Source organism: Mesorhizobium sp. NFR06 (assembly GCF_900115245.1).
Taxonomy (GTDB): Bacteria; Pseudomonadota; Alphaproteobacteria; order Rhizobiales; family Rhizobiaceae; genus Mesorhizobium.
Genome location: NZ_FOVT01000017.1, coordinates 1 through 46,258, shown reverse-complemented (window position 1 = coordinate 46,258; position 46,258 = coordinate 1). Strand labels below are relative to the sequence as shown.

At 63.8% G+C, this 46,258-nt stretch carries 40 protein-coding genes; 16 read left to right on the top strand and 24 right to left on the bottom strand.

Translation table 11 applies throughout. From position 1 onward, the window contains the following. The 4 genes from F3H96_RS24695 to F3H96_RS24680 all read left to right on the top strand — a co-directional run. The coding region (locus F3H96_RS24695) for a hypothetical protein (RefSeq protein WP_210248170.1) at nt 1-1,164 on the top strand (1,164 nt) is incomplete at its 5' end. Nucleotides 1,165-1,228: 64 nt separating this feature from the next. Next, nucleotides 1,229-1,624, top strand: a complete 396-nt coding sequence (locus F3H96_RS24690) for a hypothetical protein (RefSeq protein ID WP_149804298.1) — start codon at nt 1,229-1,231, stop codon at nt 1,622-1,624. 370 nt (nt 1,625-1,994) lie between these two features. Beyond that, the gene (locus F3H96_RS24685) at nt 1,995-4,133 is read left to right on the top strand and encodes a peptidase domain-containing ABC transporter (protein ID WP_149804350.1); all 2,139 of its coding nucleotides are present in this window, start codon (nt 1,995-1,997) and stop codon (nt 4,131-4,133) included. After that, nucleotides 4,130-5,452: an HlyD family type I secretion periplasmic adaptor subunit gene (locus F3H96_RS24680; protein ID WP_188131518.1), complete on the top strand. Its 1,323-nt coding sequence runs from the start codon at nt 4,130-4,132 to the stop codon at nt 5,450-5,452. The genes F3H96_RS24685 and F3H96_RS24680 overlap by 4 nt, the downstream gene beginning before the upstream one ends. A 172-nt stretch (nt 5,453-5,624) precedes the next feature. Here the strand turns inward: F3H96_RS24680 and F3H96_RS24675 are convergent, their stop codons facing one another. Further along, a complete protein-coding gene (locus tag F3H96_RS24675; RefSeq protein WP_149804296.1) occupies nt 5,625-5,927 on the bottom strand; it encodes a DUF982 domain-containing protein in 303 nt (100 codons plus the stop codon). Nucleotides 5,928-6,234: 307 nt separating this feature from the next. Here F3H96_RS24675 and F3H96_RS24670 point away from each other — a divergent pair, with 307 nt between their 5' ends. Next, nucleotides 6,235-7,692, top strand: a complete 1,458-nt coding sequence (locus F3H96_RS24670) for an NCS1 family nucleobase:cation symporter-1 (RefSeq protein WP_149804295.1) — start codon at nt 6,235-6,237, stop codon at nt 7,690-7,692. 93 nt (nt 7,693-7,785) lie between these two features. Here the strand turns inward: F3H96_RS24670 and F3H96_RS24665 are convergent, their stop codons facing one another. The 5 genes from F3H96_RS24665 to tpiA all read right to left on the bottom strand — a co-directional run bounded on the left by F3H96_RS24665 (nt 7,786) and on the right by tpiA (nt 12,924). Further along, complete coding sequence (locus F3H96_RS24665) at nt 7,786-8,331, bottom strand: DUF1697 domain-containing protein (RefSeq protein WP_149804294.1); 546 nt, start codon at nt 8,329-8,331, stop codon at nt 7,786-7,788. Nucleotides 8,332-8,353: 22 nt separating this feature from the next. Further along, nucleotides 8,354-9,991, bottom strand: a complete 1,638-nt coding sequence (locus F3H96_RS24660) for a CTP synthase (protein WP_149804293.1) — start codon at nt 9,989-9,991, stop codon at nt 8,354-8,356. A gap of 192 nt (nt 9,992-10,183) precedes the next feature. Beyond that, the gene (locus F3H96_RS24655; protein ID WP_149804292.1) at nt 10,184-11,308 is read right to left on the bottom strand and encodes a L,D-transpeptidase; all 1,125 of its coding nucleotides are present in this window, start codon (nt 11,306-11,308) and stop codon (nt 10,184-10,186) included. A gap of 212 nt (nt 11,309-11,520) precedes the next feature. Then, a complete protein-coding gene (gene secG / locus F3H96_RS24650) occupies nt 11,521-12,009 on the bottom strand; it encodes a preprotein translocase subunit SecG (protein ID WP_149804291.1) in 489 nt (162 codons plus the stop codon). Nucleotides 12,010-12,156: 147 nt separating this feature from the next. After that, the gene (gene tpiA, locus F3H96_RS24645) at nt 12,157-12,924 is read right to left on the bottom strand and encodes a triose-phosphate isomerase (protein ID WP_149804290.1); all 768 of its coding nucleotides are present in this window, start codon (nt 12,922-12,924) and stop codon (nt 12,157-12,159) included. A gap of 143 nt (nt 12,925-13,067) precedes the next feature. Between tpiA and F3H96_RS24640 the strand changes: the two genes are divergently transcribed. Genes F3H96_RS24640 through glp form a run of 5 tightly spaced genes read left to right on the top strand, consistent with a single transcriptional unit; the run spans nt 13,068 to nt 18,477 of the window. Then, nucleotides 13,068-14,963 carry a peptidylprolyl isomerase gene (locus tag F3H96_RS24640; RefSeq protein ID WP_149804289.1) on the top strand — a complete coding sequence of 632 codons (1,896 nt, stop codon included), beginning with the start codon at nt 13,068-13,070 and terminating at the stop codon, nt 14,961-14,963. After that, nucleotides 14,960-15,970 carry an anthranilate phosphoribosyltransferase gene (gene trpD, locus F3H96_RS24635; RefSeq protein WP_149804288.1) on the top strand — a complete coding sequence of 337 codons (1,011 nt, stop codon included), beginning with the start codon at nt 14,960-14,962 and terminating at the stop codon, nt 15,968-15,970. Before F3H96_RS24640 ends, trpD begins: the two co-directional genes overlap by 4 nt. A 4-nt stretch (nt 15,971-15,974) precedes the next feature. After that, nucleotides 15,975-16,787: an indole-3-glycerol phosphate synthase TrpC gene (gene trpC / locus F3H96_RS24630; RefSeq protein ID WP_149804349.1), complete on the top strand. Its 813-nt coding sequence runs from the start codon at nt 15,975-15,977 to the stop codon at nt 16,785-16,787. A 2-nt stretch (nt 16,788-16,789) separates the two neighbouring features. Continuing rightward, on the top strand, nt 16,790-17,269 hold the full coding sequence (moaC, locus tag F3H96_RS24625; RefSeq protein WP_149804287.1) for a cyclic pyranopterin monophosphate synthase MoaC: 480 nt from the start codon (nt 16,790-16,792) through the stop codon (nt 17,267-17,269). A 2-nt stretch (nt 17,270-17,271) separates the two neighbouring features. Further along, complete coding sequence (glp, locus tag F3H96_RS24620; protein WP_149804286.1) at nt 17,272-18,477, top strand: gephyrin-like molybdotransferase Glp; 1,206 nt, start codon at nt 17,272-17,274, stop codon at nt 18,475-18,477. A gap of 53 nt (nt 18,478-18,530) precedes the next feature. Here glp and F3H96_RS24615 read toward each other — a convergent pair whose 3' ends face one another. Next, nucleotides 18,531-19,361: an alpha/beta hydrolase gene (locus F3H96_RS24615; protein WP_149804285.1), complete on the bottom strand. Its 831-nt coding sequence runs from the start codon at nt 19,359-19,361 to the stop codon at nt 18,531-18,533. A gap of 235 nt (nt 19,362-19,596) precedes the next feature. Here F3H96_RS24615 and F3H96_RS24610 point away from each other — a divergent pair, with 235 nt between their 5' ends. Then, entirely contained in the window at nt 19,597-21,222 is a 1,626-nt protein-coding gene (locus F3H96_RS24610; protein ID WP_149804284.1) for an AMP-binding protein, read from the top strand. 15 nt (nt 21,223-21,237) lie between these two features. Here F3H96_RS24610 and kynU read toward each other — a convergent pair whose 3' ends face one another. Further along, nucleotides 21,238-22,485, bottom strand: coding sequence for a kynureninase (gene kynU, locus F3H96_RS24605; protein ID WP_149804283.1), 1,248 nt, complete (start codon nt 22,483-22,485; stop codon nt 21,238-21,240). A gap of 463 nt (nt 22,486-22,948) precedes the next feature. Here kynU and lexA point away from each other — a divergent pair, with 463 nt between their 5' ends. Next, a complete protein-coding gene (gene lexA, locus F3H96_RS24600) occupies nt 22,949-23,680 on the top strand; it encodes a transcriptional repressor LexA (RefSeq protein WP_149804282.1) in 732 nt (243 codons plus the stop codon). Here the strand turns inward: lexA and F3H96_RS24595 are convergent. Further along, nucleotides 23,674-26,127 (bottom strand): ComEC/Rec2 family competence protein, encoded by a 2,454-nt coding sequence (locus F3H96_RS24595; protein WP_149804281.1) that lies wholly within the window; start codon nt 26,125-26,127, stop codon nt 23,674-23,676. The genes lexA and F3H96_RS24595 overlap by 7 nt on opposite strands. 103 nt (nt 26,128-26,230) lie before the next feature. On the opposite strand from F3H96_RS24595, the gene gltX reads away from it, so the two are divergent. Together gltX and gltA are read left to right on the top strand one after the other, a co-directional pair. Then, a complete protein-coding gene (gltX, locus tag F3H96_RS24590; protein ID WP_149804280.1) occupies nt 26,231-27,655 on the top strand; it encodes a glutamate--tRNA ligase in 1,425 nt (474 codons plus the stop codon). Between the two features lie 181 nt (nt 27,656-27,836). Continuing rightward, nucleotides 27,837-29,165, top strand: coding sequence for a citrate synthase (gltA, locus tag F3H96_RS24585; protein ID WP_149804279.1), 1,329 nt, complete (start codon nt 27,837-27,839; stop codon nt 29,163-29,165). A gap of 81 nt (nt 29,166-29,246) precedes the next feature. Here gltA and lpxB read toward each other — a convergent pair whose 3' ends face one another. From lpxB to F3H96_RS24520, 13 genes are all read right to left on the bottom strand, one after another. Beyond that, nucleotides 29,247-30,431 carry a lipid-A-disaccharide synthase gene (gene lpxB / locus F3H96_RS24580; protein WP_149804278.1) on the bottom strand — a complete coding sequence of 395 codons (1,185 nt, stop codon included), beginning with the start codon at nt 30,429-30,431 and terminating at the stop codon, nt 29,247-29,249. Next, complete coding sequence (gene lpxI, locus F3H96_RS24575; protein WP_244620137.1) at nt 30,431-31,351, bottom strand: UDP-2,3-diacylglucosamine diphosphatase LpxI; 921 nt, start codon at nt 31,349-31,351, stop codon at nt 30,431-30,433. The genes lpxB and lpxI overlap by 1 nt, the downstream gene beginning before the upstream one ends. Next, complete coding sequence (lpxA, locus tag F3H96_RS24570; RefSeq protein ID WP_149804277.1) at nt 31,326-32,162, bottom strand: acyl-ACP--UDP-N-acetylglucosamine O-acyltransferase; 837 nt, start codon at nt 32,160-32,162, stop codon at nt 31,326-31,328. The genes lpxI and lpxA overlap by 26 nt, the downstream gene beginning before the upstream one ends. A 15-nt stretch (nt 32,163-32,177) precedes the next feature. Then, a complete protein-coding gene (gene fabZ / locus F3H96_RS24565) occupies nt 32,178-32,639 on the bottom strand; it encodes a 3-hydroxyacyl-ACP dehydratase FabZ (protein WP_149804276.1) in 462 nt (153 codons plus the stop codon). After that, the gene (lpxD, locus tag F3H96_RS24560) at nt 32,632-33,687 is read right to left on the bottom strand and encodes a UDP-3-O-(3-hydroxymyristoyl)glucosamine N-acyltransferase (protein WP_149804275.1); all 1,056 of its coding nucleotides are present in this window, start codon (nt 33,685-33,687) and stop codon (nt 32,632-32,634) included. Before lpxD ends, fabZ begins: the two co-directional genes overlap by 8 nt. Nucleotides 33,688-33,764: 77 nt before the next feature. Beyond that, nucleotides 33,765-36,131: an outer membrane protein assembly factor BamA gene (bamA, locus tag F3H96_RS24555; protein ID WP_149804274.1), complete on the bottom strand. Its 2,367-nt coding sequence runs from the start codon at nt 36,129-36,131 to the stop codon at nt 33,765-33,767. Nucleotides 36,132-36,348: 217 nt separating this feature from the next. Beyond that, nucleotides 36,349-37,491 (bottom strand): RIP metalloprotease RseP, encoded by a 1,143-nt coding sequence (gene rseP, locus F3H96_RS24550; protein ID WP_149804273.1) that lies wholly within the window; start codon nt 37,489-37,491, stop codon nt 36,349-36,351. Nucleotides 37,492-37,597: 106 nt separating this feature from the next. Further along, nucleotides 37,598-38,413 (bottom strand): phosphatidate cytidylyltransferase, encoded by an 816-nt coding sequence (locus F3H96_RS24545; RefSeq protein WP_149804272.1) that lies wholly within the window; start codon nt 38,411-38,413, stop codon nt 37,598-37,600. Nucleotides 38,414-38,425: 12 nt separating this feature from the next. Then, nucleotides 38,426-39,145, bottom strand: a complete 720-nt coding sequence (locus F3H96_RS24540; protein WP_149804271.1) for an isoprenyl transferase — start codon at nt 39,143-39,145, stop codon at nt 38,426-38,428. A gap of 30 nt (nt 39,146-39,175) precedes the next feature. Continuing rightward, complete coding sequence (gene frr, locus F3H96_RS24535) at nt 39,176-39,730, bottom strand: ribosome recycling factor (protein WP_149804270.1); 555 nt, start codon at nt 39,728-39,730, stop codon at nt 39,176-39,178. Nucleotides 39,731-39,818: 88 nt separating this feature from the next. Next, nucleotides 39,819-40,541, bottom strand: coding sequence for a UMP kinase (gene pyrH / locus F3H96_RS24530; RefSeq protein WP_149804269.1), 723 nt, complete (start codon nt 40,539-40,541; stop codon nt 39,819-39,821). A 168-nt stretch (nt 40,542-40,709) separates the two neighbouring features. Beyond that, complete coding sequence (locus tag F3H96_RS24525; protein WP_149804268.1) at nt 40,710-41,819, bottom strand: aldo/keto reductase; 1,110 nt, start codon at nt 41,817-41,819, stop codon at nt 40,710-40,712. A 32-nt stretch (nt 41,820-41,851) separates the two neighbouring features. Next, on the bottom strand, nt 41,852-42,379 hold the full coding sequence (locus F3H96_RS24520; RefSeq protein WP_149804267.1) for a nuclear transport factor 2 family protein: 528 nt from the start codon (nt 42,377-42,379) through the stop codon (nt 41,852-41,854). Between the two features lie 115 nt (nt 42,380-42,494). Between F3H96_RS24520 and F3H96_RS24515 the strand changes: the two genes are divergently transcribed. After that, nucleotides 42,495-43,421: a LysR family transcriptional regulator gene (locus F3H96_RS24515; RefSeq protein ID WP_149804266.1), complete on the top strand. Its 927-nt coding sequence runs from the start codon at nt 42,495-42,497 to the stop codon at nt 43,419-43,421. Nucleotides 43,422-43,471: 50 nt separating this feature from the next. On the opposite strand, the gene tsf is transcribed toward F3H96_RS24515, so the two are convergent. Both tsf and rpsB read right to left on the bottom strand, forming a co-directional pair. Beyond that, nucleotides 43,472-44,392 carry a translation elongation factor Ts gene (tsf, locus tag F3H96_RS24510; protein WP_149804265.1) on the bottom strand — a complete coding sequence of 307 codons (921 nt, stop codon included), beginning with the start codon at nt 44,390-44,392 and terminating at the stop codon, nt 43,472-43,474. Nucleotides 44,393-44,511: 119 nt separating this feature from the next. Next, nucleotides 44,512-45,291, bottom strand: a complete 780-nt coding sequence (rpsB, locus tag F3H96_RS24505; RefSeq protein ID WP_149804264.1) for a 30S ribosomal protein S2 — start codon at nt 45,289-45,291, stop codon at nt 44,512-44,514. A gap of 284 nt (nt 45,292-45,575) precedes the next feature. Here rpsB and F3H96_RS24500 point away from each other — a divergent pair. Beyond that, nucleotides 45,576-46,258: helix-turn-helix domain-containing protein (locus F3H96_RS24500; protein WP_188131516.1), on the top strand; the 683-nt coding region annotated here is incomplete at its 3' end.

The following is a 46,258-nucleotide window of genomic DNA, read 5'->3' as shown; positions in this document are numbered from 1 at the left end:
GGAGACGGCGACCATGCCTCTGCGCCGCTCGACCTCACCCCGCTGCTCGCCTTCAAGGATGACGGCCCATCGATCACGGTCCATAACATCACCAACGGGACCTACGCAGCAGGCGGCGGCAGCACCTGGCCCGAAGGTCCTGGCGCCGACGGGTTCAAGTCACTGAACATAACCCTGAACAACTACACGATTGACGCCCATTCTACCGTGACCGTCAACACCTCGCTTGGGACCGCCACGACAACCGACGTAAACGGCAACTACGTCTTCAACGGGACGATCAATGCCGATTTCAATGGTGACGGCATCTCGGATTCAGTGGCGTTCACGCTGGCATTCAAGCCGGTGGCTGACACCTACACGATCTCCGTGACGACCCCGCCCCCGTCGATCGTCAACTTCGACACTTCGCAGGGTTCGCTGGCGCCTGGGGGCCCCGATCCAGTGCAGCAACTGAACTTCTCGAGCGGACCCGCGACCGGAGAGAGAGTAGTGTTCTTTGGCGCTGTGCCGACCGGGCCTGCGACCAACGGGAGTCAAAATGATGGCACCCACACTCCTCCACAAGACTTCCTGGACCTGGTGAAACTCGGGCAGCAGGACCTGACCAAGGCTCAGATCGATGCCTTGCTCGGGCCGCCCAATCAGATCCCGGCCGCCTTGATCAACAGCTCGACACAGATGAACGTGTCGACCTCGGGTATCGGGATCAACAACAACAACCTGGATGGGTCGGGGGCCAATATCCAATCCACCGACGAAAGCTTTGTCGTCAATCCCTCGCAGCTGGTGGACAAGGTTAAAGTGTTCATCGACAACTCGGTGGGTGGTTACAACCCGGGCACGGAGGACCTCGAATACCGCGTCTACTATAGCGACGGGACAGTCAGTGCGTATGCGAAAGTCAAGGACACCGATCTTACCCCTGTTACATCGGGAGTCGCCAACGGCGGCAAGTCGTTTGAGATCTCGGACGTCGCGGGCGGCCCTCAGATCGACGCTGTCCAGCTGACGATGGCGAATGGCACGATCAAGATCCCGGTGATCCAGTTCAGCATCCAGCAGTCGTTCTTGCCTGAACCACTCAACATGAACCTGACGGCGACTCTCACCGACGGGGATAACGACACCAAGCAGAGCCAGTTCTCAATCGCTCTCGCCTGACGGTGCACTCTTCGCGGCCGGGCACTCGCCCGGCCGCCCTTCTCGTAGAACTGGGGGTTGGGCAATGGACACGGTACCCGAAACCTTTGTCGACGCGTTTGGCGAGATCTCGCTCAAGCACGGCATGATCCGTATCGAGCTGGTCTCGCTGTCGGGCTCCGAGCCGCGCGTGACGCAGCGGCTGATCACCAGCCTGAAGGCCTTCTCTCAAATGCTGCAGACGCAGAACGGCATGCGCGAACAGCTCGAGAAGGCGGGCGTGATCCGGTCGCAGCAGCCGTCGCCGGGAGCCGAGCCGGGCTCCCAGCCCACGTCTCCCCCGCCGCTCGGAGAGGAAACGGGAGGAGCTGGAGCGACGGTGGTGCAGCTGATGCCGCAGCCGGCATGGCCTGCGGCGGCAACACCCGCGGCAACGGCGCTGCGGCTGCCGAAATCGCCGAATTTCAGCGACGAGCAATAACCGAAATGCGTCAGTGCCTCATGCCGAACAGAGCCCCTCGCCGCCCTTCATGGCGCAGCGGAAGCGGGAGCACGCCGAGGCCCGTTAGCGTCACGGCGCCCGTCCACGCGCCGACCAGCCAGCACGCCGCGGAGCCAGAGCCATGAACGATCTCTACGGCGAACTGAATCGCTGGTTGTCCGATGCGCTCGCCACACTCGTCGCCGCCGGGCACGGGCTGGTCGCCGAGTGGCCCCACAGGCCGAGCCCCCCGGTTCAGTTCCTGCTGTGTACGGTGTTCGTATGGCTCGTCCTGACCTGGATGGCCCGAACGCGCTCCTCCACCCTCCGCGCCGTCAAGGGTGACACTGCGAGCTATCTGCACGGCAACATGGAAGGATCTCCAGTCGAAACCGCACTGCAGTGCCTTGTCGCCATCGGGCGGCACTACGGCATCGATCTTTCCCCCGAGCGCATCAAGCACGACTTTGCGCTGCGGCCCGACGACGACATCACCCGGCTGCTTCCGAAGATCGCCCGCAGCAGCGGCATGCGCAGCCGCAAATTGAAGGCCGGGTGGAAGGACCTGCAACGCCTCGGCGACGCCTATCCGGTGATGGCCCGGCTGTCAAACGGCAACAGCGTCATCCTGCTCGGATTCAACGAGAACAAGGTCCGGGTCCTTGACCCCCTCGCCGACCGCCTCGCGGTATTGCCCCTCGACCAGACGACGTTCTGCAGGAAGTGGACCGGCGAGCTCCTGCTGCTGCGCCGCTCATTCGCGCTGACGGATGAAAGCCGGCCCTTCGGCTTTACCTGGTTCCTCCCGGAAGTCGTCCGCAACGGGGCGATGTTTCGCGACATCGCGGTGGCGGCGGTCGCGTTGCAGGTGCTGGCGCTTGCTCTGCCGATCTTCATCCAGATCACGGTCGACAAGGTGCTCGTGCACCAGGCCTATACGACGCTCGCTGTGCTCGCCATCGGGGTCAGCGCCGCGGTCATGTTCGAGGCAATTTTCAACTATCTGCGACGCATCTTGCTGGTCTACGCCTCGGCGCGAATCGATGTGCGCACCTCGATCCGCACCTTCGCGCGTCTGCTGTCGTTGCCGATCGATTTCTTCGAGCGCGCCTCGGCCGGTGTCATCACCAAGCACATGCAGCAGGTCGAGAAGATCCGGGAGTTTCTGACCGGCCGCCTCTTCCTGACGTTGCTCGACGCCACCTCGCTGCTGGTGATCGTGCCGCTGCTGTTCCTCTACAGCGGCCGCCTCGCCATAATGGTGCTCGGCTTTTCCGCCCTCACCGCTTGTGTGATCGGCGGGCTGATCCCGCTCTACCGCCGCAAGTTGCGCGTCCTTTACGAGGCCGAAGGGCAGCGTCAGGCCTATCTCGTCGAGACCATCCACGGCATGGAAACGGTCAAGGGGTTGGCGACCGAGCCCTTGCGCCAGCGCGACTGGGACGCGCTCTGCGCCCAGGCCGCCGAGTCGCGGTTCGACGTCGGGCGGATTTCGACCTCGGCGCAGGCGGTGATCGGGCTCCTCGAAAAGCTGCTGACGGTTGCGGTCGTCGGCGTTGGTGCCCTGCTGGTCTTCGACAACCAGATGACGGTGGGCGCGCTGATCGCGTTCAACATGCTGTCGGGCCGGGTCACCACGCCGCTCTCACAGATCGTCGGTCTGGTGCAAGGCTACCAGGAGGCCGGGCTCTCGGTGCGAATGCTCGGCAACATCATGAACCGCAGTCCGGAACGGCCACCGAATGTGCGCGGCCTGCGCCCGCCGATCGCGGGCACGGTCGAGTTCGAGCATGTGATCTTCCGCTACAGCGAAAGCGCTCCGCCGGCCCTGAACGACGTGTCGCTGACCATCCCGGTCGGTTCGGTTTTCGGCATCGTCGGCCGCAGCGGCTCGGGCAAGTCGACATTGACGCGGCTGATGCGCGGCACGTACCCGATCCAGCACGGCTCGGTGCGGATCGACGGTCATGAAATTCGCGAGCTCGACCTCCCGCATCTGCGCAGCAACGTCGGCGTCGTGATGCAGCAGTGCTTTCTGTTCCGCGGCACCGTGCGCGAGAACATCGGGGCGACCAGGCCAGATGCGACCCTGGAGGAGATCGTCCACGCCGCGACGATGGCGGGCGCCGACGAGTTCATCAAGCTTCTGCCGCAGGGCTACGACACCTTGCTCGAGGAGGGCGGCACCAACCTGTCGGGCGGCCAGCAGCAGCGCCTGTCGATCGCCCGTGCCTTGCTGCGCCAACCGCGCATCCTCATCCTGGACGAGGCGACCTCCGCGCTTGATCCCGAGAGCGAGGCGATCGTCCAGGCAAACCTTGCCCGCATTGCCGAGGGGCGAACCGTGGTCATGGTTTCGCACCGTCTGTCCTCGCTCGTCGCAGCGGACGCCATCGTCGTGCTCGATCGCGGCCGGATCGTCGATCACGGGAAACATGGCGAACTTCTGTCCCGCTGCATGACTTACCGACAGCTATGGAACCAGCAGAACAGGCATCTTGCCCGATGAGCACGCTCCTTCCAGCGGTGAGAGACTTTCAAAGCGATGCCCGCAAGATCGACGAGCGGCGTCCGCCCTGGGTCGTGGGGGCCACGCTGTACGTACTTGTCGCGGTCATCATGGTCGCAGGCGTTTGGGCGTCGGTGGCCAAGGTCGACCAGATCGTGGTCGCACCGGGCAAGCTGGTGACGACGGCCTCGATGATTGTGGTGCAGCCGCTTGAGATCTCGACCGTGCGCAGCATCGACGCCAAGGTGGGCGACATCGTGCGGAAAGGCGACGCATTGGCGACCCTCGACGCGACTTTCAGTGAAGCTGATGCCGACCAATTGCGGGGAAAGGTCGCGAGCCTCGCCGCGCAAATCGGGCGGCTCGAGTCCGAGCTCGACGACCGGCCGTACAAGCCCCAAAACCTGGATGACGAAACGCGCCTGCAGTCGACGATATGGATCCGGAGGATCGAGGAGAACAAGGCAAAGCTGGCTTCTTACGATCGGCAGATCCGTAATGTTCAAGCCCAGATGGCAACCAAGAGCGCCGATCGCGAGGCATTGGAGGTTCGCCTTGGCGTGGCAAAGGATCTCGAGACGATACGGGACGCTCTGGTGAAGAGGGAGGTCGGCTCGAAGATCGACTATCTCTCTGCCAAAGGTCAGCGGCTGCAGGTCGAGCAGGAAATGCTGCTTGCGGGCAATAACATGGCTGAGCTCGAGGAGAATGTGGAGCACTTGAAGGCCGAGGAAGCGGCTTACCTCGCAGAGTTCCGCCAGAAGACCGCTGAGGAGCTGGTCCAAGCGCGCCGCGAACACGATGCCGCGGCCAGAGAACTCGACAAGGCGGTGCGGCGGAAGGCTGTTACGGTGCTAACCGCACCCGCCGATGCGATCGTGCTCGAAGTGGCGCAGCGCACTGTTGGCTCGGTCTTGAAGGAAGCAGAGCCGCTCTACACCCTCGTTCCTCTGGGCTCTCCGTTGGAGGCAGAAGTCTCTGTCGGGGGGCTCGATGTCGGCCATGTCGAGCCCGGCAGTGAAGTTCGCCTGAAACTCGAGGCGTGGCCCTTCCAGAAGCACGGTACTCTGTCGGGTAAGGTTCGAACCGTCTCGGACGATACCTTCACGCCGGATCCGAAGAATGGTGGGCAGCAGCGTCCGTACTACAAGGCACGGGTGGAGTTGACCGCGACCGACCTGCGTGATGTGCCGAGCAGTTTTCGCTTGATCCCCGGCATGGCGGTATCCGCGGAGATCAAGGCGGGCAACCGCACGATCTTGTCATATTTCCTCTATCCGCTCCTGCGTGGTCTCGACGAAAGCATCCGCGAACCCTGAGTCACGAAGCTAATGCGAACCGGTCGAGGCTTCCCTCACGCGTACCTTCAGGGAAAATTAGAAACGCGGCAGCGCTCACGCGCACTGCCACCCGGCGTCGGCCGCTGGGGCCGGCGCTCCATCAACTCAAGGGTCCGGCCTCCGTCAGGAGCAGCCAGAGGATCCGAGCCAGCTAACGCCTCAAGTCGTAGACGTTGTCCATGGACGGGCCGCCCAAGGGCAGCGCCATGTCGTCGTCGAGCAGCCGGGTGATGCGGGCAAAGCCGACAAAGGCCTTTCTCGCTTCCTCGGCCGTCATCTTGCCCGACATTGCCGCCGCGCAGCAGTTCAGGGCGCATTGATAAACCGGGCCGCGCCTTCCCGTTGGCCACTTCCGCAGGAACACCATCGCCTCGGAGACGCTATCGACTTCCTCCACAGGGTGCCCCTGCCCACGCGCAATTCGCACTGGGGTAAAGAAATGCAAGCGATCCATCGTTATCCTCCCGGTTCGACCGCAGCGCAGTCGAACCTTATAGAACGCATGTCTCGCGGTTCGGTTCCAAACAAATTTGGTTGCCGCTGGAAAAACTTTGGAACCCGGCCGGTTGGCCACGATATGCACGAAAGGCGCGGCGACTCAATTCCGATCCAGGTTTGGCGCCTGCGATAATGGCGATTCTCATTGAATGTCTTTAAGGTGAAAGCCGGCAAATGGGTTGCTTGCCGGTTCCCCTGCGTCAGGCTTAACCTCTGCGGTCAACGCGTGAGGGCGCGTTTTGCAAAAGAGGGGAACACTTGCAATGACCATTCAAGGCGCATCGCCTGGCCTCTATAATGAGGACCTGGCTCCGGCAACGGTCAGGAACTGGGGGCCGTTTTCGATCTTCAACGTCTGGACCTCGGATGTCCACAGCCTCTGGGGCTACTATCTGGCGGCCAGCCTGTTTCTGTTCTGCGGCGGCTTCGTCAACTTCATCATCGCCATCGGCATCGGCTCGCTGATAATCTACGCGCTGATGAACTTGGTCGGCTATGCCGGTGTCAAAACCGGCGTGCCCTACCCCGTGCTTGCCCGCGCCTCCTTCGGCATCTGGGGTGCCAACGTCCCGGCGCTGGTGCGCGCCGTCGTCGCCTGCTTCTGGTACGGCGCGCAGACGGCCGCGGCTTCAGGCGCCATCGTTGCGCTGCTGACACGCCTGCAATGGTTCGATGAATTCAACAAGAGCTCGCATCTTCTGGGACATTCGACCCTGGAGGTGATCTGCTTCGTCATCATCTGGGCGCTGCAGTTGCTGATCATCCAGAAGGGCATGGAGACCGTGCGCCGTTTCCAGGACTGGGCCGGCCCGGCCGTGTGGGTGATGATGCTGATCCTGGCCATCTATCTTTGCGTGAAGTCGGGCACGTTCGCCTTTACCAGCGACATTCCGATGGATGTGCTGCTGGACAAGACCAAGGACGCCGGCGTTCCGGGCGAGCCCGGTTCCTGGACAGCGCTGTTTGCGGTGGCGGCGATCTGGGTGACCTATTTCTCCGCGCTCTACCTCAACTTCTGCGATTTCGCCCGCTACGCGCCGGACAACGCGGCGTTGCGCAAGGGCAACATCTGGGGCCTGCCGGTCAACCTCATCCTGTTCTCGCTTGTGGCCGGCGTCACCACGATTGCCGCGTACGACGTCTATCACGAAGTGCTGCTCCATCCCGACCAGATCTCGGCCAAGTTCGACAGCTGGTTCCTGGCCGCCCTCGCCGCATTGACCTTCGCGGTGGCGACGCTGGGCATCAATGTCGTGGCAAATTTCGTGTCGCCGGCGTTCGATTTCTCCAACGTCTTCCCGCGCCAGATCGACTTCAAGAAAGGCGGCTACATCGCGGCGCTGATTGCGCTGGTGCTCTATCCCTTCGCGCCGTGGGAAGGCAGTGCTGCTTCCTTCGTCAACGTCATCGGCGCGACGATGGGGCCGATCTTCGGCGTCATGATGGTGGACTATTATCTGATCCGCAAAAGCGAGGTCGATGTCGAGGCGCTCTACCGCGAGCACGGCGAATTCCGCTTCCAGAGCGGCTGGCACGTCAACGCCTTCATCGCCGCCGGCATCGGCGCGATCTTCTCCTCGATCCTGCCCAACTTCACCCACTGGCTGCCGTCCTGGTGGGGCGTCTATGGCTGGTTCTTCGGCGTGGCGATCGCCGGCGCCGTCTACTACGTGCTGCGCACCATGGCATTGGGCGCCGGAGCGAAGGTGGCGAAGGCTTGAAACGAGGCAGTAGGCAGTAGGGATCAGGCAATAGAGAATGCCACCTACTGCCTACTGCCTACTGCCTACTGCCTACTGCCTACTGCCTACTGCCTACTGCCTACTGCCCACCATCTCCGCCAAGCGGCGCACCGTGTTCCAGTTGCGCGACGTACCGACGCCCAGCCGCTTGTGATTGGCGGCGCCAAGCAGCCGCGAACTCGACCGCTTGCGCGAAAAGACGAGCCAGATGTCGCCGCCGACCAGAAGCACCCTCTCATCGTCGGCGGCACGGGCCTGAAGTCCCGACAGGGCTTCGTCGGCGACGGGTTGGCGCATCACCCGAACCGCGACCTGGTCGCCGGCCTCCGCCGATTCGGCAGGGAACGGATTGGACGCCGCAAGTTTCAACCAATCCTCGGCGCCGCGCACGATGATGTCGACATGGCGGCCGAAGCTCCTTTCGAACGCCCTCTCCAGCCGCTGTTCGAGAGCGGAAATTTTGGTTGTGCGCGCCTCGAAGACGAGGTTGCCGGTCGAAACCAGCGTGCGGACATTGCTGAAGCCGAGGCCTTCGGCCATCGCCTTGAAGTCCGACATGACGAGGCGTCGGCCTTCGCCGAGACCAATGCTGTAGAGCAATGCAACATAGGTCTGCATCGGCTGTCCGCCAGCCGATAGCTCAGACCAGCCGCGACTGGTCCACAGCCGCCGAGATGAAGCTCGCGAACAGCGGGTGCGGATCGAGCGGCCGGCTCTTCAGTTCCGGGTGGTACTGCACGCCGATGAACCAGGGATGATCGGGATATTCGACCGTCTCCGGCAGCACGCCGTCAGGCGACATGCCGGCAAAGACCAGGCCGCAATCCTCCAACCGCTCCTTGTAGTCGACATTGACCTCGTAGCGATGGCGATGACGTTCGGAAATCTGCGTGTCGCCGTAGATTTCGGCGATCTTCGAACCCTTGGCGAGCTCAGCCTGATAGGCGCCGAGCCGCATCGTGCCACCGAGATCGCCGGTGGCCCTGCGCTTTTCCAGCATGTTGCCCTTCAGCCACTCGGTCATCAGGCCGACGACCGGCTCATCGGTCGGACCGAACTCGGTCGACGACGCATGGTCGACGCCGGCCAGCGAACGGGCCGCCTCGATGCAGGCCATCTGCATGCCGAAGCAGATGCCGAAGTAAGGCACCTTGCGTTCGCGCGCGAACTTCGCCGCCAGGATCTTGCCCTCCGAGCCACGCTCGCCAAAGCCGCCGGGGACGAGGATGCCATGCACCTTCTCCAGCCACGGCGTCGGATCTTCCTTCTCGAAGATCTCGCTTTCGATCCAGTCGAGCTTGACCTTGACGCGGTTGGCGAGGCCGCCATGCGAGAGCGCCTCGATCAGCGATTTGTAAGCGTCCTTCAGGCCGGTATATTTGCCGACGACGGCGATCGTCACCTCGCCTTCCGGATTGTGGATGCGGTTGGACAATGCCTGCCAGGGCTCCATGCGCGGCTTCGGCGCCGGGTCGATGCCGAAGGCGGCAAGCACCTCCGAATCCAGCCCTTCCTGATGATAAGCCATCGGCACGTCGTAGATGTGCGGCACGTCGAGCGCCTGGATGACGGCGCTTTCGCGCACGTTGCAGAACAGCGACAGCTTCCGGCGCTCCTCCTTCGGGATCGGCCGGTCGGCGCGCACCAGCAGGATGTCGGGCGCGATGCCGATGCCGCGCAATTCCTTGACCGAATGTTGCGTCGGCTTGGTCTTCAGCTCGCCGGCCGTCGGGATATAGGGCATCAGCGTCAGATGCACATAGACCGCGTTGTTGCGCGGCAGGTCGTTGCCGAGCTGACGAATCGCCTCCAGGAACGGCATCGCCTCGATGTCGCCGACCGTGCCGCCGATTTCGCACAGCACGAAGTCGTAGTCGTCATTGCCGTCCAGCACGAAATGCTTGATCTCGTCGGTGACGTGCGGGATCACCTGCACGGTCGCGCCGAGATAGTCGCCGCGCCGTTCGCGCTCGATGATGTTCTTATAGATGCGGCCGGTGGTGATGTTGTCCTGCTGGTTGGCCGAGCGCCCCGTGAAGCGCTCGTAATGGCCGAGATCGAGGTCGGTCTCGGCGCCGTCATCGGTCACGAACACTTCGCCATGCTGGTATGGCGACATCGTTCCGGGGTCGACATTGAGATAGGGATCGAGCTTCTTGATCCGCGCGCGATAGCCTCGCGCCTGCAGAAGAGCCCCAAGAGCTGCTGCGGCGATGCCTTTTCCGAGTGAGGAAACCACGCCGCCTGTGATGAATACATATCGCGCCATGGGAGTCATCGCTTAACGCGGCCTGATTGATTCCGCCAGAGAAAAAACCGCCGCGAAGGCTTTTTCCCAAATGGCGCCGGTGCCCGTGGAGGGGCTTTGGTGCATTCAAAACGAAAGGGCCGGCGGTGCCGGCCCTTCGGCAGTTTGATGGCAAGCGTCAGATGCTGACGTTCTGGGTCGTTGGAGGTTACGACCCGGCCGCTAGATGATGACTACCTTGGTGCCGATCCTGACGCGGCTGTAGAGGTCCATGACGTGCTCGTTGATCATCCGGAAGCAGCCATTTGAAGCGCTGGTGCCGATCGACTGCGGCGCGATGGTGCCGTGGATGCGCAGATGCGTATCCTTCTTGCCGTCATAGAGGTAGATGGCGCGCGCGCCGAGCGGATTTTCGCCGCCGCCGGGCATGCCGTCCTTGTACTGGCCGTAGTGCTTGGGCTCGCGCTTTTGCATGTCCAGCGTCGGGATCCAGCGCGGCCATTCTTGCTTGTCGCCGACAGCCACCGTGCCCTTGAACTGCAGGCCTTCGCGGCCGACCGCGATGGCATAGCGGCGCGCCGTCGAATAGCTCTCGACGAGATAGAGGCGGCGCGCGCTGGTATCGATGACGATGGTGCCAGGCTCGTAGCCCGAGAAGGAAACGTCCTGCGGCACGAATTCCGGCTTCACCTTGAAGGGCCGCCTGGCGTCCTTCTTGGCGAGCGCCGAATCGAGCGCGCGGGTTTCCGGCAGGTAGTTGATCGAAGTCGCCGACTGAGCGCCGCCGAACAGGCCCGCAAACAGCCCGCCGGTGCTCGTCTGCTTTTGGCCGGGGTGTTCGCTGCGCAATTCGCCGTTATTGCCCGTTGCCGCTATGCTCATAACTTCGGCGGGGATCGGCTCCGCGGTCTCGATCGGAGCGATCGGTGTCAGCGGCTCGATCAGGTTGACCATCTTCTTGGCCGGCTTGTTGTCCGCGACTTCAGTCGAGCCGGCCGCCCCGCTGCTCTTTTTGGCGAGCCACTCCTGGCGCGAGGCATCCGCCTTGGCCTTGGCCGCCTCGCGCATCGCCACCTTGCGAGCCTCGAGCGCCTTTTCCTTGGCGGCTTCCTTGTCGGCCGCGATCTTGGCCTCGAGCTTGCTGATCTGCGCGAGATCGTCCGAGGTCGGGTTTTTCTTCTTCTTGAGAAGCTTCAGCTGCGATGCGTCGCTCTTGGCGGCGACGGGAATTGCGTTGGTCTTCTCGACCGACGGAGAAGAGACCATGTTTGCCGGTCCGGCAATGGCCGCGGAACCCATGCCGAGGACGGCACAGAATCCCAAGAGGATGAAGCTGCGAAGCTGCATGGCGAAGATCCGATTGTTCAAAGCAAGTTGCCCACGGCGTCGCCCGGCGCCCCCCAAGGACGCCGATAAGTGCCGCGCGCAATCTATAGTCGATTAGCCGTCATCGCCTCAAGCTGAGGCAGGCGCTACGCCCGGTTGAATCTTCGTGATCGGGCGCGCATTTGCCGCGACTGTGTTCAAAGAACAACAGATCACTGCCGGTGCTTGGCCAGCTACTGGTTCGGAACCTGCGGAGTGACCGGCAAGATGACGCCGTTGGCTGCCGGCGGCGTGGTCGGATTCGCCGGCGCCGGAGCTGCCGGGGCAGGCGCAGCCGGAGCGGCGGTGCCATTGGCAAGCGGCGTGGTGGTGGTGGTCGTGCCGCCGGCCGGAGCCGCGGGCTGCGAGCTGCCCACCGGACCATTGGAACCCGGCAGCTGGTTGAGCACGCCCTTGCCCGGGCTCGACGTGGCCGGCCGGTCGAGAATGTCGATCGGCTTCTCGCCGTAGCGGGCAATGATCGACAGCGCCAGCGAGGTCACGAAGAAGGCCGCCGCCAGGATTGCGGTGGCGCGGGTCAGCGCGTTGGCGGCACCCCGCGCCGTCATGAAGCCGGAACCGCCGCCGATGCCCAGGCCGCCGCCTTCGGAGCGCTGCAGCAGCACCACGCCGACAAGGGCGAGTACGACCATGAGGTGGATGACGATCAGTACGGTTTCCATAATTTATCCTGGCGAGGTCTTGCGCGACCGCGCATACGACCGGTGTTTTGGAGGCGGCTCCTTACAATGCTTTGGCGGCATTTCCAAGCCCGTGGCCGGGAATATGGGAAGCAATGCCGCCATTACAACGATTTATACCGCGCGAGCCTATGAGATGTTCATGTAGGCCTCGGCGATGGCCAGGAAGTCGGCCGCCTTCAGGCTGGCGCCGCCGACCAGCGCGCCGTCGACATTCTGGACGCCGAGCAGTTCCACCGCGTTGGAAGGCTTGACCGAGCCGCCATAAAGAATGCGCATCCTCGCCGCGGCATCGCCGAGCAGCGCGGTCAGTTTGCCACGGATATGCGCATGCGCGTCAGCGACGTCGGCTGCGGTCGGGGTCAGGCCGGTGCCGATGGCCCAGACCGGCTCGTAGGCGATTATGGTGTTGGCGGCGGTGGCGCTCGCCGGCACGGAACCGTCAAGCTGGCGCGACAGGACATCGAGCGTGGCGCCCGCCTCCCGCTCGGCGCGCGTCTCGCCGATGCAGATGATGGCCACCAGCCCTGCCCGCCAGGCGGCCGATGCCTTGGCGTGAACCATCGCGTCGTCGTCGCCAAACAGTTCGCGGCGCTCGGAATGGCCGACAATGACGTGGCTTGCACCGGCATCCTTCAGCATCTCGGCCGAAATCTCGCCCGTGAAGGCGCCGCTCTCCTTGGGATGGCAATCCTCGCCGCCTGCCTTCACCGGCGTCCGCGACAGGATCTCGGCGGCGCGCTGGAGCAAAGTCGCCGGCACGCACACCAACGCCTCGGTCTCCGCATCGAGCCCGCTCATGAACCCGTTGCCGATCGACCGCAGCTCATTGAGGGAGGCGCTGGTGCCGTTCATTTTCCAGTTGCCGGCAACAAGGGGGCGGATTCCAGGGGTCATGGGACGCATTCTCCGAGCGACATTAAGCAGCGCCCTCACTACCAAAATCAGGTCACAAAGCAATCGACAGTGGACCGGAAGGGCGCTATTGCGCTTGTTTCAGACTCGGCGCACGCGAAAATGCGCAAAAATCGGAAGTATGCATGCTTGGTATATTGAGAAGCGCGGCGGGTACCTGGGTCGCGAAGGCGTTGCTGTCCTTGCTGGTGGTGAGCTTCCTCGCCTGGGGTGCCACCACGCGCATGGTGGGCGGTGTTTTGGGTGGCCATCATCCGGTGATCACCGCCGGCGGCACGGAGGTCTCGATCAACGAGTACCGCCTCGCCTATGATCGCCAGCTCAGCCTTCTGTCGCAGCAATACGGCCAGCGCGTCACCCAGGAGCAGGCCAAGCTGCTCGGTGTCGACAACCAGGTGCTGTCGCAGCTCGTGTCGGGCGCCGTGCTCGACGAACAGGCGCGCAAGCTCGGGCTCGGCCTTTCCAAGGATCGCCTGGCCGAACTGACGCGCGAGGATCCGGCCTTCAAGGGCCCCGGCGGCCAGTTCGATCGCCGGACCTTCGAGTATCTCCTGCGCCAGCTCGGCATGCGGCCCGAGGACTATCTCAAGAACCGATCGCAGGTGGCAGTGCGCCAGCAGATCGTCGAGGCGATCTCCGACGGGCTCAAGGTGCCCCAGACCTTCCTGAAGGCGGTCGCGCTCTATCGCGGCGAGGATCGCACGATCGACTATCTCGTGCTGCCCAAGACACTGGTGCAGCCGGTCGAGGTCCCGTCCGACAGCGCCCTCAACGCCTATTTCGACGCCAACAAGAAGAGCTACGCGGCGCCGGAATACCGCAAGTTCTCCTATGTCCGGCTGGAGCCGCAGGACATCATGGATCCGTCCTCGGTGACCGACCAGCAGATCAGCGACGACTACAACAAGAATATCGCGCGCTACACCACGCCCGAGATGCGCACCATCGAGCAGCTGGTGTTCAAGACGCCGGACGCGGCCAAGGCCGCCTACGATTCGCTGAAGGCAGGCGCCACTTTCGACAAGCTCGTCACCGCTGAAGGCAAGACGCAGGCCGACACGCTGCTCGGCACGCTGGCCAAGGACAAGATCGCCGACAAGGCGGTGGCCGACGCGGCCTTCTCGCTCAATGCCAACGAGGTGAGCCCGGTCGTCCAGGGCGCCTTCGGTCCCGTGCTCTTGCGCGTTACCGAGATCAAGCCGCAGGTCGTGAAACCGCTTTCGGAAGTGTCCGGTCAGATCCGCAAGGATCTGGCGCTGGGCGAAGCGAGCCGCATCCTGCTCGACGTGCATGACAGCTATGAAGACACCCGCGCCTCGGGCGCCTCGCTCGCCCAGGCTGCCGACAAGCTGAAGCTCAAGGTCGTCACCATCGACGCCATCGACCGCACCGGCCAGCGCTCGGACGGCACGATCGTCAACGACCTGCCGGAATCGGCCGAACTCATCAAGTCGGTGTTCGCGGCCGAGCCCAATACCGAGAACGAAGGCCTGACCACCACGGACAATGGCTTTGTCTTCTACGAGGTGCAGTCGGTCACGCCGGCGCGCGACCGCACGCTGGATGAAGTGCGCAAGAAGGTCGTTGCCGACTGGACGGAGGCCGAGACCGACAAGCGGCTCGACGCGAAGGCTCAGGAGCTGGAGAAGCGCCTCAAGGCCGGCACCACGCTCGACGTCATCGCCGGCGAGCTCAAGCTCGAGAAGCAGACCAAGCGCGGCCTGAAGCGCGAGGCTGACGATGCCGATTTCGGCAAGGAAGGCGCCGCGGCGATGTTCGGCGTCGGCGAAGGCGGCACCGGCTTGATCCCCTCGCCCACCGGCGACGGCCAGATCCTGTTCAAGGTCGCCGAGGTTTTCGAGCCGGCGGGCGCCGACGGCAGCGCGGTGCCGGACGATGCGCAGAAATCCTTCGGCGCCGGCATGTCCGACGACTTGCTCGACCAGCTGGTGGCGCAGTTGCAGTCGCAATATGACGTTCGCATCGATCCGAACGCCGTTTCGCAAGCACAGGCACGATGAGCGCGCTCAAGACACATATAGCCAAGGTTGCCACCGGCACTGCGCTTTCCTTCGAGGAAGCGCGCGAGGCCTTCGACATTATCATGTCGGGCGACGCGACGCCCGGCCAGATCGGCGGCTTCCTGATGGCGCTGCGCGTGCGCGGCGAGACGGTGGGCGAGATATCCGGCGCGGTCGCCACGATGCGCGCCAAGATGCTGCGCGTCGAGGCGCCGCAGGGTGCCATCGACATCGTCGGCACCGGCGGCGACAATTCGCATTCGGTCAACATCTCGACCGCTTCGGCCTTCGTCATCGCCGCCGCCGGCGTGCCGGTCGCCAAGCACGGCAATCGCGGCCTGTCCTCGCTGACCGGCTCGGCCGACGTGCTGACGGCGCTCGGCGTCAGGATCGACATCTCGCCGGAAACGATCGGCCGCTGCATCCATGAGGCCGGCGTCGGCTTCATGTTCGCGCCGGCGCATCATCCGGCGATGAAGCATGTCGGGCCGACCCGCGTCGAGCTCGGCACGCGCACCATCTTCAACCTGCTCGGACCATTGTCCAACCCCGCCGGCGTCAGCCGCCAGATGGTCGGTGTCTTCCTGCCGGAGTGGATCATGCCGGTGGCCGAGACGCTGAAGGCGCTGGGCGCCGACCATGCCTGGGTCGTCCATGGCGATGGCTATGACGAGATCACCACCACGGGCGAGACCCAGGTTGCGGAGCTCGTCGGCGGGGAAATCCGCAGCTTCACCTTGACGCCGGAAGCCGTTGGATTGAAGCGGCACGCCAAGGAAGAGCTGCGCGGCGGCGACGCGGCCTACAACGCCAAGGAACTCCGCGATATGCTGGGCGGTGCCGCCGGCGCCTACCGCGACACGGTGCTGATGAATGCCGGCGCCGGGCTGGTCGTGGCCGGCAAGGCGACGACACTTGCCGATGGTATCGCGGCGGCGGCGCAAGCGATCGACAGCGGCCGCGCGCTTGGCGTGCTGGACAAGCTTGTCGAGATTTCGAACGGATAAGGCCTTGTCGGATATCCTGCGCAAGATCGAAGCCTATAAGCGCGATGAGATCGCGGCGGCGAAGGCGAAAATACCGCTAGCCGAGATCAAGGCGCGGGCGAAGGATGCCGATGCGACGCGCGGTTTTTTGGCGGCGCTTGAGGCAAAGCGCAGAGCGGGGAGCTTCGGCCTGATCGCCGAAATCAAAAAAGCGAGCCCTTCGAAGGGTTTGATTCGAGCCGATTTCGATCCGCCGTCATTGGCGCAGGCCTATCAGAAAGGTGGCGCCGCTTGCCTTTCGGTGCTTACAGACGCCCCCTCTTTCCATGGTGCTCCGGAATTTCTCACCAACGCGCGCAAGGCAGTGTCCCTGCCCGCATTGCGCAAGGATTTCCTGTTCGACCCCTACCAAGTCTACGAAGCACGAGCCTGGGGCGCAGACGCCATCCTGATCATTATGGCGAGCGCGGATGATGCCCTGGCGAGCGAATTGGAAGCTATCGCCTTCGAGCTCGGCATGGACGCCCTGATCGAGGTGCATGACGAGGCCGAAACGGAACGCGCGTTAAAGCTGTCGTCGCGGCTGATCGGTATCAACAACCGCAATCTGCGGACATTCGAGACCAGCCTTGAGACTTCTGAGCGGCTCGCGCCGATGGTGCCGGGCGGTTACCTGCTGGTCAGCGAAAGCGGCATCTTTACCCACGACGATTGCCTCAGGATGCAGAAAACCGGCATCGGCACCTTCCTCGTCGGCGAGAGCCTGATGCGGCAGGCGGACGTAGCCGCGGCCACCGAGCTCCTGCTGACGGGCAAGGCGCCAGCCGAGGCGGTTTGAGCATGCCTGCCCTCACCCATCTCGGCGCCAGGGGCGAAGCCAACATGGTCGATGTCGGCGACAAGGCCGAGACGACCCGCACGGCAATCGCCGAAGGCTTCGTCTCGATGCGGCCCGAAACACTGGAGATGATTCTCGCCGGCGACGCCAAGAAAGGCGACGTATTGGGAACTGCCCGCATCGCCGGCATCATGGCCGCGAAGAAGACGCACGAGCTGATCCCGCTTTGCCATCCGCTGCTTCTCAGCAAGGTCGCCGTCGAGATCGAGCCGGACCACACGCTGCCTGGCCTTAAGGTCACGGCGCTCGCCCGCGTCACCGGCAAGACGGGCGTGGAGATGGAAGCCCTGACCGCCGCCTCGGTCGCCTGCCTCACCATCTACGACATGGCCAAGGCAGCGGACCGCGCCATGGTTATCTCCGGCATCAGGCTGGTCGAGAAGACCGGTGGCAAGTCGGGTGACTACAAGGCGGGTTCTTAACGATGGCGCTGGTCCCAGTCGCCGAGGCGCTCGAGCGCCTGCTGGACGGCGCGACCGCGCTGCCGGGCGAAAGCGTGCCGCTGGCCGAAGCGGCCGGCCGGGTGCTGGCCGAACCGGTGGTCGCGCTGCGCACCCAGCCGCCGTTCAACGCTTCGGCCATGGACGGCTATGCCGCACGCTTTGCGGACGTGGCCTCGGTGCCGGCGCGGCTCTCCGTGATCGGCATCGCGCCCGCCGGGCGCGGCTTCATCGGCCTTGTCGGCAAGGGCGAGACCGTGCGCATCTTCACAGGCGCGCCACTGCCTGAAGGCGCAGACACCATCGTTATCCAGGAAAACGTTCGCGACCTTGGCGGTGGTCAGATCGAGGTGACCGAGCCGACTGCCGCGGGACGTAACATCCGCCGAGCGGGTCTCGACTTCTTGCGCGGCGACGTACTGCTCCAAAAAGGCCGCCTGCTCGATCCGGCGGCACTGTCGCTGGCGGCGTCCGCCAACCATCCGAGCCTCAATGTGGTGCGTCGGCCGCTGGTTGCCATCATCGCCACTGGCGACGAACTGCTGCCGCCGGGAAGTGAACTCGGCCCCGACCAGATCATTTCCTCCAATGCCTATGGCGTCTCTGCCGTCGCCCAGTCGGTTGGCGCGCGCGCGATCGACCTCGGCATCGCCGCCGACTGCCACAAGGCGATCGCCGCGCTGGTCGGGAAAGCGGTCGAAGCGCGCGCCGATGTCATCGTCACGCTCGGCGGCGCCTCCGTCGGCGATCACGACCTGATCCACGACGTGCTCACCAGCCAGGGCATGCAGCTCGACTTCTGGAAGATCGCCATGCGGCCCGGCAAGCCGCTGATGTTTGGCCGGCTTGGCGATGTCCGCTGCATCGGCCTGCCCGGCAATCCGGTGGCGAGCCTCGTCTGCTCGCAATTGTTCTTGAAGCCGCTGCTGGCGCGGCTCGGCGGCCGCGACCACAAGCAGGACGTGCGAACGGCCCGGCTGGGCACTCCGATGCAAGCCAACGACGTCAGGCAGGATTATGTGCGCGCCGTCGTGCGCGAGGAAGCCGGCGCGCTGGTCGCCACCCCCTTCGGCATCCAGGACTCCTCGATGCTGCGGATGCTCGCCGACGCCAACGGGCTGATCGTGCGTGAACCCTTTGCACCGGCCGCGCAGGCCGGCGCCGAATGCAGGGTGCTGATGCTGCGCTGAACAAACGTCGGCGCAGCCGATCGTTCAAACGTCGGCGCAGCCGATCGTAGTCCTTATTCGTCGACCAGCCTGCGGGTCAGCGGATGATCCGGGTCGGCGAGACCATCGACAACATTGAAATGATGCCGATCCGGCTCGACCACTGAATCGGTGGCGGCGCCGAGCCCGGTCCAGATGTTGGCGAGCAACGCGCTCTGGCGCAGGAATTCCGAACGCTCGCCGCCGCCGGCCCAACAGGTGATGCGGGCTCCCGGCTGTGGCCGCAGCAACGCCGGGCTCTCGCATAAGGCTTCCCGCTCGTCGATGTTCAGGGTCTGGTTCAGTCCGGTGAACATGAGCGGTCGAAGGTCGTGCAGGCCCGAGATCGAAACCACCTGGCGTATGCGCCGCGCCACGTCGGATGCCAGCGGCGAGGCTGCGCTCACCATCCGGCTGGCGAGATGTCCGCCGGCCGAGTGCCCGGTCAGCATCAGCGGACCATCGACCATGGCCGCCGCCTTGCCGATCGCCGACGCGACTTCGCCGGCAATGCCGCCGATCCTGATCTCGGGGCAAAGTGTGTAGGAAGGCATGGCGACGGCATAGCCGCGGCTGACCGCGCCACCCGCCAGATGCGACCAGCTGGTCTTGTCCGACTCCATCCAGTAGCCGCCGTGGATGAACACCACGAGCCCCCTTGGCGCGGCAGGTGGAAGAAAGAGATCGAACCGGTTGCGGGGCGCTTTGCCGTACACGATATCGAGCCGCGCCCTGCCCTGTGCCAGCAACTTTTCGCGAAACGCCTGCGCCGGGCCATCCCAGGCCGCCGGCCAACGCTCGCCGCCCGCGATGTTCGCGCCGTTGGCGTAGGCATTGTCCCAATTCGCGATGCGATGTTCCACCAACAGTACCCTCCCAAGACGCGTAGCTTTCAATCAGCAATGGCCGGCAGCGGACACAAGGTCAATGCGCCGGAGCAAAACATTTTAGGCTTGAAACAAATCTCACCCGGTGCGATCCTGCCTGACGACAGCCGACAATGGGAGGTCTGTCGGAACAGCCGAAACCTGCATTCCTTCGCCTCCCCAGGTGGCGTCGTCGGACAGGTGCGGCCGGAGAGCAGGAAGGGATAGCCGCAACATGCTTGGGGCTTCAGCACACACCGACACCTTCACGCGCGATAACCTGCCGCCGCCGGAGCAATGGCCGGACTTCCTTCTGCACGGCTTCGACTATCCCGAACGCCTCAACGCCGGCGTCGAATTGACCGACAGGCTGGTCGAGAAAGGCTTTGGCGATCGCACCGCGCTGATCGGCAACGGTCGCCGCCGCACCTACAAGGAATTGTCGGACTGGACGAACAGGCTGGCCCATGCGTTGGTCGAAAACTATGGTCTGAAGCCCGGCAACCGGGTGCTCATCCGCTCGGCGAACAATCCGGCCATGGTCGCCTGCTGGCTTGCCGCCACGAAGGCCGGCGCCGTCGTCGTCAACACCATGCCGATGCTGCGCGCCGGCGAGCTCGCCAAGATCGTCGACAAGGCGGAAATCAGCATCGCGCTCTGCGACACCAGGCTGATTGACGAAATGACTGCATGCGCCAAGGAGAGCGCGTTCCTCAAACAGGTCGTCGGCTTCGACGGTACCGCCAATCATGACGCCGAACTGGACCGCGCCGCACTCGACAAGCCCGTCACTTTCACGGCTGTCGACACCGGTCGCGACGATGTCGCGCTGCTCGGCTTCACCTCGGGAACGACCGGCGTGCCGAAGGCGACCATGCATTTTCACCGCGACCTGATGATCATCGCCGACGCCTACCCGCGCGAGATCCTGCAGGTGACGCCCGACGACATATTTGTCGGCTCCCCGCCGCTCGCCTTCACCTTCGGCCTCGGCGGGCTCGCCATCTTTCCCTTACGCTTCGGCGCATCGGCAACGCTGCTGGAGCAGGCGACGCCGCCCAATATGATCGACATCATCGAGACCTACAGGGCGACCATCTCCTTCACGGCGCCCACGGCCTACAGGGCCATGCTGAAGGCCATGGACGAAGGTGCCGACCTCTCCTCGCTGCGCGTTGCCGTTTCGGCCGGCGAGACTTTGCCCGCCCCTGTCTTCGAGGAGTGGGTGCGAAAGACCGGCAAGCCGATACTGGACGGCATCGGGGCAACCGAGATGTTGCACATCTTCATCTCCAACCGCTTCGACGACATGAAGCCCGGCTCGACCGGCAAGCCGGTGGGCGGCTACGAGGCGCGCATCGTCGACGCCGAGATGCGTGTGTTGCCGCGCGGCGTGGCAGGGCGGCTGGCGGTGCGCGGGCCGACAGGCTGCCGCTACGTGGCCGACGGCCGCCAAAAGGAATATGTCCGCGACGGCTGGAACCTGACTGGCGACACCTTTGTGCAGGACGAGGACGACTTTTTCCATTTCGCCGCGCGCTCCGACGACATGATCGTCAGCGCCGGCTACAACATCGCCGGACCGGAGGTGGAGGCCGCGCTGCTGTCGCATCCGGATGTCGCGGAATGCGCTGTCATCGGCGCGGAGGACGCCGAACGCGGCCAGATCGTCGAGGCGCATGTCGTGCTGGCGCCCGGAGCGATAGCGGACGCCGCGACCGTCAAGCGCCTCCAGGATCACGTCAAGGCGACGATCGCGCCTTACAAATATCCGCGCTCGGTCAAGTTCATCGCGGCCCTGCCCAAGACGCCGACAGGCAAGATACAGCGATTCCGCCTGCGCGCCGAAAAATCCCATTGAGCGAGCGAAGCCGTTTCAGGTGACGGCAGCCTTGACCGCAAAGCGGGCATCCCGCCATGCGCTTGTGCGCAGGATGTCTTCCAGCACGCCGACGGCGTCCCAGACATCCCGGTAGCCGACATAGAGCGGCGTGAAGCCGAAACGAACCGTCGACGGCGCGCGGAAATCGCCGATCACGCCGCGCTCGATCAAGGCGCGCATAAGTTGGTAGCCATGCGGGTGGGCGAACGACACCTGGCTGCCGCGCTCGGCGCCGTCGCGCGGGCTTTCCAGTTCGAGACCGAAGCCGCCGCACTTGGCTTCGACGAGCCGGATGAACAGGTCCGTCAACGCAACGCTCTTTTCGCGCACGGCCTTCATGTCGACTTCGTCCCACAGGTCCAGCGCTCCTTTCAGCGCTCGCATCGACAGCACTGGCTGCGTTCCGCACAGGAACCGCCGGATGCCCGTGCCGGCGGCATAGCCCTGTTCGAACGCGAACGGCCTGGCGTGGCCCCACCAGCCGCTGAGCGGCTGGTGAACGTCGCCGTGGTGGCGGCTGGCGGCATAGATGAAGGCCGGCGCGCCCGGCCCGCCATTGAGATACTTGTACGTGCAGCCGATGGCGAAATCGGCATTCGAGCCGTCGAGATCGACCGGCAGGGCGCCTGCCGTGTGGCAGAGGTCCCAGACGATCAGCGCGCCGGCCAGATGGGCCTTGCGCGTCAGCGCTGCTATGTCGCGCAGCCGGCCGGACTTGTAGTTCACGTGGTTGACCAGGATGACCGCGACGTCCTCGTCGATCAGCTCTTCGATCGTCGGGGCATCGACACCTTCGAGCCGCAGTACCGTGCCGTGCCGCGTCGATGCCACCCCTTCCGCCATGTAGAGGTCGGTCGGAAAGCTGTCGCCCTCGGCAACGATCGCCGAGCGCTCGGGCCGCATCGCGAGCGCCGCGTGCAGGACCTTGTAGATGTTGATAGAGGTCGTGTCGCACACCACGGTCTGACCCGGTCCGGCGCCGATCAGACGCCCGAGCCTATCGCCGAGCTCGACCGGCATGTCGAACCAGCCGGCGGTGTTCCACGCACGGATGAGATCCTGTGCCCATTCCTGCCTGGCGGCGGTCTCGATCTCGTTGAAGACTCCGATCGAAGCAGCGCCCAGCGAATTGCCGTCGAGGTATATCACGCCTTCGGGCAGGACGAAGCGATCGCGCAAGGCGCGTAGCGGATCCGCTGCGTCCATCGCCTCGACGTCAGCGAGATCAGGAATTCCCCACATTATGCAACCGCCTCCCATTTCGACCGAACGCCGCGCGCGCAATCTCGTCGGGCGGCGATGGGCGGTTGTCTCACCGTCGTCCGTGGGACGGCAAGAACCTTTTGTCCTTTGTTGGCTGGTCCATTGACGGCATGAACCGTGAGCCGAAGTCGCCGCCAGGTTGGCGTTTTGGCTTCGTTTCGTTCACGTTGCGCCACGCACACCGAGGAGCCGAAGGGACACCCCAGCGCCTTCGCGACGGCGTCGCCACCCATTTCAGCTTGAGGACCGGCCGCAAAATAGAACGGAATCAAGGCCTCAGGCCCACCGGCGGGGGCCAGGGCATCATCGGACGCAACATTGTTTCGGCAGCCTTAACAGATTCATTAAACTTTAAACGGTTGCGGAACACAACTGGAACAGATAGTGTTTGTTCTGGGTTTGTTTTTCTGATTCTGGTTTGAGAACCCAACGGGGGCCGCCGATGCTGACGCGCAAACAACATGAACTCCTGATGTTCATCCATGAACGCCTGAAAGAGAGCGGGATTCCTCCATCCTTCGACGAGATGAAGGAGGCGCTCGACCTTGCCTCGAAGTCGGGTATCCATCGGCTGATCACGGCACTGGAGGAGCGCGGTTTCATTCGTCGGCTGCCGAACCGGGCGCGCGCGCTCGAAGTGCTGCGGCTGCCGGATTCGATTGCGCCTGGCCTGAATGCCGCGAAGAAATTTTCGCCAAGCGTCATCCAGGGCGGCCAAGGCGCCCTTGGCCGGCAGATCAAGCCGGCAGCCCCCTTGCGCACGCCGACCCCCAGCAATGACGAAGCCGCTTCGGCCGTGTCCATTCCGGTGATGGGCCGCATCGCCGCCGGTGTGCCGATCGACGCCATCCAGCACCAGACGCATTCGATCACCGTGCCGCCGGATATGATTTCGGGCGGCGAGCACTATGCGCTGGAAGTCAAGGGCGACTCGATGATCGAGGCCGGCATCTTCGACGGCGACACCGTCATCATCCGCAATGCCAACACGGCAAGCCCGGGCGAGATTGTGGTGGCGCTGGTCGACGACGAGGAGGCGACGCTCAAGCGCTTCCGCCGCAAGGGCGCGTCGATCGCGCTGGAAGCCGCCAATCCGGCTTATGAGACCCGCATCTTCGGGCCGGACCGTGTGAAGGTGCAGGGCAAGCTGGTCGGTCTGATCCGCCGCTACTGAGTTTGTTGCGCTGGCTTCGGACCCGTCCTCTCTGGCTTTTTGTAAGGCGGCAATCCCCTCGCCTCGCGGGCGTATTTGCGCTGCTCATGCCAGGGCCGGTAGGGCTTTTCGACGGCGTAGCGAACGGTTGGCTGCGCCGTAGCCGATTGCGTGTCGAAGAAGACGGCGGCACTCCCGTCGCGCGCCAGCTGCCGTTTGGTGACGACAAGGATGCGCGGATCGCGGCAGGGATTGTAGGCCGTGGCGTCGTTGATGACGATGAGGTCGGCAAAGCCGCAGGCCGGCCGCGCGCTGTCGCGATTTTCGGCAAGCGCGACGATCGCGCCGGAAGGATGCCGGCCGATGCAGAGGTCTCCGGTGCAATAGAAGGGCGAGCCAGGCGGCAGGTCGACGGGATCGGCGACGCCGAGTGCGCCGTTGGCGAATGTCTCCGGCGGCACGACTTCCTCGGCCTTCAACGCTCGTTTCCAGTTATCGGTGGTGAACTCGTTGGAGCGTACGCGGTTGATGGCGAGTTCGCCACCGCCGATCGGCATCGCCACCAGGTGCGCGTCCTCGGAGATGAGCACGTCCGGCGTGCGGACATGCGGGATGGCCAGCAGCGCGGCGAGCGCGAAGGGTATGGCGGCAAGCCTTAGCCAGGTGGTGGCCATGGTCGCGATGACCAGCGCAATCGTCGCCAGCAGCACCGACTGGATAGAGATCAGCCCGACGGCATCGACCGGTGAGCGCTCGGAAATCCATGCCGAAATGGCGATCATCGCCGTCAGGCCCTTGCCCATCACATAGAGGAATGGGCCGTCGAAGCCGAACGGCATCGCCAGCGCGCTCAACACGGCGAACGGCATGACTATCAGCGAGACGATAGGCATCACTGCCAGATTGGCCAGCAGGCTGAGCGGCGACACGCGCTGGAAGTGCCAGATGGCAAACAGCAATGTCGCGCTGCCTGCGATGAGCGACGTGATGGCAGCGCCGCCCACTCCAACCGCCAGTCTTCGCGATGCGAACCCGAGAAACGAACGCTTTGCCGGCGGCGCGGTCGTTTTGCCGGCGCGATAATCGGCCCAGCCGGCATAGGCGCCGACCAGGGCAGCGGTGGCCGCGAACGACATCTGGAAGCTCGGGCCGACCACTTCATGCGGCGAGACCAGGATGACGGCGATCGCCGAAATCGCCAGATTGCGCATCGTCAGCGCCGCGCGGTCGAAGAGCACTGCGACCAGCATCACGGCGAGCATGATGAAACTTCGCTCGGCCGCCACCACGATACCCGAGATCACGAGATAAGCGGCGATCGACGTCAGCGCGATGGCCGCGGCATATTTCTTCACCGGCCGGCGCGACGAGAAATCCGGAAACAGCGCGAAGGCACCGCGCAGCAGGAACATGACCGTGCCGGCGACCAGCGCCATGTGCAGGCCGGAGATCGAGATGATGTGATAAATGCCGGTGCGTCGCATCGACTCGTTGATTTCTTCCGGAATGCCGGCGCGCACGCCGACGATCAGCGCCGCCGCGATCTCGCCTTCGGAGCCGCCGATGGTGTTCCTGATGTGGTCTGCAATCCCTTCGCGGGCATTTTCTATGGCCGATGCCATGCGCGCGCCGAATGGCGCCTCAGCCGGCGCGATCAGCTTCGGGTCGCCCAGGAAGAAGCCGCTGCCGCCGATACCGGAAAAATAGCTGTCGAAGGAAAAATCGTAGCTGTCGGGCCGAACCGGGCCGGTCGGCGGCAGCAGCTTGGCATAGCCGGTCAGCGTCGACCCGGCCGTCATGTCGGGCGGAATCCTCCGTGCCGAAAGCCTGACGCGCTCCGGCGCGTAGCGCAGTGTCGGATGCTCCGTGGAAATGAGATCGATGGTCAGCCGAACACGGCCGTTGGCCATCGCCTCGGCGGTGACAAGGCGGCCCGTCAGTCGCGTTTGGATTTCGGATCCGAGCATCGGGGTTGCCGCCCGCCAGGTTTCCACCTTGGCAGCCAGAAAGCCCAGGGCGCAGAAAAGCGCCGCCACGAAGATAAGGTGCGTTCTCGGCCGGGCACGCGACGCCGCCGCGCAGGCGCCCATCAGCGCCACCGCCGCAAGCGGCCTGTAGAGGTCGGGCTCGGTGGTCAGCGAGAAGTAATAGGTGACGCCGGCGGCCAGGAACACCGGCACCAGCAGGAAGCCGATGCCGCGGTCGAGCTCGGCTGCGGCGGCGGCGCCGATGCTTTGACGAAAGGCGGGAAGGCTGATGCGACTGAGCGGCTTGCGAAGCCGGCCCGAGGACGCCGAAACAGCGCCGGACGCGTCGCCCGGCGGCAACGTCTCCGGGGCGGCCGGGCGCGGTTCTGGAAGCGAAATCGGCGCGGCTTCGGCGGGCGTGCCATAGGCAAACATCAGGCGCTCGCTGACGCCAGCTGTCGTTCCCTCGCCCTCGTTCGCACCCCGGCTTCGTCCAGCCATCGGGTCTGCCCCTTGCGCCCCAGACGGCCTATGCTACATGAACGCGCAAAGCGCGAAAGTCCGCGCAAAACATGCCTGTTTTCTGTGCAAGCCTGAGAGTTCCATGTCCGACAAGGTCGTCACCCGTTTTGCCCCCTCGCCCACAGGCTACCTGCATATTGGCGGCGCGCGCACGGCGCTGTTCAACTGGCTTTATGCCAGGCACGCCGGCGGCACGATGCTGCTGCGCATCGAGGACACCGATCGCGAGCGCTCCACCGAGGCTGCCACGGCTGCCATTCTCGACGGACTGACCTGGCTCGGCCTTTCCTGGGACGGCGAAGCCGTGTCGCAGTTCGAGCGCGCGCCGCGCCATCGCCAGGTGGCCGAGGACCTCGTGCGTATGGGCAAGGCCTACTACAGCTACGAGACGCCGGCGGAGCTCGAGGCGATGCGCGAGGCGGCGCGCGCCAAGGGTCTGCCGCCGCGCTACAACGGCCAGTGGCGCGACCGCGATCCCTCCGAGGCGCCGGCGGGCGTCAAGGGCGCGATCCGCATCAAGGCGCCGACCCAGGGCGAGACAATCGTGCATGACCGCGTCCAGGGCGAGGTGCGCTTCCCCAACAAGGACCTCGACGATTTCATCATCCTGCGCTCGGACGGCAACCCGACCTATATGCATGCCGTCGTGGTCGACGACCATGACATGGGCGTCACCCACATCATCCGCGGCGACGATCACCTGACCAACGCCGCGCGCCAGACGGTGATCTACAACGCCATGGGCTGGGAGGTGCCTTCGATGTCGCACATCCCGCTGATCCACGGCGCCGACGGCGCCAAGCTGTCGAAGCGTCACGGCGCGCTCGGCGTCGAGGCTTATCGCGCCATGGGCTATCTGCCGGAGGCCCTGCTGAACTACCTGGCCAGGCTCGGCTGGAGCCATGGCGACGACGAGGTGATGTCGATCAAGGACATGGTCGCCTGGTTCGACATCGGCGACGTCAACAAGGGCGCGGCCCGCTTCGACTTCGCCAAGCTCGAGGCGCTGAACGGCGTCCATATGCGCAAGATGGACGACAAGGCGCTGTTCGACATCTTCGTCGACACCTTGCCCCATCTCGAAGGCGGTCCGGCGCTCGCGGCAAAACTCGATGACAAGCGCAAGGCGCAGCTGCTCGCTGCGATGCCCGGTCTCAAGGAGCGGGCCAAGACCCTGGTTGAGCTGGTCGACGGCGCGGCTTTCCTGTTCGCCGAGCGGCCATTGCCGCTGGACGAGAAGGCCGCCGGCTTGCTCAACGCCGATGCGCGCGCGATTTTGCGCGGCGCGCATGGCGCCTTGTCTTCCATCGAGGGCGACTGGAACGCCGCCTCGGCGGAGGCGTCGATCCGCGTATTCGCGCAGGCCGGTGGGCACAAGCTCGGCGCCGTGGCCCAACCGCTGAGAGCCGCGCTGACCGGCCGCAGCACCTCGCCCGGCGTGTTCGACGTGCTCGCCGTGCTGGGGCGCCAGGAAAGCCTGGCACGGATTGGGGATCAAATCGATTAGGAGCGAACTGGCCCAAGAAGATTGGCATTGAAAGGTGCGTTTCGCAGTGCAACATTGGACCTTGGCCCAATCAGGCACGCACCTCCTAAAATGCGGTGGCGAGTTCGCGCATTCCGGTGACTTCGACGTGTCGTTTGCAGGAATTGCCTTGCCGGCATGAGGATACAAAAGGAGTTTGAGAATGAGCGAAGCTGCGACAAAACAGCACCCGGGCAGCAAAACGCACGAGTCGACCGCCAGGCTGGAACTCGCCGGCAAGACGCACGAACTCAAGGTGCGAAGCGGTACGGTCGGGCCCGACGTCATCGACATCGGTTCGCTCTACAGCACCACCGGCGCCTTCACTTATGATCCGGGCTTCACCTCGACCGCAAGCTGCGAGTCGGGCATCACCTTCATCGACGGCGATGCCGGCATCCTCTTGCATCGTGGCTTCCCGATCGATCAGCTCGCCGAGCACGGCGACTTCCTCGAGGTCTGCTATCTCCTGCTCTACGGCGAGTTGCCGACCAAGGCGCAGAAGGACGATTTCGATTATCGCGTGACCCGCCACACCATGGTGCATGAGCAGATGTCGCGCTTCTTCACCGGCTTCCGCCGCGACGCGCACCCGATGGCGGTCATGTGCGGCGTGGTCGGCGCGCTGTCGGCCTTTTACCACGACTCGACCGACATCTCGGACCCCTACCAGCGCATGGTCGCCTCGATGCGCCTGATCGCCAAGATGCCGACGATCGCGGCGATGGCCTACAAGTACCATATCGGCCAGCCCTTCATTTACCCCAAGAACGATCTCGGCTTCGCAGCCAACTTCCTGCATATGTGCTTTGCCGTGCCGTGCGAGGAGTACAAGATCAATCCGGTGCTGGCGCGCGCCATGGACCGCATCTTCATCCTGCACGCCGACCATGAGCAGAACGCCTCGACCTCGACCGTTCGCCTCGCGGGCTCGTCGGGCGCCAACCCGTTCGCCTGTATCGCCGCCGGCATCGCTTGCCTGTGGGGTCCGGCGCATGGCGGAGCCAACGAAGCAGCGCTCAACATGCTGGGCGAGATCGGCCATGTCGATCACATTCCGGAGTTCATCGCCCGAGCCAAGGACAAGAACGATCCGTTCCGCCTGATGGGCTTCGGCCACCGCGTCTACAAGAACTACGACCCGCGCGCCAAGATCATGCAGAAGACCGCGCACGAGGTGCTGGGCGAACTCGGCATCAAGGACGACCCGTTGCTCGACATCGCGATGGAACTGGAAAAGATCGCGCTGACCGACGAGTACTTCATCGAAAAGAAGCTCTACCCGAACGTCGACTTCTATTCCGGCATCACGCTGAAGGCGCTTGGCTTCCCCACCACGATGTTCACCGTGCTCTTCGCGGTTGCCCGCACAGTCGGCTGGATCGCGCAGTGGAAGGAGATGATCGAGGACCCGCACCAGAAGATCGGCCGTCCGCGCCAGCTCTACACCGGCGCCACGGAACGCGACTACGTGCCGATTGCGAAAAGGTAGGATTAGGGAATGGGCAGTAGGGAATAAGAGCCCTACTGCCTACTGCCTACTGCCTACTGCCTACTGCCTACTGCCTACCGCCTACTGCCTACTGCCTACTGCCTTCCTCATGCACCCCATCACCACCTCCGCGGCGATCTCGCCTGAAGGCCTTTCGGTGGCCATGCGCCGCGCCACTTCGGCAAATCCGTCCTTTTGCCAGGCGCGATAGGCGGTGTCGGCAAACAGCGCCTCCAGCTGCCGCGCCAGATAGTGCGGCCGCACATACTGGTTGTAGCTTTCCGGCACGACGGGCCGATCGGCGATGAGATTGGGCAAGGCGGCGCTCCACACCGTGATCAGACGCTGGACCATCAGCATGATCGGATCGAATTTGTAGCACGAGATCATTGGCACGCCCGAAAGCGCAAGCTCGAGCGACACGGTTCCCGATGCGATCAGCGCCGCATCGGCCTTGCCGAAGGCCTGCCATTTGCGCTCGGCATCGAGGATGATCTCCGGCTTTTCATCCCAGCGTGCAACCGAGGTTCTGACCAGTTCGGCGACAAGCGGCACGGTCGGCAAAAGCAGGCGCAAGCGGTGTCCACGCGCGCGCAGGGCCGACACCGTCTCGCCGAACGGAACGACAAGCCGGCTCACCTCGCCACGGCGCGAGCCCGGCAGCACAAGCAGGGTCTTGACACGATCATCGGTGAGGTCGCGCGGCTGGCTCTGCGTCTTGGCGGCGGCAAGCACGCCCGGATCCTGCGTCAGCCGGTGGCCGACATAAGTGCCGGGCGGTCCGCCAAGACGAGCAAGCGCCTTCACCTCGAACGGCAGGATGCACAGGATGTGGTCGATATAAGGCTTCATCGCCACCGCCCTGCCCGGCCGCCATGCCCACACGCTCGGGCAGACATAGTGAACGATAGGGATGGACGGGGCTGCGGCACGAACCTTTTTCGCTACACGCAGCGAGAAGTCGGGGCTGTCGATGGTAATGAGACAATCGGGCCGCTCGGCCGCGATCGTCGCCGCCGTCTGGCTGATACGACGCATCAGCCGCGGCAGGTCGCGCAGCACCGCGCTGAAGCCCATCAGTGCGATCTCGCTGCCATCGAAGAGCGGCGTCAGCCCCAGCTGCTGCAGGTGCCGGCCACCGATGCCGACGAGCTGAACCTTGCGGCCCGTCGAGCGCTCGAGCGCCCGCACGATGTCGGCGCCGAGCAGATCGCCGGATTCCTCGCCGGCGACGATCGCAAGCTTGAGCGGCTTGTCCGCGGCCATTAGCCGGCTCCCCCATTGGCCGGCTCGGCTGAGGGCAGGCCGACGATGAACAGGCCAAGCGCGTTCGCGCGCGCAATCGTGGCCGGACCCTCGAGGATCAGTGAACGGCCCGCCTCGACGGCTATTCCGGCCAAGCCTGCCGCATGCGCGGCCTCGATCGTTTGCGGGCCAATGGAGGGCAAGTCGGCCCGTAGTTCTTGGCCCGGCTTGGCGCATTTGACCAGCACGCCGCGCGCTTTGCCAGCCAGCCTGCCGTGGCCACGCAATTCCCGCGTTCTGTCGAGCAGGCCGGCTGTGCCTTCGATGCCCTCAAGCGCGACGGCCCGGCCTCCGATCGCAACCGCTGCCTGGCCGATATCGAGCGCGCCGATGGCCCTGGCCGCCGTGCGGGCGGCCTGGATGTCGCGCCAGTCGGATTGATTTGGCCGGGTCGCCGTCAGAGGACCTTCGCCGGCTGTCAGTTCCGGAACGATTTCGTGCGCGCCGACGACCTTGATGCCCCGCGATTCGAGGCCCCGCGTCAACACCTTCAGCAGGCCATCGTCACCGCGTCGCAATGCTCTGACCACCGAGGGAAGTATCGCCAGCAGGCCAAGGGTGGGCCTTATCTTGCTTAGCCGCGGCCTGCGCTTGATCTCGCCGGCCAGGACCAGATGCGTGATGCCCTGGCGCCTCAGCAATGGAAGCAGCAGGCCGATATCTTCCAGCGCGAGTTTCTGCCGATCGTAGGCCGCGAAGTCAGCCTCGCGGTCGACCTCACCCGCAGCGATGATGATGAAGGGCACAAAACCATGCTTGACCAGGCCCTCGGCGACCTCGACGGGCAAGCTGCCGCCACCGGCGACAATGCCGACCTTCGAGCCCGGCGCGAGTTGGAACCCTGATGCGGCGCGCTCAGACCTCGTCATCGCTGCTGTCATCGGCGCCGCCGCCCTTCAGCGGCGGGACCGCATAGTGCCGCTTGCCGCGACCCGATATGAAATCGATCATCTTCATAGCGGCCGGCGACGAGGAGAACTCGGCCTTCGCAAGTTCGACATTCTCGCCCACCGTGCGAGAACGGTCAAAAATCGCCCGGTAAACCTTGCGCAGCAGGTAGATTTCGGCACGCGGCAAACCGGAGCGCTTGAGACCAACGATGTTGAGGCCGCGCAGCTTGGCACGATTGCCGGCGGCAATGGCGTAGGGAATGACATCGCCAACGACCGCCGAGCAGCCGCCGACGAAGGCGTTGTCGCCCACGCGCACGAATTGATGAACGGCGGTCAGGCCGCCGATATAGACATTGTCGCCTATCTCACAATGGCCGCCGAGCGTCGCGCCGTTGGCGAAGGTGGCGTTTTTGCCGACGACGCAATCATGGGCGATGTGGGCGTAGGCGAGGAAATTGCCGTTGTCGCCGACAGTCGTCTCACCACGGCTGGAATCCGTGCCGACATGCATGGTTACGCCTTCGCGCAGGGTGCAGTTCTCGCCGATGACCAGGGTGGTGCGCCCGCCCTTGTGCTTAGTATTCTGCGGCGGCGCGCCAAGCGTCGCCATCGGATAGACCTTGGTCCCGGCCCCGATCGTCGTTGCGCCCATCACCGCCACATGGCTGACCAACTCGACGCGGTCGCCGATGATCGCGTCGGCGCTGATATGGCAGAAGGGTCCGATGCGGACGCCTTGCCCGAGCCTGGCTCCTTCTTCGACGACCGAGGAAGGATGGATGGATGTCTCTAATTTCATGAGCATTTCGAACCGTCAGCCGGTGACCATCATGGCCGAAACCTCGGCTTCGGCGGCCTTCGCGCCGTCAACCATCGCCTCACAGGCGAATTTCAGCAGGTTGCCGCGCTTCTTGATCTTTTTGACATGGATCCTGAGCTGGTCGCCAGGAACCACCGGTTTGCGGAATTTCGCGTTGTCGATGGTCATGAAATACACCAGCGACGGCTTTTCCGTGTTGAGGCAGCGAATGCAGATCGCGCCGGCAGTCTGAGCCATGGCCTCGATGATGAGCACGCCAGGCATGACCGGCTGCTGCGGAAAATGGCCCTGGAAATGGGGCTCGTTGATGGTCACATTCTTGATGCCGACAGCGGATTCGTCGCCGTCGATGTCGACGATCCGATCGATCAGCAGGAACGGATAGCGGTGCGGCAGGAGCTTCATCAGCCCCATGATGTCGACCGCATCGAGTGTCGTTGCCACCATGTCAGCCATTCCCGTCGCCTTGCTTGCGCGTCCTGGCCATCTTGCGAAGCATCGCTATCTCACGCATGGCTTCCGCCATGGGCTGTGCCGGATAGCCTCCCCAGATCTCGCCTGCCGGCACGTTATTCATGAATCCACTTCTCGCAGCTAGCTTGGCGCCCGGCCCGATGGTCAAATGGTCGGCAAGGCCGACACCGCCGCCCATGGTGACGTTGTCGCCGACGACGACGGAACCGGAAATACCCGAAAGTCCGGCTATAATGCAATTGCGGCCGATGCGAACATTGTGGGCGATCTGCACCAGATTGTCGATCTTGGTGCCTTGGCCGATGATGGTATCGGACATCGCGCCGCGGTCGACAGTTGAATTGGAACCGATCTCGACATCGTCCTGGATGATGACGCGGCCGATCTGCGGCACGCGTTCGGGTCCCTTGGCGCCGCCTACGAAGCCGAAACCGTCCTGGCCGATCCTTGCGCCGCCATGGATGATGACGCGATTGCCGACAAGCGCATACTGGATGCTGGCGCCGGGACCTATGAAGCCTTCGCGTCCGACCTGGCAGGAACGGCCAATGACGGCGTGAGGCGCAATGACCGTGCCGCTGCCAATGGATACGCCGGGACCGATCACGGCACCCGCCTCGATGATCGCCCCTTCCTCGACATGCGCGGTCGGATCGACAAACGCATGCGCCGAGATGCCGGTTTCGCCGGTCATCGGTCCAGGCGTTGCAGCCTGCGGAAACAATAGGCGGCCGACCATCGCGAACGCTTGTTGCGGACGTGGATGCATGAGCACCGCGATGCCCGGCGGCGCCTTGCCGGCGAAATCGGCGGGGCACAGCACCGCGGCCGCCCTCAGCGACGGCATCAGAGCGAAATTGCGCTTGCCGTCGACAAAGACCAGCGCGCCATCGCCGCCTTCGCTGGCGGGAGCCAGCGCCTCGATGGCAATCTCGGCCTGGGCGGCATCGAGCAGGCTGGCGCCGGTCAGATTCGCGACCTCGCCAGCCGTATACCGGCGTGAAGGCGCGAAGAACACCGGATCGGTCATTCCAGAAGCAATATCCAGCTGGGTCGGATCAGTCTAGTCCGGGCCATCAGCGGCCCGGAACCATCGCAACCACAAAATTAGAATCGGGTCGCTATACCGAAGTTGAATTCCTGCACGTCGTCGGTCGACTCTTTCTTGACCGGAATCGCGTAATCGATGCGGATCGGGCCGAAAGGCGAAGCCCACATCAGGCCGACACCGACCGAAGCGCGCAGCTTCATGCCGGTAGAGTCTGGATTGACGTCGGCAAGCTTGTTGCCATAGAGCGTCGCCGCATCAGCAAACACCGCGCCGCGCAACCCGAAGCTTTCCGGAATGACCGGCAAGGGGAATTGGGCCTCGGCAGAGGCGTTGAAGTAAGTGGTGCCGCCAAGGTGGTCGCCGCTAGCGTCGTTGGCGATCGGGCCGATGCCGCCATATTCGAAACCGCGGATCATGCGATTGTTGCTCTGGAAATAGTCGAAAATACGCAGATCGCTGCTGCCGTAGCCCGCCAAATAGCCGGCACCGCCAGAAACAAGTCCGACCAGATCGAGCTGCTCAGATAGGGTCTGATACACGCTCGCACGCCCGGTCACCTTCACCCATTTGGCATCGCCGCCGAGACCGGCAAACTCCGTCGTGCCGGTAATGTAGAGACCCTCATGCGGGTTCTTCATGTCGTCGATCGTATTGTAAACCAGCCCGAGGCTGACCGAAGACTTGACCCACGGACTCTCGGCAATGCCATTCAATATCGCAGTAGAAATGGTGCACTTTGACGGATCGTAGGCGCCACCGGCATCCACGCACCCGTCCGCGATCGAATATTTCTCTTGCGAGATGTTGTACGCAAGTTGCGTCGAAATGCTGTCGGTGATCGGCAGGCCGAAGCGAACGGTCGCGCCGGTGACGTCGCTGTCATAGTGGGTATATTCGCGGGTCGACTTGTAGATGTCGAAGCCTGCCGCGATGCGCCGGCCAAGGAAATACGGCTCGGTGAAGGAGACGCTGTAATCGCGCGAATTCTTGCCGCCGCCGGCCGATAGCTTGATGTACTGGCCACGGCCGAGGAAGTTGCGTTCGGTGACGGAACCCTCGACGGAGGGGCCGGGCGTGTCGCCGCCGGTCGAATAGCCGGCGCCGATCGAGAACTCGCCGGTCGACTTCTCGACCACGGTGACCACGAGCACGACCTGGTCAGGGGCCGAGCCCGGCACCGTCGAGATGTCGACCGACTGAAAGTAATCAAGGTTTTCCAGCCGCTTCTTCGCGCGCTGGATGAGGACCTGGTTGAAGGCATCACCTTCGCTGACATCGAATTCACGCCGGATGACATAGTCGCGCGTGCGGTCGTTGCCGCGGATTTCGATGCGCTCGATATAGGCCTTGGTGCCCTGGTCGATGGTGTAGACGACCGAAATGGTGTGGTTCTCGAAATTACGGTCGCCACGCGGCGTCACCTGGGCGAAAGCATAGCCCGAGCCAGCGACCTTCTCGGTCAAGGCGATGATCGAATCCTCAACGTCCTTGGCGTTGTAGACATCGCCCTTGTGGGTTTCGACCACCGATTCCAGCGACTTCGAGTCGACTTCCGCGATGGTGCTTTCCACACTGACGTCGCCGAACGTGTAGCGGTCGCCTTCCTGCACGGTGATGGTGACCGTGTATTTGTTGGTGGTGTCGTCGAGCTCGCCGACTGCCGACACGACCTGAAAATCGGCATAGCCGTGATTGTAGTAGAAGCGGCGCAGCAGCTCCTGGTCGGCGCGCAGCTTGTCCTCGTCATAGACGTCGTCGCGCAGCACGAAGGACAGCCACGACGAGCGCTTGGTGTTGATGACGTCCGACAGGCGGCGGCTGGAATAGGCGTGGTTGCCGACGAAATTGATCGCTGCGATCTGGGTGCGGCCGCCTTCGTTGATGTTGAAGACGACATTCACGCGGTTGTCGCCCAGGTCCATGATCTGGGTGGTCACGGCGGCGTCGTCGCGGCCGATGCGCTTGTAGGCCGTCTTGATCGCCTCGACATCGGCGTCCAGCGCCTGCTGCGAGAATGTCGCGCGCGGCTTCAGCTGGATCCCGGCCTGAAGCGCATTGTCCTTGATCTTCTTGTTGCCCTGAAACAGGACCTGGTTGACGACCTTGTATTCGGAAACCTTGACCACCAGGGTCGAACCGACCTGGTTGATCTGGACGTCGGAGAACAGCCCGGTGCCGAACAGCGCCTTGACGGCATCGTCGACATCGGAGCTGGAGAAGGGCTTGCCCGGCTTGATCGAGATGTAATTGCGGATGGTCTCGGCATCGACGCGCTGGTTGCCGCTGACCTCGACGCGGGAAATCACCGCGGCCTCGGCCACGGACGTGGCAGCTAACTGCACTGCGAGCGCGCCTGGCACGACCAGAGCGGCGGACAAAGCCGCCGCGGAAGCGGCGCTCAGAAACTTGGATGCTGCCTTCATCGGGCTTTTGTACCTTTTTCTCGTAGTCCCCACGGCGAGAAAACCGGACGTGCGGTATTTCCCGTACCGTATTAACCGGATTTTCCCTACACGCAAGGCTCCCGGTTAATTTGTATTTACTTAACCGTACCGCGTGGCTTTCGCGTCACGCATATCCCCACGCATGGTAAACGGCATCTCAATGCGACCGGGGCTGAAGCCAAATTTCTTCATGATTTCAGCACCCAAACAGATCATTCCAAAAAACGAAAGCCATGAAGGCGAGCACCAGGAACAATCCGGTCCGATAGGCCATCTCCATCGTCCGCTCCGAAACGGGCCGCCTTATGATGGCCTCCACGCCGTAGAACAACAGGTGGCCGCCGTCGAGGGGGGGAATCGGCAGGAGATTGAGAAATCCTATTCCGACTGACAGAAATGCAACAAGCTGCACCAGCCACTCGAAGCCGAGCTTCGCTGCCTGACCCGACATTTTGGCGATCTTGATCGGGCCGCCCAGCGCGCATTTGTCCTCGCGTCCGAGCGCAAAGCGCTGCAGGAATTGGCCCGTGCGCTGGATCACGTGCCCGGTTTCCTCGACCGCCGCCGCCACCGCGCCGGCCGGCGTATAGGAGATCAGGCGTGGTTGGCCGAGTTCGGCGTTGTTGACGACGCCGATAACCGCGACCTTGACCTTGTTGCCCAGCGCATCCTGCTGCTCCATTGGCTCCGGCGTCGCCGTAACATCGATCTCCTTGCCGTCGCGCAGCATGGTGAAGGTGATGGCGTCGCCTGCCCGGCCTGAAACCAGCCGCTGCACGTCGGCGAAAGTCTCCACTTTGCTGCCGTCGACTTTGACGAATCGGTCGCCCGGCTGGATTCCGGCTTTTTCGGCCGGGCTGCCTGCGGTGACCTGAGCCACCGTCGGCTCCAGGACCGGACGCCCGTAGAGGGAAAACAGCACCGCAAACACGGCAATCGTCAGCAGGAAATTGAACAGCGGTCCCGCAACGACCGTCGCGGCGCGCTTCCAGATCGGCTGCGTGTGAAAGGCGACCTCGCGTTCGGCTTCGGTGAGCGATTCGATCTCTTCGGTACCCGGCGGGCTCGACCTCGCATTCATGTCGCCGACGAATTTGACGTAACCGCCAAGTGGAATGGCGCAAAGCTTCCAGCGCGTGCCGCGACGATCGTTAAAGCCGAACAGCTCGGGGCCGAAACCGATGGAAAAGGCCTTCACGCCGATCCCGCACCAGCGACCGATGAGATAGTGGCCCATCTCGTGGACGAACACGACCACGGTCAGCACGAACAGAAACGGCACGAGCGTGCCAAGGACGAAGCCCTGTGTACTGAAGACCGAATGAAAGATGTCGTTCAAGTCATGACCTCAAATTCGCCGGCAGGCGCGACACTCCGCCGCGACTGTGGCATCAATCCGGGCGAATCCGTGGCTCGTGCCGTTTTTCGCCTTACCGCAACGTCGTTCAGTTCGGAAATAGCCCCAGTGCCGGATGCTCGGCGCCCGCCGCGATCCAGCCGATGACGTACAGCGCGAACGCGGCCGCGACAAGCCCGTCCACTCTATCCATGACTCCGCCATGGCCGGGAATGAGATTGCTGGAATCCTTGGCACCTTGCCGGCGCTTGACCCAGGATTCGAACAGGTCGCCGATCTGCGAGACGATCGAGAGCGCCAGTGCGACGAGGCCAAGCTGGACGAGATTGCCCGCGCCGGCCGCGATTGCGAGCAAAAGTCCGGCGACGACGCCGCCGGCGCCGCCGCCCAGCGCGCCGCTCTGTGTCTTGCCGGGTGAGATCGATGGAGCAAGCTTCGGGCCGCCGACCGTACGGCCGACGAAATAGGCCGCTATGTCGGTTGCCCAAACCACGGCGAACAGGAACAGAATCGCAATCAGCCCGGATCGGCTGTCGTCGCGCAGATAAGCGAGCGAAAAGCCGGAAAGGGTTGCGTAGCCCAGCCCGGAGGCTTCCCACAACGCAGCCCCCCTGATGCGAGCACCGATGGCAGCGACCGCCACGAGGATCGCGGCAACAAGCAGCAGCCACAGAGCCGGCAGGCCGGCAATCAGCGCGACGATGAAGATCAGCATCAGCGCTTCCGGCAGGAAGCCGAGCGCCGCGCCGTTAACAGGGCGCGACATGCGCGTCCATTCATAGAAGATCAGCGCCGCTATTCCCGCGCCGAACAGCCGGAACGGCAGCCCTCCGAGCCAGGTGAGCGTAAGGGTCAGCGCCGCCATCACGATTGCCGAGATGACGCGCTGCTGGAGATTGCTCATTCGCGGCGGCGCCTAGAGCGCGACGTCGCGGGCGGCAAGCCCGCCGAAGCGTCGTTCCCGGCCGGCAAAGTCGCGCAAGGCATCGGCCAGATGCTCGCGGCTGAAGTCCGGCCAATAGCAAGGCAGGAAGACAAGCTCGCTATAGGCGGCTTGCCAGAGAAGGAAGTTCGACAGCCTGAGCTCGCCGCTGGTCCGGATCACCAGTTCGGGATCGGGAATACCATGGGTATCGAGCGAAGCGGCAAAGCTTTCCGCCGTGATCGCGTCGCTGGCCATGTCGCCGCGCGCAACGGCATCCGCCAGCTTGCGCGCGGTGCGCACGATCTCGTCACGGCCGCCATAGTTGAAGGCGATGACCAGCGTCAGCGCTTCGTTGCCGGCGGTCAGCGATTCGGCCTCCTGCAGCAGGCCCCTGATGTCAGACTGCAACCCCTGCTTGTCGCCGATCACCCTCACCCGCACGCCGTTCTGATGCAGTTCGGCAAGATCGCGGCGGATGAACAGCTTCAACAGACCCATAAGGTCGCTGACCTCGGATTTCGGCCGCGACCAGTTCTCTGAGGAGAAGGCGTAGACCGTCAGATAGGAGATGCCGAGTTCAGGCGCCGCACGCACGGTCTTGCGCAAGGCCTCGACGCCGGCGCGGTGGCCGGCAAGGCGCGGCAGGCCCCTCGCCTTGGCCCAGCGTCCGTTTCCGTCCATGATGATCGCGACATGCGCGGGCGTTGCCATTGTCTCGCTTTCGGGCCGGAACACCCGACCCTAAACCTGCATGATTTCAGCTTCCTTATCGGAAAGCAGGTGGTCGATGGTGCTGATCATCTCGTCGGTCAGCTTTTGAACCTGGTCGGACCGCTTGCGCTGATCGTCCTCGCTGATGGTGCCGTCTTTCTCGGCCTTCTTGAGGAAATCCATGCCGTCGCGGCGGACATGGCGCACCGCGACGCGGGCGTTCTCGGCATAACCATGCGAGATCTTGACCAGTTCCTTGCGCCGCTGCTCGTTGAGTTCGGGCAGCGGAATCCTCAAATTGGTGCCGTCGACGATCGGATTGAAGCCGAGATTGGCTTCGCGGATGGCGCGGTCGACGGCGCTGACCATCGACTTGTCCCAGACCGAGACCGAAATCATGCGCGGCTCCGGCACCGTCACATTGGCCACCTGGTTGATCGGCATCGCCGTGCCGTAAGCCTGCACCTGGACGGCGTCGAGCAGGTTGCTGGAGGCCCGGCCGGTGCGCAGCGAAGCCAGATCGTGCTTGAAGGCGGCGATCGCCCCGTCCATGCGTCGCTTCAGGTCTTCGTACTCGCCACTCATGATCATCTCCTCGACCCGTTCGCCGGGTTCACTGCTTGTCTTGGTCGCATCCGAGGTTCCGCAGTCGTTTAACGGATCGCGGCCCCGATCATTTGTCGGCGACGACCGTGCAATGGCCGCCGCCCCTCAGAATGTCGCCGAAACCACCTTTCTCGTGGATCGAATAGACGATTATCGGAATGTTGTTTTCGCGCGCAAGTGCAATCGCGGCCGTATCCATGATCGCAAGCCCGCGTTTGATGACTTCCGCGTGGCTGATACGGTCGAAGCGGACCGCGTTCGGGTCCTTCTTGGGATCGGCTGAATAGACCCCGTCGACCTGCGTGCCCTTGAACAGCGCGTCGGCGCCGATCTCGGCGGCGCGAAGGGCGGCGGCCGAATCGGTGGTGAAGAACGGATTGCCGGTGCCGCCCGCGAAGATGACCACCTTGCCCTGGTTCATATAGGCGGTCGCCTGGCGCTGGGAGAAGCTCTCGCAGAGTTCCGGCATGGCAATCGCGGAAAGCACGACGGCGTCGACCCCGATCTTGTTCAGCGAGGTGCGCAGCGCCAGCGAGTTGATGACGGTGGCAAGCATGCCCATGTGATCGCCGGTGACGCGGTCGCCGCCCTTCGAAGCCACCGCCACGCCACGAAAAATATTGCCGCCGCCGATGACGACGCCGACTTCGACACCCAGCGCGCGCGCCTCGGCGATGTCGGCGGCAATGCGGTCGACCACCGAGACATCGATGCCGAAATGCTGCTCGCCCATCAACGCTTCGCCGGAAGCCTTCAGCACGACACGTCGATAGAGGGGCTTTTCCGTCATCTGGATCCTCGAATATCTCGGCGCGGCAATTTTGGAGGCAAAACCGCCCCCGCTTCACCCGGCGATGCTGTCATGACGGGTTGACCCGATACACGAAGGGCGCGGCGATGTCACGCCGCGCCCTCGTGCAAAATTCCAGGCTTTTTCGGTCAGTTGCCGCCTTTTTCATCAGTTGCTTGAGATGCTCACCGCCTCGCCTTCGATCATGACCGGAGGCGAATAACCAGCCGGCTTGTCGCCGGTCACGGCGCCGCCGGTTACCCGGACTTGGATCTCGGAGCCGAAATAGGAATGCGGGAACGGCGCCGGCGTGGCGCTGACCTTTTCCAGGCGCTTGCGAAGCTCGCCGGGGATCGAAAAGTCAAGCGCGGCGAGATTATCCTGCAACTGCGCGAGCTTCGTCGCTCCAAGGATTACGGAAGCGACGCCGGGCTGCGTCGCCACCCAGTTGAGCGCGATCTGAGCCATGCTGCGGCCGAGCTCGGCGGCCACCTTCTCGAGTTCCGCCACGATCGCCCAATTACGGTCGCTGAACTTCTGGAAACCGGGATGCGTGGTGTTGCGGAAACCGTCAAGCCTCCCGGCGTTTCCTGCCTGCGTCGGCTTGTATTTGCCGCTCAGCAGGCCGCTGGCCAACGGGCTCCACACCATGATGCCGGCGCCATGACGCGTGGCGAACGGCACGTATTCATGCTCGATGGCGCGCTCCGCAAGCGAATATTCAAGTTGCAGCGCCGAGACCGGCTCATAGCCGCGCAGTTCGGCAATCGCCTGGGCGCGGCTGGCATACCAGGCCGGCACGTCGGAAAGGCCGATATGGCGCACCTTGCCGGCGCGAACGAGGTCGTCCAACGTGCGCAGCACCTCCTCGGCCGGGGTGATCCGGTCCCAGACGTGTAGCAGGTAAAGGTCGATATAGTCGGTGCCGAGCCGCTTCAGCGAGGCGTCCACCGCACGCATGATGTTCTTGCGACCATTGCCGCCGGCATTCGGATTGCCAGCCTCTGAGTTGAAGGTGAATTTGGTGGCGATCACCGCCTTGTCGCGCAGGCCGCGCTCGGCGACGAACTCGCCCAGCCAGGTCTCGGCGGTGCCGCCGGTGTAGAGGTCCGCGGTGTCGAAGAAGTTGCCGCCCGCTTCGACATAGGCGTCGAACATCGCACGGGCGGTGTCCCTGTTCGCGCCCCAGCCCCATTCGGTGCCGAAAGTCATGGTACCGAGCGCCAGCCGGCTGACGCGCAGACCGCTGTTGCCAAGCGTGTAATAGCTCATGGTCATGATATTGTCCTTTCCGATCCGATTGTTGCCATTTACTGCCCGGGGGTCGCCTTGACCCAGGGATTGCCGCGCTCGTGCGTCATGCGGAAAGTGAAGCCGTCGACCTTCCATCCCGCGCCGGAGCGCGTCAGGTGATGCTCATAGGTTCCCCAGACCTCCCAGAGCGGATCGCCATTGCCTTCCATCCGGTTCCAGGCATAGCCGTTGGAACGAACGGTCGCGGCGTCGGCCTGGAGTTCGACCTGATGGTTGGTGCGCAGATGCAGGCTGGTCTTGCTGCCCTTGAGGTTGCCCGCCCAGGCGCCGATCAGATCGTCGGAAGCAATGTTGGCCGCGGGCTGCCCGGACAGGCTGCTGAAATCGGCAGTGACGCGGTCGGCGAAATAGCTGCGCGCCAGCTTCCAGTCCTGCGCGTCCACCGCGCGGTCGATGGCGTCGGCGATTCGGATGACGGCGCGCTCGTCGGCAAGGGCCTGCCAGCCGGCCGGTTCGGCACCGCCGGCATCGATCGGCGCCAGCGCCACGCCTGCGGCAAGAGTTGCATGTCTCAACGCGTTCATATCGCTTCTCCTCGAGCATCAGCCCGCCGCCGATGTGTTGAGGACAGATATGAGCATGTGTGCGAACATCGATAAGATTGCATTGTTTGAAAAGACTATGCGATATGGCTCATGAATGGATCGCGATCTGCTCACTCATCTGCCCGTCATCGTCGCCGTGGCGCGGCGCGGCGGCTTCGCGCTCGCCGCGGCGGAGCTCGGCATGAGCCCGTCGGCGGTCAGCCATGCGGTGCGGCTGGTGGAAGAGCGCATCGGCCAGCCCCTCTTCGCCCGCACGACGCGCAGCGTTTCCCTAACGGAAGCCGGCAAGGCGCTGGTGGACACGGCGGCCCCAGCCCTGCAGGACATCGCCGAGCGGATGGACCGCATCCGCGGTGTGAAGGGAAGGCCGGCCGGCCTGCTCAGGATCAACGCCTCCAACATAGCGATCCCCCTGGCGGTGACGCCAGTGGTCGCGGCCATGGCCGAACGCTATCCCGATGTGACGGTCGAGATCGTTGCCGACCAGGGACTTATCGATATCGTCGGCGAAGGTTTTGACGCCGGGGTCAGGCTCGGCGAAATGATCGCGCAGGACATGATAACGGTGCGGCTGACGCCGCCGTTCAAGGCCGTGATCGTCGCCTCGCCCGCCTATATCGGAAAGCGCGGCCGTCCGCGCGACGTGGCCGATCTCGCCAACCACAACTGTATCGGCTACCGGCTGGTTCGTTCCGGCGCTTTGTATCGCTGGGACCTGACCGAGAATGGCAAGGACGTCTTCGTCGAGACGCGCGGCACGGCTATCGTTACGGATTCGCTCGCTGCCATTGATCTTGCGCTGGCCGGCGTCGGCCTCGCCTATGTGTTCGAGCCGCTGGTGCGCTCCGACCTGGCCGCCGGCCGCCTCACCCAAGTCCTGCCGCAGACGGCGATCGAGGAGCCCGGCCTCTTCCTTTATTTCCCGCGCCGCGCGTCGATGGCGCCGAAGCTCCGCGCCTTCATCGATAGCGCACAAGAAATCGGCCGGGCATCCATGCGGACACCCGACCGAGTCGCCTGAGCTCTTATGCTCTCATTTCAGGGAACGCGGCGCGTTCCCTTGGATCAGAGCTATTTCTTGACCGCGGCCGCGACTTCCGCCGCGAAGTCGGTCGTTTCCTTCTCGATACCTTCGCCGAGCGCGAAGCGCAGGTAAGCGGTGATCTTGGCCGGAGCGCCGATCTCCTTCTCGGCATCCTTCAGCGCCTTCTCGACGGTGACGTCGGGATTGAGCACGAAAGCCTGCTTCAAAAGCACGACCTCTTCATAGAACTTGCGCAGGCGGCCCTCGACCATCTTCTCGATGATCGCTTCCGGCTTGCCGGACTGGCGCGCCTGATCGGAGAAGATCGCCTTCTCGCGTTCGACCAGCGCCGGATCCACCTCCTCGGCGGTCAGCGCGACCGGGTTGCTGGCCGCGACATGCATCGCAACCTGGCGGGCAAAGGCGTTGGCGGCATGCTCGTTGCCGGTGGTCTCGATCGCAACCAGCACGCCGAGCTTGCCGAGGCCATCGGCAACGGCATTGTGGACATAGGTCGCCACCGCGCCATGCGGCACGGCAAGCTTGGCCGAACGGCGGAAATTGATGTTCTCACCGATGGTGCCGACCGCGTCCTTGATGGTCTCGGTAACCGACTTGTCGGAGCCCGGATACTTGGCGGCAGCGACCGCTTCCGTCGCGCCATAGGCAAGCGCGACCTTCGCGACGTTGCGGACCAGTTCCTGGAACTGCTCGTTGCGGGCGACGAAATCGGTCTCGGAGTTGACTTCGACAATGGCGGCCTCACGCACGCCGGCATCGACACCGATCAGGCCTTCGGCGGCAGTGCGCCCGGCCTTCTTGTCGGCCTTGGAAATGCCCTTCTTGCGCAGCCAGTCGACGGCCGCCTCCATGTCGCCGTTGGTCTCGTTCAACGCCGCCTTGCAGTCCATCATGCCCGCGCCGGTCAAGTCGCGGAGTTCTTTGACCTGTGCAGCCGAAATGCTCATTGTCGCCTCTTTGGTTCAAATGCGCCGACGCACCATCGGTGCTCGATGATGCGCCCGGCAGAAGCGCTGTAGCGCGCCAATTTATTGGAATGATGAAGGCCGGAACCGGCCTTCGCTTATCAAGCTTCCGGGGTCTGCGCGGCCGGAGTGTCGAGCGCCGGCTCGACCGGAGCCTCGGCCGAAGCGCCGATATCGACGCCGAGCGCGCCCTGCTGGCGGGCGATGCCGTCGATTGCCGCCTTGGCGATCAGATCGCAATAGAGCTGGATGGCGCGGGCCGCGTCATCATTGCCGGGGATCGGGAAGTCGATCTTGTCCGGGTCGCAGTTCGAATCGATGATGGCCACGACCGGAATGCCGAGGCGCTTGGCCTCGAGGATCGCGATCGCTTCCTTGTTGGTGTCGATGACGAACATCAGGTCCGGCGTCGAGCCCATGTCCTTGATACCGCCCAGCGCCTTGTTGAGCTTCTCGCGCTCGCGATCGAGGTTGAGGCGCTCCTTCTTGGTCAGGCCCTGCGCCTCGCCGGCGAGCGTCTCGTCGAGCTTGCGCAGGCGCTGGATCGAATTCGAGATCGTCTTCCAGTTGGTCAGCATGCCGCCGAGCCAACGCGAATTGACGTAGTACTGGGCCGAGCGCTGTGCGGCGTCGGCGACGATGTCGGACGCCTGGCGCTTGGTGCCGACGAACAGCACGCGGCCGCCCTTGGCGACGGTGTCGGACACCTGCTTCAGCGCCTGGTGCAGCAACGGCACCGTCTGCGACAGGTCGATGATGTGGATGTTGTTGCGGGCGCCATAGATGTAGGGCGCCATTTTCGGGTTCCAGCGGTGGGTCTGGTGGCCGAAGTGAACACCAGCTTCCAAAAGCTGGCGCATGCTGTAATCAGGCAGAGCCATTCTTTAGTTCCTTTCCGGTTGGCCTCCACGGACACAGGCATTTCGGACGGAATGTCCTGATGCCACCGGAGGTTTCAGCCGGATTTCTCCCGGGCAGACACCAAAGTCCGTGTGTGGAATGAGCGCGCATATAGAGGGGAAGTCTCATAAACGCAAGCGGGGCGCCGGAAAACTGTCGTAAGCAGATGAGTTGTCCGGATTAGGTAGCACGTGAGTTGTCCGGTTTTATTGCCAGCCCATGGAGGCTGGGGATGAGACGGACAGCATGGCTACAGGGCCGGAGAATGCAGAAGTTTCGGGACGTACTTAGCCGCTGGAATGGCGGCGATCTTTCGATGATGGAGGCAGGCGAGTTGCTGGGCATGTCGGAGCGGCAATTTCGCCGCTACCGTGACCGTTACGAAGAGGCTGGGGAAGCAGGGTTGCTCGACCGGCGTTTGGGCAAGATTTCGACGCGTCGGGTGCCTGCGGAAGCGATCGAGGAGATGCTTGAGCTTTATCGTCATCGCTACCTTGGCTGGAATGTGAAGCATTTCCACGAGCACCTGCTACGCGATCATCATTTCAGCTGGGGCTACACCTTCATCAAGACGCAGTTGCACGCGGCCGGGCTTGTCGAGCGGGCCAAGCGGCGCGGGGCGCACCGGCGCAAGCGCGAGAGAAAGCCGTGCGAAGGAATGATGCTGCACCAGGACGGCAGCCGGCACGAATGGCTGGTGGGCCAACCGATGCTGGACCTGATCGTGACGATGGACGACGCCACGAGCACGCTCTATTCGGCCTTCCTGACTGCCGAGGAAGGCACGGCGTCGAGCTTTCAGGGACTTCTGGAGACCTTCGTCGCCAAGGGATTGCCATCGAGCCTCTACACCGATCGCGGCAGCCACTATTTCGTGACGCTCAAGGCCGGCGAGGCGGTCGACAAGAGCCGACTGACGCAGGTCGGGCGGGCGCTGCGGCATCTGGG

Coding starts and splice junctions, on each gene's coding strand:
- F3H96_RS24690 (WP_149804298.1), top strand. CDS start 1,229: ATGGACACGGTACCCGAAACCTTTGTCGACGCGTTTGGCGAGATCTCG.
- F3H96_RS24685 (WP_149804350.1), top strand. CDS start 1,995: ATGGAAGGATCTCCAGTCGAAACCGCACTGCAGTGCCTTGTCGCCATC.
- F3H96_RS24680 (WP_188131518.1), top strand. CDS start 4,130: ATGAGCACGCTCCTTCCAGCGGTGAGAGACTTTCAAAGCGATGCCCGC.
- F3H96_RS24675 (WP_149804296.1), bottom strand. CDS start 5,927: ATGGATCGCTTGCATTTCTTTACCCCAGTGCGAATTGCGCGTGGGCAG.
- F3H96_RS24670 (WP_149804295.1), top strand. CDS start 6,235: ATGACCATTCAAGGCGCATCGCCTGGCCTCTATAATGAGGACCTGGCT.
- F3H96_RS24665 (WP_149804294.1), bottom strand. CDS start 8,331: ATGCAGACCTATGTTGCATTGCTCTACAGCATTGGTCTCGGCGAAGGC.
- F3H96_RS24660 (WP_149804293.1), bottom strand. CDS start 9,991: ATGACTCCCATGGCGCGATATGTATTCATCACAGGCGGCGTGGTTTCC.
- F3H96_RS24655 (WP_149804292.1), bottom strand. CDS start 11,308: ATGCAGCTTCGCAGCTTCATCCTCTTGGGATTCTGTGCCGTCCTCGGC.
- secG (WP_149804291.1), bottom strand. CDS start 12,009: ATGGAAACCGTACTGATCGTCATCCACCTCATGGTCGTACTCGCCCTT.
- tpiA (WP_149804290.1), bottom strand. CDS start 12,924: ATGACCCCTGGAATCCGCCCCCTTGTTGCCGGCAACTGGAAAATGAAC.
- F3H96_RS24640 (WP_149804289.1), top strand. CDS start 13,068: ATGCTTGGTATATTGAGAAGCGCGGCGGGTACCTGGGTCGCGAAGGCG.
- trpD (WP_149804288.1), top strand. CDS start 14,960: ATGAGCGCGCTCAAGACACATATAGCCAAGGTTGCCACCGGCACTGCG.
- moaC (WP_149804287.1), top strand. CDS start 16,790: ATGCCTGCCCTCACCCATCTCGGCGCCAGGGGCGAAGCCAACATGGTC.
- glp (WP_149804286.1), top strand. CDS start 17,272: ATGGCGCTGGTCCCAGTCGCCGAGGCGCTCGAGCGCCTGCTGGACGGC.
- F3H96_RS24610 (WP_149804284.1), top strand. CDS start 19,597: ATGCTTGGGGCTTCAGCACACACCGACACCTTCACGCGCGATAACCTG.
- kynU (WP_149804283.1), bottom strand. CDS start 22,485: ATGTGGGGAATTCCTGATCTCGCTGACGTCGAGGCGATGGACGCAGCG.
- lexA (WP_149804282.1), top strand. CDS start 22,949: ATGCTGACGCGCAAACAACATGAACTCCTGATGTTCATCCATGAACGC.
- F3H96_RS24595 (WP_149804281.1), bottom strand. CDS start 26,127: ATGGCTGGACGAAGCCGGGGTGCGAACGAGGGCGAGGGAACGACAGCT.
- gltX (WP_149804280.1), top strand. CDS start 26,231: ATGTCCGACAAGGTCGTCACCCGTTTTGCCCCCTCGCCCACAGGCTAC.
- gltA (WP_149804279.1), top strand. CDS start 27,837: ATGAGCGAAGCTGCGACAAAACAGCACCCGGGCAGCAAAACGCACGAG.
- lpxB (WP_149804278.1), bottom strand. CDS start 30,431: ATGGCCGCGGACAAGCCGCTCAAGCTTGCGATCGTCGCCGGCGAGGAA.
- lpxI (WP_244620137.1), bottom strand. CDS start 31,351: ATGACAGCAGCGATGACGAGGTCTGAGCGCGCCGCATCAGGGTTCCAA.
- lpxA (WP_149804277.1), bottom strand. CDS start 32,162: ATGAAATTAGAGACATCCATCCATCCTTCCTCGGTCGTCGAAGAAGGA.
- fabZ (WP_149804276.1), bottom strand. CDS start 32,639: ATGGCTGACATGGTGGCAACGACACTCGATGCGGTCGACATCATGGGG.
- lpxD (WP_149804275.1), bottom strand. CDS start 33,687: ATGACCGATCCGGTGTTCTTCGCGCCTTCACGCCGGTATACGGCTGGC.
- bamA (WP_149804274.1), bottom strand. CDS start 36,131: ATGAAGGCAGCATCCAAGTTTCTGAGCGCCGCTTCCGCGGCGGCTTTG.
- F3H96_RS24545 (WP_149804272.1), bottom strand. CDS start 38,413: ATGAGCAATCTCCAGCAGCGCGTCATCTCGGCAATCGTGATGGCGGCG.
- F3H96_RS24540 (WP_149804271.1), bottom strand. CDS start 39,145: ATGGCAACGCCCGCGCATGTCGCGATCATCATGGACGGAAACGGACGC.
- frr (WP_149804270.1), bottom strand. CDS start 39,730: ATGAGTGGCGAGTACGAAGACCTGAAGCGACGCATGGACGGGGCGATC.
- pyrH (WP_149804269.1), bottom strand. CDS start 40,541: ATGACGGAAAAGCCCCTCTATCGACGTGTCGTGCTGAAGGCTTCCGGC.
- F3H96_RS24525 (WP_149804268.1), bottom strand. CDS start 41,819: ATGACCATGAGCTATTACACGCTTGGCAACAGCGGTCTGCGCGTCAGC.
- F3H96_RS24520 (WP_149804267.1), bottom strand. CDS start 42,379: ATGAACGCGTTGAGACATGCAACTCTTGCCGCAGGCGTGGCGCTGGCG.
- F3H96_RS24515 (WP_149804266.1), top strand. CDS start 42,495: ATGGATCGCGATCTGCTCACTCATCTGCCCGTCATCGTCGCCGTGGCG.
- tsf (WP_149804265.1), bottom strand. CDS start 44,392: ATGAGCATTTCGGCTGCACAGGTCAAAGAACTCCGCGACTTGACCGGC.
- rpsB (WP_149804264.1), bottom strand. CDS start 45,291: ATGGCTCTGCCTGATTACAGCATGCGCCAGCTTTTGGAAGCTGGTGTT.